We start from the raw sequence: 47,180 nt of genomic DNA, 5'->3' as shown, positions 1-47,180 counted from the left end.
GGTTTCCGCTGACACCGGGACATGAATTTGCAGGTGAAATTGTGGAAACAGGATGTGCCGTTCAGGGATTTCAAGTGGGTGACAGGGTAACGGGAGACAATACCGTATTATGCGGCGAATGTTATTATTGCAGAAGAAATATGCCGCTTTTTTGTGAGAACTTTTACTCTTTGGGATGCAATGGACCCGGTGGTTTTGCAGAGTATGTGGTGGTGAATTATGATAAGGTATTTCCAATCAGCGACAAACTTTCTTATGATGAAGCCTGTTTCGCAGAACCTCTTGCCTGTGCCATTCATGGCATGGATGTGATTGATGTCCAGTGCGGCGATGATGTTTTGATATTTGGTGCAGGTCCCACAGGAATTTTATTGACACAGCTGATACACCGGGGAGGGGCCGCAAATGTGGTAGTTTGTGCATCCTCAAAGGCAAAACTTGATCTGATTGAGAAAAATGGTTATGCCAAAACAGTTCTGATGGACAGAAACGATTATGGGGTCCATACAGAGCAGCTTCATAAAATGTTCCCAAAGGGATTTGACGTGGTCATTGATGCAACCGGGGTGCCGGCGGTGCTGGAACAATGTCTGAATTTTCCTAAGGCTAAAGGAAAAATCGTGGTTTATGGGGTTGCCGGCAATGAGGATACCATTCGGATTAAACCTTATCAGATCTTTGAAAAAGAGTTAAAGCTGATCGGATCTTTTGCGCAGACACATTGTTTTGACAGGGCTGTAAAATTTATGGAAGAGGGAATCGTAAAAGTGGACGATCTGGCAAGCCATCATTATTCCCTGGATGACTTTGATAAAGCAATGGATCAGATGTTAAATGGCAGAGGGCAGATGAAAATTATTATCCATCCAAATGGATTATAATGCAGGCTCTGAGCTGAATTATGAAAAAAGAGGAGGGATTACTTCTTCATGGCAAATGAGATAATTCTGGAAATGAAGAATATTACAAAAGAGTTTCCCGGGGTAAAAGCACTTGATAATGTAAAACTGACATTAAAGAAGGGTGAGGTTCATGCACTGATGGGGGAAAATGGTGCAGGAAAATCAACTCTGATGAAAATTTTGTGCGGTGCTTATACCAATGATAAAGGCTCCATATCTGTAAAAGGTAAAGAAGTGAACTTTCATTCCACAAAAGATGCCATAGATCATGGAATTACTATGATTTATCAGGAGCTGAACCTGGTTCCGGAAATGACGATTGCAGAAAATATCTTTTTAGGCAGAGAAAGCAGCAGGGCAAAATGCCTGATTAATAAGTCTCTGATGAACCGGAAAGCGAAGGAACTCTTAGAAGAGCTTGGGATGTCTGTGCCACCTAAGATGATTTTAGGCGAATTGACTGTGGCGGGACAGCAGATGATCGAAATAGCAAAAGCAGTTTCTTATCATTCTGATGTGATTATCATGGATGAACCGACTTCTGCAATATCGGAAAAAGAGGTGGAACAACTGTTTCGGATTATACGTTCTCTGACAGAAAAAGGTGTTGCAATCGTTTACATATCACATAAAATGGACGAAATATTTCAAATCGCCGATATGATAACCATTCTGAGGGATGGACAGTGGGTGTTATCTAAACCGGCTTCGGAATTAGATGATGGACTTCTGATTCAGGGAATGGTTGGACGTGAACTTGGTGATTATTATCCGAAAAAAGCGGCGAAGATTGGAGAAACGGTATTCAAGGTAGAGGGGCTGGATGACGGCAGGCTGATCCGGGATATTTCCTTTGAGGTAAAAGCAGGCGAGGTCTTGGGATTTGCAGGTCTGATGGGGGCAGGAAGAACAGAAACTGCGGAAATGGTATTCGGACTCCGTAAGAAAAAGCAGGGTAACTTATACCTGGAAGGGAAAAAGATCCGGATCGTCAATCCTGACCAGGCGGTAAAAGAAGGAATTGCTTATGTGCCGGAGGATCGAAAGTTAAGAGGTCTGAATCTGATTGGAAGTGTAAAAGACAATATTGTAATTTCAAATTTGAAAAGACTGAATAAAAAACTGTTTTTGAATACTAGTAAGCTTAATAAAGTAGCCGATGAGCAGATTAAACTGCTGTCAATCAAAACGCCTTCCAGAGAGGCACTCGCTTTGAATTTGTCAGGAGGAAACCAGCAGAAGATAGTGTTTGTAAAATGGCTGCTGACGAATCCGAAAGTGTTGATATTGGATGAACCAACGAGAGGAATTGATATTGGAGCAAAAACGGAAATTTATGAACTGATTAACCAGCTGGCGGCGAAAGGAATTGCAGTTATTATGATTTCATCTGAGATGCCGGAGGTACTGGGAATCAGTGACCGGATACTGGTATTTAGTGAAGGACGGATTACCGGAGAGCTGAAGAGAGAAGAATTCAGTCAGGAATTGGTTATGCAGTATGCAACACCACATAAGGAGGGAGAGAAATGACAGAGAAAACCGCAAATCAAATGACAAAACGGCTAAATGGAAAAGATCTATTTAATAAATATGGTATTCTGTTGGTTTTTTTAATATTGTTTGTACTTTTAACAGTGATTACCAATACCTTTTTTACATCCAGAAACCTGATAAATGTGTTAAAGCAGGTATCGATTAACGGTATCATTTCCGTGGGAATGATGTGTGTACTGCTGACAGGAGGTATTGATTTATCGGTTGGTTCCATCGTGGCGCTGTCCGGTATTGTAGCAACAACATTTGCACATCCGGGAGAATATCCGGTGATTATTCCGATTATTCTCGGAGTTTTGGCAGGTGCGGCTTGCGGCGTGGTCAATGGAACACTGGTTGCATTTTTAAATCTGCCGGCATTTATTGCGACACTTGGTATGCTGTCGGTGTCTTCCGGAGTTGCGCTTGTTTTGAGCAAAGGACGTCCAATTAGTAATCTGAGTGAGCAGTTTCGTTACATAGGCGGTGGATCAATCCTGGGGCTTCCTATTTTAATATACATATTAGCAGCCGTATTTTTGATTGGGTATCTGATACTATCCTGGACGAAGTTTGGACGGTATTTATATGCAATCGGAGGCAATGAAGAAGCTGCAAAAGCTTCCGGATTAAGTGTAGCCAGGATAAAATTATTTGTTTATATGATTTCTGGCATCTGTGCAGGCCTGGCGGGAACTGTACTGGCATCCCGTATCAATGCAGGCCAGCCAAATTCAGGTGAAGGCTATGAACTGGATGCCATAGCAGCGGTTGTAATCGGAGGTACCAGTTTAAATGGAGGTATAGGAAAGGTATCAGGGACAATCCTGGGTGTATTGATTGTAGGGGTAATCAATAACGGTATGGATCTTCTGAATATTTCTTCCTATTATCAGAAGATCGTTAAGGGGTCTATTATTGTACTGGCTGTACTTTTAGACCGCATAACAAAAAATAAGAACAAATAAAAAGGAGATCAAGGTATGAAGAAAAAAGTGGCAGCATTAACGATGGTTTGGGTACTTGCAACAATTTCACTTGCAGCCTGTGGGACATCTGATTCCAAAGGAACAACGGAAGGGGGATCATCTGCTAAAACTGAGGCAGGTACGGCAGAAGCAGCAAAGCCGGAAACAGCAAAAACAGAATCAAAATCAGAAGCGGATGCAGATGCAGCAGATGCGGTGGATGAGGCCGTTACAGAAGCAGCAGGAAAAGCTTCCGGTGAGAAGTACAAGATCGTATTTTCTTCCTACAGCCAGACCGCTCAGTTTCAGGTACTGCTTGCGGAAGCCATGCAGGATTATGTTAGTGAAAAATACGCTGACTCTGTGGATTTCAGTGTCTTAGACGGAAATATGGACTCGGCCACCCAGGTGGGGCAGATCGATAACCTGATTGCACAGAATGTGGATGGAATTTTAATCTGCCCTATGGACGGGGATGCGCTGGTGCCCGCCGTAGAAGCTGCAAATGATGCTAAGGTTCCGCTGATTACCGTAAATGCCCAGGTAAATTCCGATGAGGTCCTGGCACATGTGGGTTCTGATGATGTCGTTGCAGGGGAACTGGAAATGCAGTATGTAGCAGATCAGCTGAATGGAAAAGGAAATATTGTGATTTTACACGGACCAAATGGTATCTCTGCAGAAGTACTGAGAAGAGAAGGTTATGAAAATATATTAAAAAAATATCCAGATATTAAAGTTTTAAGTGAGCCAACCTGCAACTGGTCCAGAGAAGAAGCTCTGTCCACAACGGAGAACCTCTTGCAGGGAGCCGATGAGATTCAGGCAATCGTGGCACAAAATGATGAGATGGCAATGGGAGCGCTCCAGGCAGTTCTGGATAATGATATGGGTGATAAAATAATTGTAACAGGAATTGATGCGATTGATGATGCAAAAGCAGCAATTGAAACAGGAACACTGTCAGCAACCGTATTCCAGGATGCTAAGGGACAGGCAGAAGCGGGTCTTGATGAGATTCTGGACATTGTTAAGGGAGGGGAACCCAAAGATGTATCGATTCCGTATGTTCTTGTTACAAAAGACAACATAGCAGATTATAAATAGGAAAAGAAGAGGGGATTTGTATGAAAAGAGGCGGGGTTATCAATCAGAAACTCAGTGAACAAATAGCAGGATTGGGGCATACGGATTATTTTATGATATGCGACGCAGGCTTTCCTATTCCGGAAGGAATGGAAAGGGTGGATCTGGCACTTGCATTTGAGATTCCGACGTTGAAACAGTGTTTGAAAGCCGTGTTGGATGAGGTTGTTGTTGAAAAGGTTTGCATAGCCGAGGAAATGGAGAAATATAATCGGGACGGCTATGGGTATATTAAAAATGTATTTGTGAACCAACCGGTAGAATGTATGCCCCAGAACTTGCTTGTGAGAATGGCAAAGAAATGCAGATTTATTTTAAGAAGCGGTGAACTGTCTCCTTATTCCAATGTAATTATGCAGGCAGCATCAGGAGTAGAAGAATATAAAAAAGCATTCATTATTGACCTGGAGTAACTTGCTTTCCTTAGCAATGAAATGAAAAAGCGGGACATTCTCTGTGTTCTGCTTTTTCGATTTTAGCAAACAAAATATATACAGAAAAGATGTGACTTTACGAATATGGTAGAATTTGGTATAATGGAACAAATAATTTTAGAAACCCCGGTGGCTAAAAAGGGGAAAATAGGGATAGTGAGCATGAAAAGTACCAGCATGGAATTAAAAAAGATCAACCGTAACAACATCTATCGGCTGATTCTCAATGACAAGAAGAAATCAAAGCAGGATATTGCCTATAAACAGCGCTTAAGCCTTCCAACCGTAAGTCAGAACCTGTCAGAATTAATGGAAATGGATTTAATTGAAGAAACAGGAACCTTTGAATCCACGGGCGGAAGAAAGGCGAAATGCCTCTCCTGTAACGGGCGGGCTAAAGTAGGAATAGGGCTTGATATAACGAAAAACCATATCTCCCTGGCAATTGTGGATCTGACGGGGACAATGGTGGACTGTATCCGGGTCAGACGAAGTTTTGAGGCGGATAAGGCATATTATGAAGAAATACGATTGCTTTTAGAGCAGATCGTGGAGAAAAACAAGATTGATCCGAAAACAGTATTGGGAGTGGGGGTGACACTTCCGGCGATTATCGGCGGGGACCGAAAAAGTATTCCGCAGGTTTATTTGTTTTCCCTTCCACCTGATTTTTATGAGGAATTAAAAGCGTATATCCCATACCCGTATACGTTTTACAATGATTCAAACGGAGGCGGATTTGCCGAAATGTGGTACCGGGAAAAAGGAAAGAATATCTTGTATCTGTTCCTGGGACCTACCGTTGGCGGCGCTGTTCTGCTGGATGATAAAATTTATTATGGGGACAACCAGAGGAGCGGTGAATTTGGTCATACAACGCTGGTGCCGGGCGGAAAGAAATGTTATTGCGGGAAAGAAGGATGTGCAGATGCATATCTTGCCTCCTCCATCTTATCGGATCATACCGATGGAAGCCTGGAAAGATTTTTTAAGCTTCTGGATGCCGGGGATGAACAATGCAGAAAAATCTGGGATGAGTATGTGTATTATCTTTCTGTGCACATTAATAATCTGAGAACATTTTTTGACTGCAAGGTAGTATTGGGCGGTTATGTCGGCGGATATATTAAAAAATATATCAAAGATATCCAGACGCAGGTAGCGGGACGGAATACATTTGAAAATGATGGCAGTTATGTAGAAGCTAGCAGCTTTTCCTGGTGGTCATCTGCGGTTGGCGGTGCCCTGCTATATGTATCAGAATTTATAAAAGAGGTATAATTGATTTATGTATTTGAATTCATGAAAGAGGAATAATTGATTTATGCTATTGAATTCATGAAAGAGGAATAATTGATTTATGTATTTGAATTCATGAAAGAGGTATAATTAATTTAAATATTTGAATTTATTCAAAGGGTATTATTGATTAGAAATGGGTGAGGAAGATAACCGGGGGAGGCAAAATGGCAGGCAGGGTCAAAAATGCAAAGGTGTTTTTTTTAACAGGTGCTATATGGATGCTTGTGTTTTGCACTGGATGCATGGCTAATAGTACGCAGCTGGCAGACGGATTTGATGAGAATGAATTAAAAAAAGCTTCCCAGCAGATCGTGGACCAGATAAATGAGAATGATTATGATGCATTTCTGGAGTTTGCAGGGGATGAAATGAAGGAACTTATTTCACAGGAAAAGTTTGAAAATGAGGTTGTGGGATATGCGAACAGCAAGGGTGCCTTTCAATCTTATGGAAAGCAGGCTGTTATCGGGCAGAAGTATGAAAAGACAGGTGAAGACTGCGGAGTAGTGGTAATGGCAGCAGAATATGAAGATGGAACAATCCAGTATACCATCAGTTTTACGAAAGACATGAAATTGAATGGGCTGTGGTTAAAATAAGATGGGAAATCAGGAGCATGAGAATAAAATGTTCCTGATTTCTTTTTTTGTGCGGATAAATTCCGGTGAGTCCAGACTGGAGGAAAAAGGGGAAGTTATGGTAAATGAAGGAACCTTTCGTTCTTCTAAGATACCCATGGGACATTTACCGAAAATATAAATGCGGTCAGCGAGAATCATTGCCTCTTCAATGTCATGGGTTACAAAAATTATGGTTTGTTTTAATTTTTCCCAGATGGAAAGTACCAGCTGCTGCATTTGAAAACGCAGTACAGGATCCAGTGCGGAAAATGGTTCATCCATTAAAAGGAGCTGGGGATGCAGGATTAAGGTGCGTGCAAGAGCAGCCCGCTGCTGCATACCGCCGGATAATTCGTTGGGATAATAATTTTCAAATCCGTTTAGATGTACCAGACTAAGATATTCCTGGACCGCCTCGTGCTGATTCTTTTTGGAAATATGTCTGCGGTTTAAACCATATGCGATATTTTCCTGAACCGTCAGCCATGGAAAGAGAACCGGGGTCTGAAATACTACGCCGCGGTTTGTACCCGGACCGGTAACTGACTGCTTTTCCAAATATATTTCACCCGTATCCGGCATTTCAAATCCGGCAATCATATTCAAGAGAGTGGTTTTTCCGCAGCCGCTGGGACCCAGGAGTGCTACGATTTCATTTTGGTTTACCGTGATATTCAGGTTTTGAAAGACACATATGGAATCCTGAAATGAGGAACGGTAGCTTTTTGATATTCCCTGAACGGTTAATAGATTATGGCTCATGAAAATCTCCTTTATAATACATTTTGGGCCTGCCACAAACAAGTCGTTAAGGATTCAAGTTTATGGTTTACCAATGTTTAATTACACTCTAAACATTGCACTTTTTGACCGGATAAAACAGAGTGCAGATTTTTACCAGCAGAAAATCGGATAGTTTACCGGTAACAGCAATGACCGTCATACAGGCAAGGACGATATCTACATGTCCCAGCATACGGGCATCCGTCATGATGGCTCCGATCCCCCTGGTTACTCCTGTGACTTCACCCAGAACCAGGTAAGCCCAGGAGATTCCAAGCCCCAGGCGAAGACCTACCAGAACGGAAGGGAATGCACTGGGAAGCGTCACCGTCCAAAACAGGGAAATGGAACCTGCTCCCATCATTTGACCTGCCCGCAGATAGGAATCAGGAACTTCTTTTGCACCTTGCGCGGTGTTCATGTAGATTGGGAAAAAGGTAGCCAGTGATATGAGAAAATGTGTACTTTTTTCGCCAACGCTGAACCAGACGATTGCTATGGGCAGCCATCCGATGCCGGGAACTGCCCGCAGAGCATGAACAAACGGATCAAATATTTTCTGAAGCAGGCGGACCCGCCCTGTGAGAAACCCCAGGGTTATGCCAAGCAGAGCGGCAGTCAGAAATCCTTTTAAGACCCGGAAACAGCTGATCCATAAATTAGCAAAAAGCTTACCTGAGTAGGGGGTGGCTTTAGAATTCCCAAATATAAAATCAATCAGAACAATCCAGAGCTTCTGTGGAGAAGGCAGCACATATTCGGGAACTGCGCCTCTGCTGGTAGCCAGGTACCAGAGCAGAAGGAGTATTCCAGGTATCAGAAAGCCCCATAAGCCGGAAGATAATGTTGTCAGAGTTTTTTTAGCAAGTTTTCTATCCATAGCGCCTCGTTCTTGTTACTGATTTTTCTTTGCATTTTCCAGGAAAGTAAGGTCAAACAAGGAATCAATGTCAGGCATATTTGTGATGATACCCAGGTCCAGCATTTTCTGTGCCAGTTTTTTGGTGTTCTGGATGAAGGCATCGTCAATGTCCCAACACAGCTCGATGTTATCTGCAGAGATTTTCAGAAGATCTTTTTCCGTTCCGAATTCTTCCGCTTTATCCAGCCATGCATCCTGGTTTTCCGTCAGATACTGGGTTGCCTTAATGTGGGCATCCACCATCTTCTGAACTTCCTCAGGTTTATTTTTAATGGTGTCTTCTGTTACAATCATAGCCGCATTAATAGTTCCGATACTGTCATCAAAATATGGATAGCTTAAGATTTTACCGTAACCATTTTTGACTGCTTCTGAAGGGTACGGTTCACCGCTGCAGAATGCATCAATGGTTCCGTCAGCAAGAGCCTGTCCCATATCAAAGAAATCAATTCGTACCAATTCAACATCCTTTTCCGGATCTATGCCATTACGTTCCAGAACATCCAGCAATAATGCATGATGCATGGTACCTGGAACATATGCGATGGTTTTGCCTTTTAGATCGGCTTCCGTTTCAATTCCGGAATTTACTCCCACAGCCAGAGCAGAACATTTGTTGCAAAGACTGGTGACAATGCGTACAGGTTCATTATTAGCTGCGGCACTTATAGCTGTTACCAGGGTAGTTCCGGTCATATCCAGACCGCCGGAAAGAAGGGCAGTTTTCTGATCACCGGGGTTTGTGAATGGAAGAACTTCGATGCGGAAGCTTTTATCAATAAACTGGTCATAGAAAAATGGCTGGATTGTCTGAGCAGTTTTCCAGGACCCCACCTTTAATTGTATGGCATCTGCTGAAGCCACATTGGCTGATTGTGTATCTTCAGATGCATTCTTATCTTTAGAAGAAGCAGTATCTTCAGTAGGATTAGAAACTTCAGTGGAAGCAGCATTTTCAGTGGAATTAGAAACTTCAGTGGAAGCAGCATTTTCAGTGGAATTAGAAACCTCAGTGGAAGTAGCATCTTTAGTAGAATTAGCATCTTCAGGTGAATTAGCAACTTCAGAGCCGGATTTTTGACATCCGCCAGCAAATACCATGCTGAAAACCAGAAGCAGGGTTAGAAGCAGGAATATTAGTTTTTCTTTAATGTTTTTTTTCATAACAAGTGTTCCTTTCATAAATGAAAGCTATTTTTTACATTTCTGTTTAATCGTTTTCTGTTTGACAGACAGTGTACCCATTATTTTGGAACCACTGTTTTGCCACGTTTACATCGAACTGTTTCCATTTTTCGTTCGGAAAACAACAGGCATCCCGGGGAATAGCTCCGGTTTCAATAACCGCCACATTGGCACCAAACTGAATTGCCAGTTCACTGGCAGGGTGTACGCAGATGCCGGGAACTTTATAACCGCATGCCAGTCTGGTAACGGCAATAATCTGGGCAAGCCTTTGGTCGCTGATTTGAGGCAGTTCTCCCAGAGGGGTTCCCTTTACCGGAACTCTTGCCATGGCTCCGGAAACAATAGCGCCGAAGTCGATGGTCATTTGGCAGATATCTGCAATTTCTTCGTTCGTATGCTCTATTCCAACCGGTTCTACCAGAAAAACCAGTTTTAGTGGTGAGTTTTTGCAGGCATTTAACGTAGCAATACGTTCCTCTTTTTGGAAGCGGGTATCCTTGCCTTCGCCTAAACGTAACGAATGATAAATGAAATCCACGCCGCGCCTGGAAAGCTCATGGGCTTTCGTAACATCAAATTCACCAACGTTTAAACCGATTTCGTAGGTACCGTGAACTTCCTTGCGGATGGTCTGGATGAGTGATTCCAAAACATCCAGACTGTAAAACTCGGTTGTTCTGAGTACGATCCAGCGTACTGTATTGTCAACATAGTAGCGCACATTCCCGATAATTTCTGCTTCGGAAAAATCCCGTTCTACTTTCACCAATCCCCATTTTTTCCCCAGGGAGCAGAAGTCGCAGTTCATTGGGCAGGCTTTAAAATCCACACCCATTGCTCCCCAAAGGTAAGCGCGTTTTTCCGTAATTGTCTGAGCAACCTCAAAAGCGGCTTTCCCCAGTGCATCTATGGCAGGAGAGTCCAGGGGGATGGACAGAAGATCAATCATGAGCTGACGGTCAAGGGATTCCCTGTTTAAAGAAATTTGTTTTGCATACTCTATTTTTTCAAAAATATTCATTGTGTTCTCCTTCACTAAGCTTTATAATAGAAGTCTAGCATATTGTGTTGAATTTTAGTGGTTAACAATATAGCTTTTTGGTAAAAATTTTAGAAAGTATAAATTTTTTACGGTTTTCGGGCTGCATTGATAATGCTATGTTTTCTCTGTTTGAATTTTATGCAGGAAGTGATCCGTTTGGAAAATAAAAATTCGAAAAATTGTGGAAAAATGTGTGAAAAAGTTATTGACACACACGGTGATGTGTAATATAATATCTCAATGTGACGTAGTACGTAGACGTTAAAAACCAAAGCCCCGGTGAGACGTTTTACTATAGAAACAGTTAATTATCCAAGGAGGTAAACCAATGAAGAGTTTTATGGCGAGTCCAGCAACAATTGAAAGAAAATGGTACGTAGTTGACGCTACAGGATATACATTAGGTCGTTTAGCATCAGAAGTAGCTAAAATATTAAGAGGAAAGAACAAACCGATCTTTACTCCTCACATCGATACAGGTGATTACGTAATCATCACAAATGCAGAAAAAATTCAGGTAACAGGTAAAAAATTAGATCAGAAGATTTACTATCATCATTCAGACTACGTTGGTGGAATGAAAGAGACTACCTTAAGAGAAATGTTAAACAAGAAGCCGGAAAGAGTTATCGAGCTTGCAGTTAAAGGCATGCTTCCAAAAGGACCTTTAGGAAGATCCATGATGACAAAACTTCACGTGTACACTGGTGCAGAGCACAATCATGCAGCTCAGAAACCAGAAGTATTAACATTTTAAGAAGGAGGTAAAAAACATTGGCTAACGCAAAATTCTACGGAACAGGAAGAAGAAAAAAATCTATCGCAAGAGTATATTTAGTACCTGGAACAGGTAAAGTTACCATTAATAAAAGAGATATCGACAACTATTTAGGTCTTGAAACTTTAAAAGTTATCGTTCGTCAGCCATTAGTAGCAACAGAGACTAATGACAAATATGACGTTTTAGTAAACGTACATGGTGGTGGAACAACAGGACAGGCTGGTGCTATCAGACATGGTATCGCCAGAGCATTACTTCAGGTAGACAGCGATTTCAGACCAGTTTTGAAAAAATCAGGATACTTAACAAGAGATCCAAGAGCAAAAGAAAGAAAGAAATACGGACTCAAAGCAGCTCGTCGTGCTCCTCAGTTCTCCAAGAGATAATAAGAAATTCAATAAGAGAATTAGCAAAACCCTTGAAAATGCAATGTTTTCAAGGGTTTTTTATATGTGGACGAGTTAAAATTCATCGTAAACACTCGGAAATAGATGAGAAACAAAACATAACAAGAAAACCAAAAGAATTAATTAGCAAAATAACAGATTGCATAGAAACTATACATATGATAAGATAAACACAAGAACAATCGTGTTGCAGGGTGTGTTGGCCTCATTCTAAAAGAATGGGGGTGATGCCTATGAAAAATCATTTTGATTTTAAGGATATAATGACTTTTGGTATATTCCTTTTGGCATTACTTACATTCGTTTTTACGTTTTGTAAGTAGCTACATAGAAAAACCACCCTGATACTTTGAACGGCTTAGGGTGGTAGTTCTACTCATTTAATCGGTCAAACCACCTTGTGGGCGATTGTTCCTTTTCTAATAATAATATAACACTAGAATACGGAATTGTAAAGAGACGAATTTTATGGAAATAGTGGTATGATTGTAGAGCCCATACTTGAAAGAAGGCAGTACCATTGTGTTGTGAAATATTGCATAGATAAAGGCCTCTTCCCATAGCGGAGGGGCTTTTAAACGGTTTTCAATATTTTATTTTACTTTATCATGGTCATCATGGGATAGGAATGTTATAATATTTTTATTCAGCTGCAAGATATAGAGCCTGTTTGAATATTACTGCCATCTGTACACCTCACTTTTCGAGGGATTTACTTAAGACGGTCAGCGCAGCCTGCCGGGTTTCACACTTTCGGAACTAATTTCCCAAAAGATGTGACGCACAGCGTACAGAAAGCAGCTTATAACACGCTCAGGATAAAAAGATTAAAATAAAGTAATATGATATAAGTGAGAATGCAAATGAAAAAATTAGTGATTGGTATTTTAGCCCATGTAGATGCAGGTAAGACTACGTTGTCTGAGAGTATGCTGTATCTGAGTGGTAGTATTAGGAAATTGGGAAGAGTAGACTATGGAAACGCATTTTTAGATACCTATGAACTGGAACGGGAAAGAGGCATTACGATCTTCTCCAAACAGGCGGTATTTCAGTTGGGAGAAACCCAGGTAACGCTTCTGGATACTCCGGGGCATGTGGACTTTTCAGCGGAAATGGAGCGAACCCTTCAGGTACTGGATTATGCGATTCTTGTGATAAATGGAGCCGATGGGGTGCAGGGTCATACACAAACGTTATGGAGGCTGCTGGCAGGCTATCAGATACCTGTGGTTTTATTTGTAAATAAAATGGATCAGAGTGGGACGGATCAAGAGTGGCTTTTTAAGGAGTTGAAGAAAAGGCTGGATGAAGGGTGCATGGATTTTGGAACTTCCCAAGATGGAGAAGATTTCATGGAAAATCTGGCAATGTGCGATGAATCAGCCCTGGAGCACTATCTGGAAACAGGCAGAATAGAAAATAGTGAAATTGTGAGATTGATACAGGCAAGAAAAGTGTTTCCGTGTTTCTTTGGATCTGCGCTTAAACTTACTGGTGTGGAAGAATTCTTAAAAGGTTTGGAAACATATATGGTACCGCCGGTATTTCCGGAGGCGTTTGGTGCAAAAGTTTATAAAATTGCAAGAGATGACCAGGGAAGCCGGCTGACTTATATGAAAATTACGGGGGGAAGCCTGAAGGTGAAAACCCTTTTGTCAAATGGTTCCGGGGTGAGTGCTGAAGCAAAAATCGGGAAACAATCTGAATATTGGGAGGAAAAGGCAGATCAGATCCGTATTTATTCCGGCAGCAGATATGAGATGGTAAATGAAGCAGAGGCCGGAAGTGTGTGTGCAGTTACCGGTCTTAGTAAAACTTATCCGGGGGAGGGATTGGGAATAGAAGCAGCATCGGAGGTTCCCGTTTTAGAACCGATTCTGACCTATCAGATCCAGCTGCCTCCGGACAGTGACGTACATCGTATGCTGCTGCAGCTGCGCCAGCTGGAAGAAGAAGATCCGCTGCTGCATATTGTTTGGAATGAACAGTTAAATGAGATTCATGCCCAGCTTATGGGAGAGGTGCAGATCGAGGTCTTAAAAAGCCTGATTAAGGAACGATTTGGTGTGGCGGTTGAATTTGGCACCGGGAATATTTTATATAAAGAAACCATACAGGAAGCAGTAGAAGGAGTGGGACATTTTGAACCTCTCCGACACTATGCGGAAGTACATCTGCTGATGGAGCCGTTGGAGGCGGGAAGCGGTTTGCAGTTTGCCACAGCCTGCAGTGAAGATATTCTGGACCGAAACTGGCAGAGACTGATTTTGACGCATCTGGAAGAAAAGGAACACATAGGTGTACTGACAGGTTCTCCGGTTACCGATATGAAAATAACGGTAATTACGGGGCGTGCGCATATCAAACATACAGAAGGCGGAGATTTCAGACAGGCAACTTATCGTGCTGTCAGACAGGGATTAAAGAAAGCAAAAAGTATTTTGCTGGAACCCTATTATGAGTATCGATTAGAAGTCCCGTCGGAAATGATAGGCAGGGCATTGGCGGACATGCAGAAAATGCATGGTACTTTTGGAACCCCTCTCCCAGATGGAGAGATGTCTGTTCTTTTGGGAACGGCTCCGGTAGTAACCATGCGGGATTACCAAAAAGAGGTCATCTCATATACAAGAGGAAGGGGCAGGCTTTTCTGTACACTGAAAGGATATGCACCCTGCCATAATGCTGATGAAGTCATGGAAGCCATTGGGTATGATTCAGAGCATGATCTGGAAAATCCTACCGGGTCTGTTTTCTGCTCTCATGGGGCAGGATTTGTGGTAAAGTGGGATCAGGTGCAGGATTATATGCATGTGGAGAGCGGTTTAGCCCTTGAGAAGGAGAAAGAGGATATTTCAAAAGAATTACCCCTGTCGTCAGCGCCGGGGGAGTTCGGATCCTGGCAAAGTGAAAAAGAATTGGAGGAGATCTTTGTCAGGACATTTGGACCGATTAAGCGGGAAAGAAATGATTCTACATTTCGCAGTTCCTTTGAACAAAAAGCAGAGCCGAAAGTAAAGATCCGGCAAAAACAGGATGGGCAGGATGAATATCTGCTGGTGGATGGCTATAACATCATCTTTTCCTGGGATGAACTCAAAGATCTGGCAGAAGTAAATATTGAGAGTGCCAGAAATAAGCTGATGGATATATTATGTAATTATCAGGGATATAAAAAGTGTACGCTGATCCTGGTCTTTGATGCTTATAAGGTAGAAGGTAATATTGGAGAAGTGCTTTCTTACAATAATATCCATGTAGTTTATACAAAGGAAGCCGAGACGGCAGATCAGTATATCGAAAAGGTAGTGCATGAGATTGGAAGAAAATATCATGTAACCGTGGCAACTTCTGACCGCCTGGAACAGGTAATTATCATGGGACAGGGCGGCAATTTGCTCTCGGCAAGAGGGCTGCAAGAGGAAATTGAAATTGTGAATCAGGAGATTCGCAATGAATGTCTGGCGAAACGGCAGAACAGCAGGAATTATCTGTTTAACCATATGTCGGATGAAATGGCTGATTATATGGAGGATGTGCGGCTGGGTAAGAAAGAGATCAAATAAGATCAATATAAATATTTTTTGTATGATACCAGAAGTTCATCAAAGATAAGGGAGAAGTGACATGAGGACGATTGATTTAAGGATATCAGATCTTAGAAAGAATAAGGGGCTTACCCAACAGGATTTAGCAGGCACTATAGGAGTGATAGCTTAATATTTTATACGGGCTGGTGTACAGCAAAAAGAGGTCAGATAACCAAATAGGGTTTCTGACTTCTTTTTGCTTCTTTTGTTTTTGGAATAAAGCACCTGGGAAATTTAGGATTGGCCCACAATACCATCTATCAGCGTTATTTCTTCTTCCGTAAAAGAGGTGTTTTCCAGCGCCTTTATATTTTCCAGAATCTGCTCCGGCTTACTTGCGCCGATGAGTACAGAAGTCACTTTTCCATCTCTTAAAATCCAGGCAAGCGCCATCTGCGTCAGTGACTGTCCTCTGTTTGCTGCGATATCATTTAATCCCCGGACTTTTTCCAGCATTTCCGCCTTTAAGTCTTGTGCATGTAAATAAGGACTTTTCTGGTTGCCGATTCGGGAATCAGATGGGATGCCGTTTAAATATTTACCGGTTAGGATGCCTTGCTGAAGCGGGCTGAATGCGATGCATCCGATACCGTGGTCAAATAAGAAATCTTTTAACCCGTCTTCCTCGATCCACCTGTTTAACATGGAATAGGATGGCTGGTGGATGACAAATGGTGTTTTCAGCTCTTTTAAGATTGCATAAGCTTTGCTGGCCTCTTCTTTTTTATAATTCGATATGCCTACGTATAAAGCTTTTCCCTGGCGGACGATCTGATCCAGTGCCAGCATGGTTTCTTCCAGTGGCGTGTCGGGATCGGGTCTGTGGTGGTAAAAGATATCTACATAATCCAGCCCCATTTTCTGCAGGCTCTGGTCCAGGCTGGCGGTGAGGTATTTGCGGGAACCGCCGTTTCCGTAAGGACCTTTCCACATATCGTAGCCGGCTTTGGACGAAATGATCAGTTCATCCCGGTATTGCATCAGGTCAGATTTCAAGATTTGTCCCATATTTGTTTCAGCGCTGCCATAGACCGGACCGTAATTGTTAGCCAGATCAAAATGGGTAATTCCGTTATCAAATGCCGTGAACAGGATTTTTTTCATATCTTCTAAGTTATTGACGGAACCAAAATTGTGCCACATTCCCAGAGACAGTGCAGGGAGATACAGACCGCTGTTTCCGCATTTATGGTATTGCATTTTATTGTCGTATCTTGTAGGATCAGCTGTGTACATGATTAGTTTCCTTTCTTGTTTTTTATACATTTTATATCAGAAAAGTAGTTTATACTATGGACTTTTCAGACTGGATGTTTTATGATAGGTTTGTATTTTTAACATAGGAGAAAATCATGATAAGTCCAAATGCACAAAATCAGATCCTCTGGCCCGAACATTGTTACGTAAATGGAAACTGGAAATGTTACAGTATGGAAAAGCATTCCCATGGAGGCCTGGAGATAAATTATATCCTGGAAGGCGCCTGCAGTTATATCGTTGGAGATAAGGAATACCGTCTAAAAAAGAAAAATATGATAGTTATAGAAGGTCAGATACCGCATCAGAAAATTTTTGACCGGAATGTGCCCTGTACGGTTATGGGAGGGGAGTTCCGGTTAAAGGAAGTGAAACTGCCTGGGATTTCTTTTTCTGCGCTGGCAGAACATGACAGGCAGCTGGGGGAATTTCTGCGCCAGCTGAATGGATGCAGCGTAATTGAAGATGCACATCTGCTGCTTGAAGATTTCGGAAAGCTCCACCGTGAATGCCAGGATCAAAACCGGGAACTTTATATTGCTACATTGACAAACAAATTTTTGATGGATACAGCTGACGCCTTTTACAGCAAAAATCCTTCTGTGAAGGCATACATAGCCCAGATAAAGGAGTATATCAGAAATTATTTCTGCAAACTCTCTAATATCCAGGAGATAGCTGATCAGATTCATTTAAATTCTACCTATATGGAACGGATTTTCAAACGGGAAACGGGAAGTACAATCTGGCAGTATGTGATGGAATGCAGGATGGATGCGGCAAAAGATCTGTTAGAAAATACCCCGATTCCCATTGGGGAGATAGATCCGCTGATAGGGATGAATTCCAGGCAGACCTTTTATATCCAGTTTAAAAGGCATTACGGTGTTTCCCCGGCGGAGTATCGTAAATTATTCCGTAAGTAATCGTATTGCATTGGATAGTATTATCAGGGGGATCGTCAGGGTGGATCACTTGGGCTGTGACCTAACTGGCTTTAGGTACGATATCCATATATAAAAAAGTAGAATAATGAAACGGTAAGCTGTGATAATACCAATTGTTCTATAAATTTATATGAGAAAATTCCACAAAAAAATGCAATGACAAACAGAGCCGGATAGTATATAATGGGCATCATTAACAGAAAAATATGGAATCAGCAAGATATGAATCAGACGCTATCAAAAATTAGTAAGATATGAATCAGGAACCGGTAAGATGAACGAGGAATGAACCTTGAACGAATGATAAAAATTAATTAATCTGAAAGAAAGGAGCTACAATGCGGGAAAAGCTAACGAGAAGCGATGTAAAGAAGATTGAAGAAGAAATCGAACACCGTAAGCTAGTGGTGCGCAAAGAAGCACTGGAAGCAGTAAAGGAAGCCAGAGCCCATGGAGATCTGAGTGAAAATTTTGAATACCATGCGGCAAAAAAGGACAAGAACAAAAATGAAAGCAGAATCCGTTATCTGGAACGGATGCTTAAAACAGCAGAGATTATAACCGATGAATCAAAGGAAGATGAAGTAGGGCTGAATAATACGGTTGAAGTATATTTTGAAGAAGATGAGGCATCAGAGAAATTCAGGCTGGTTACATCCATCAGAGGAAATTCCATGAAGGGGTTAATCAGTACGGAATCTCCCATTGGAAAGGCAATTATGGGACACAAGGTAAATGACCGCATATTTATCCGGGTAAATGACAGTTATGGATATTATATTGTGATTCGGTCGATTGAGAAAACCGTGGAAGATGCGGCGGATCAAATCAGAAGTTTTTAATATATGGAGGCAGAAATGACATTAAAAGAACGTATGGAAAAAGGATTTTTATATTACGAAGCAGGAAATAAAAGCGAAGAAGATCAGAAATATGAGAAATTGATTGAAAAGCAGAGACAGGACTGCAAAGAATTGATTTTTGATTATAATGCAACACGTCCCTCTGATCTGAAAACTAAAAAAGAAATATTAGAAAAATTGCTTGGAGAAATGGGAAAAAATATCTGGATTGAAGCACCGGTCTTTATGTCTTACGGATGTAATGTACATATCGGAGATTATTTTTATGCCAACTTTAATCTTACGATTGTAGATGACATTGATGTGTATATTGGCGATCATGTTATGATTGCTCCGAATGTTACCATTTCAGCTACCGGACATCCGGTGAATTATGAATTCCGCCGCAAGGGAACTCAATTCTCTATTCCGGTTGTGATTGAAGATGATGTCTGGATCGGATCAAATGTGGTAATTCTACCGGGCGTCCGCATTGGAAAGAATTCGGTTATCGGTGCAGGCAGTGTGGTTACCCACGACATCCCGGCTGATGTGGTGGCGGTAGGAAACCCATGCAGGGTTCTGCGTCAGATTACGGAACGGGACAAAGAATATTATACCAGGGACAGAAAAGTTGATGAGGAATTCCAGATTTAGGGAATAGAAGACATAGAGAACTCACAAACCGGTTTACCAAAGGGAGGGAAATATGGGATTTATGGATCTTCATATGCACTCGGATATTAGTCTGGATGGTGAATTTCCCCCGGAGAAACTGGCAGAACTGTGTGGCAGAGCACGGCTTAACATAGTGTCGCTGACAGACCATAATTCTGTCCGTGGAGTAGCACAGATGAAAGAAGCAGCTAAAAATTACGGGATCACTGTGATAAATGGCGTGGAACTGGATTGCATCTGTGATGGTGTGGATCTTCATTTACTGGGATATGGGATGGATATAACGGACAGGCGCTATCTTGATATAGAACAAAATATTCTGGGTCAGAAGCAGAAATCCTCTTTCTTAAGAATGAAAATGCTCCATGATATGGGGATTCAGTTTGAGGATGCTAAGGTTATGGAACTTGCCAAAGGCGGTGTTGTGGTGGGAGAAATGATAGCAGAAGCAGCCTTGTCGGATGCTCACAACCAGAGAAATCCGCTGATGAAGCCATATTTTCCTGGTGGTAGCAGGTGTGATAATCCGTGTTTAAATTTCTTTTGGGATTTCTGCGCACAGGGGAAACCGGCATTTATACCGGTAAATTATATTTCTTTTGAAGAAGCAGTGAAGCTGATCCGGGATACAGGGGGAACTGCCGTTATTGCCCACCCTGTTAATACCGTTCAGAGAGACGAAGAGATGATACGTTATATGCATAGCTGCGGTGTGGAAGGAATTGAGGCTTACAGCAACTATCATAATTCAGAACAGACGGTGTATTACTGTAAACTGGCGGATCGTCTGGGAATGATAAAAACCATGGGGAGTGATTATCATGGGAAGACGAAACCTTCGGTACGCCTGGGTACAACATCTGGTGATGAGTATGAAATGGAACTTACCCATATATTAAGGATGAAAAATATGATCTGAAAATATTGGGAGTAAATGAAAATAAGCTTTGATAACCGTTAATGCGGAAACCAAAGCTTATTTTTTTCGCCTGAAGATAATCTGTATCAGCAGGCAGAAGATCAAAATACCCGAAAGGGAAAATCCTGCAAAGCTAATCCATGGCATATGGAAGATTTCCGGTGTTATATCTGTCATACAGATGAGATCGGAGCCAATAAATAATGCTGCCGCCAAAATACCCAGAACCAGCCGGTCTGTCATACGGTGGATACTATATAAGAAATCTTTGGAATCGGGTAATTCCAGATTTATCTTTGCCTGTCCATTTTTAGTGATATTCAGAAGATCGGACAGCTGTGCCGGAATATCCAGTGTTTTATCAAAGGATGTATAAACTGAGCTGCCTTTATGCATAAGCTCCTTTTTCCAATCCAGTTCATAAAACAGGAGGGATGACATGTGGGCGGACAAAATCTGAAGAATATTTACCTTAGGGGAACAGATGCTCAGCGTTCCCTCCATTGTGATCATGCTTCTTCCCAGAAGCGTAATATCCATATTGACGGCAATGTGATGTTCTTTTACCATATCCAGAAGCTTTTCAATCAGTTCACCCAGTTTCATATTTCCAAAATCCATGGAGACATATTTACTTACGATGTCATCAATATCTGTATACAACCTTGCATGGTTAATCCGTTCTTTGGCTTCGCCTAAGGATAAAAGCACATTTTTTAATTCATAGATATCGTGTTTTAATATAGAGAGTATGGCACGTCTTAAAAGCTGCTTATAGAATTCTGATAAATGTCCGGTCATGCCAAGATCCAGCCACGCAATCTGCCCGCCTGAGATACGGATATTTCCGGGATGGGGGTCAGCGTGGAAGAATCCGTCTTCCAGAATCTGTTTGCAGTAATTTTCAGCCGCCTTTTCTCCGATCTCCGTCATGTCATATCCCTGTTTTTCCAGAACTGCCGTATGATCAATGGGAATTCCGTCAATATAATTCATAACAAGCATCCGGGGAGTGGTATATTTATGGATGACTTTAGGACAGGTGACATAGACGATATCCTTCTGGTTTTTATAGAATAAATCCAGATTTCTGGCTTCCTGCAGAAAATTCATCTCTTCCTGGGCTGTTTTCCATAACTCATCCACAACCATTTTAAAATCAATTAGGCTTCCGGTGCCTATGGTCAGTTTTAAGATGCGGACGGCCTTCTTAAGAAGCTTAATATCATTGGACATGGTTTCTTTGATTGCCGGACGCTGTACTTTCACCACCACGTCTGAACCATCTGATAATGTTGCCATATGTACCTGGGCAATAGAAGCAGAGCCCAGAGGCAGGGGCTCGATTTTTGAAAATATCTTACCGGATGGCCGTCCAAGCTCTTCTTCTATAACAGATATTATGGTATCAAAAGATAAGGGCTTTACCTGGGTACGCAGCCTGGAAAGCTCTTTGCAATATGCTTCCGACAGCATATCAGAACGCATGGACATGATCTGACCCAGCTTCACGTAAGTGGGACCCAGATCTTCTAATATTTCCCGCAGCTTTACCGGCGATAAGCCACGGGTAATATGATGCTTTTTCAGTACTTCCAGTATGTCTTTTAAACGACCGCCGGGAAAGTCTTCCTCCCTGTTATCGATTGGGGGGATGTCCTTATTTAAGGTCTCATTGTTCATGATCCTTTTCTTCTCCGCTTATATCATTCTGTGCTTCGGCTGATTTGCAGCAGCATTCTTCGGAATCATCAGAAGAGCAGCAGCATTCGTCACTTTCATCAGAAGAGTTACAGCAGCAATCTTCACCTTTATCACAGGAACAGTCTGGTTTTTCTTTTTCCATTGCAGCAATTTTTTCTTTTAGTGCCTCCAGCTCCTCTTCGGTCATGTGATTGACTGCTTTCATCACATCTTTGTATTCTCTTACGATATTGACGGTAACATGATCGTTCATTTTTTCTTTGGCATTGCGTTTTAATTCTTCATTTAATACTTTGCCCTGTTCTACGGTAATCTCACCTTTTTTTACAAGGCTATCTATGATCTCCATGGTAGATTCCGCTGTGGTAGCAATAGCGCCAACGCCTGCCAGAAATATTTTCTTTAATCCTTCACCTAATTCCATATAAGTATCCTTTCTATGTGTGCTGATGTACCAGTTACTATTTTTATAGTATAACATATTATCAGACGATTTTTCGTTTTTAGGAAAATTTTATAAAATTATTAAGATTTTATAGTTAAGAGCAAAATTATAATTTTCCCATGAATTATTAAGAAATTGTTTAGCCCGACTTTACACAGACTTTACATAAAAAGGTTAGACTGAAATCTTAATATGACCTTTTGCAGAAATGGCCGGACAAGGTTCGCCGGCTTATGAGAGGATGGTAAAATGAAAACAGAGGTTGATTGTAAGGCAGGATTAAATAAAGAACAAATTGCTGACAGGATAAATGAGGGGAAGCAGAATATCGTACAAAGCAATATAACAAAGACGAAAGGACAAATCATAAAGTCCAATGTATTTACCCTGTTTAATCTGCTGAATGTGCTGATTGCAGTTGCGCTGGCAGTAGTTGGTGCCTGGTCGAATATGATATTTATCAGCATTATTTTAATGAACATAATCATAGGGATTGCGCAGGAATTAAAAGCAAAAAAGCTGGTTGAAGAATTATAGTTATTATCGATGCCTACCGTAACCGTAATTCGGGACAGTGAAGAACAGACAGTGTCTGTGGATGAAATTGTACAGGATGATATTATGCTTCTGGAAAGCGGAAAGCAGATCAGCTGTGACTCTGTAGTGATGGAAGGGGAGCTGGAAGTAAATGAGTCCCTTCTGACCGGGGAATCGGACTCCGTGATAAAAAGAGCCGGAGACAGGCTGCTCTCAGGCAGCAGTGTCATCTGTGGAAAATGTTACGCTCAGGTTGAACATGTTGGTAATGAAAATTATGCGGCTAAAATTTCAGAAGAAGCAAAGAAAATGAGAAGCGTTAACTCGGAGTTGATGAATTCCATGAAGAAAGTTACGAAGATCACAAGCTTCCTGATTATTCCCCTGGGCATCATTCTTTTTGCAGAAGCATTTTTCTTAAGGGGAGATACCACTTTTAGTGCAGTCGTATCCAGTGCTGCAGGATTGCTTGGAATGCTTCCGAAAGGGCTGGTTCTGCTGATCAGTATTTCACTGGCTGGAGGCGTGATTAAACTGGCGAAACAAAAGGTGCTGATACAGGATCTGTATTCGCTGGAATCTCTTGCCCATGTGGACATCCTGTGTCTGGATAAAACCGGTACCCTTACAGAAGGGAAAATGCAGGTGAGCCGGACCTATGATCTGGGGAAGGAAAGCGGTATCGAAGTGGACTTTTCCGGGATTATGGGAAGCTTTTTGCATCACAGCGATGATAATAATGCAACCTTTCAGGCTTTGAAAGAATACTACCAGGAGGAAGATGCTTATAGGGTGATTCGTAAAATACCTTTTTCTTCTCAGAGAAAATGGAGTGCGGTTACTTTTGAAGGCGCAGGAACCTTTGTTGTGGGTGCACCGGAACGCCTGTTAGCGGGCAGGATTCCTGGATATCTGCAAAAAGAAATTGAAAATGGAAAAAGGGTAATTATAGCTGGTATCACCGTTGAAACGGTGCAGGCGGATGAAGCACTAAGCGAAGTTGTGCCGTTAATGGCTGTGGTTATTAACGATAAGGTGCGGGAAAATGCTTCTGAAACACTGCGGTATTTTAAGAAAGAAGGGGTTGAGATTAAAATAATCTCCGGAGACAATCCCGCAGCAGTATCATCCATAGGAAAAGAAGCAGGTCTTGCTAATTACCGGGCGTTTATCGATATGAGTACCGTTGGGGAAGACGAAGATCTCACCCAGATTACTTCTAAATACACCGTATTCGGACGGACGACTCCGCTTCAGAAGAAACAGCTTTTACAGGCGATGAAGGAACAGGGACATTCGGTGGCGATGACCGGGGATGGCGTGAACGATCTGCTGGCACTGAAAGAAGCGGATTGCAGCATTGCGGTTGCCGAAGGAAGTGATGCGGCGAAGCAGGTTGCCCAGGTGGTATTGCTGGATTCCGACTTTTCTTCTCTGCCGGATGTGCTTCTGGAAGGCAGGAGAGTAGTAAACAATGTTACCAGAGTTGCAGGAGTATTCTTTATTAAAACAATTTACTCGGTGCTGCTGACCATAATCTGCATCCTGCTAAATGCACCGTTTCCGTTTATTCCGATTCAAATTACATTGATTGACGCCGCGATTGAAGCGTATCCGGCATTTTTAACCGCATTCGAAGCAAACGGAAATAAAGTTGGGGAAAGATTTCTTCCGGCTGCATTTCGAAGGGCGGTGCCCAATGCCATCGCTATTGTATTTGGAGTCCTGGCTGTTTACTTTTCAGCGCCCCTGTTGGGAATTGGAGAAGGGCAAATGAACACTACGGCATATCTATTGGTAGCAATTGTGAGTATAGCAGCAGTGATCAGATCCAGTGCCCCCTTTACCAAGCTGAGAGTCTTCGTATGCAGTACCATGACATTTGGGTTTCTTGCAGCAATTACATTATTCCACTCTCTGCTTAAAATTGAAAGGCTTAGCTTTGACGCCATCATGTTACTGGGATTTGTTTCCGTGGGAGCTCTTTTGCTGGAAAGGATTGTGGCAATGATTATTCACATAATCCAGGGGAAAAATGCAGCAGGAACAATATCAGGCAGGAAACAATCGGTAGGTGGAAATTAAATAGATACTTGTATATCGCGTTGTGCCAATAAGGGGCACAGCGCGTTTTTTACGTTTAAATTATAATTGACTGGCAAAAATATAGTTCTGTGAAAATGCCGGCCAGGTATTAATTCAAGTCCCGGATATAAGCGGTCAGATATTCATAAAAATCAGCCACGGTTCCCTTGTTCATGACAGTGGGATCATACGTGATGATAATATCCCTGCGGCATATAGGACTATCTATAGGAAGGAGAACTACCTGGGGGAGGTTCGGGAGAGGACCCCAGGAATATTTCGGCCAGAATCCGATACCAAGTCCGGCGGCAATCAGGTTGCGGACTGCTTCCGGGCTATCGCTTTCAAATGCAATCCGGGGCGTAAAACCAGCCGCCAGACAGAATTGGTCGCAGATGGTACGGATCGGCTTGGAACCGGAGAAGCTAATGTATCCCTCATTCCTGGTTTCGCCCAGGGAAATGGATGTGCGCAGGGCGTATGCGGAATTAGCCGGGACAGCCAGATAAAAGTCCTCCTGAAGCAAGACCATGCTTTTGCTGTCCAGGACATTTCCGGGAATAGCCGAAGAGATACTCAGATCATAGACCGTATCATTTTGGTCCTGGGAAAGCTGGAAGATGATATCCGGATGCAGGACCTTATAGGAAATGATACAGCTGGTGACCAGTGCTGTGGCGGTGAGAAGATTTAAGCGGATTGTACGTCCGGTGTTTTCATCTGCTGCCTGTAATTCAGCAGGAAGATGATCCAGTGCGGACATAATGGGAAGGAGCCGTTCTTCCAGTCGTTTTCCCATATCGTTTAAGGTGATGCCTCTGTTTTTACGGTCAAACAGTAAAACCCCAAGTTCTGATTCCAGCCTGTGGATGGACTGGGAGAGGGCGGGCTGGGCAATATGGAGGGCTTTTGCCGCCTGGGTAATGTGTTCATATTTTGCGGCAGCCAAAAAATATTTCAGTTGCAGAAGCTCCATGTGTTTTCTCCTTTGGATATTCGTCTTTGTGTCTACCGTTTTGTGATCCAGGTGATCTGTTACGGTAAACTAAATTGATAATATACATATTATGTAAATATAATTATTATATATTGGATATGATGGAAATACAAGAATATAATAGTAAATGGAAAAGAATGCAGGGCAGTAAAAGGGTTGATGACAAAACTGCCTGTAAGATAAATGCGGGGAGTGCATAACATGATGAAGAAAAAAAGGCATGGACAAATGTCAGAATCCATACCGGTTGGTATTATTCTGGCGATTGTGGGCGGTTATCTGGATGCCTACACTTATAATGCCAGAGGACATGTATTCGCAAATGCGCAGACCGGAAATATGGTTCTTCTGGGACAAAACCTGTCTCAGGGACAATGGATGGAAGGAATTCAGTATCTGATTCCCATTCTGGCATTTGCAGCCGGAATCTATATTGTAGAAAAAATAAAGGAGCGGTTTCAGAAGAATACGCAGATCCATTGGAGACAGATCATTGTTCTGATAGAGATCATTTTGCTGCTGGTTGTGGGAGTTCTTCCCCAGTCTCTGAATCTGCTTGCTAATGTCAGCGTATCCTTTCTGTGCGCCATGCAGGTGGAAAGTTTTCGAAAGGTGAAGGGAAATGTATACGCTACGACGATGTGCACAGGCAATCTGCGAAGTGCCACAGAGTTATTCTGTGCATACCGCCAGACGAAAAACCCGGAACTTAAAAAGCGCAGCCTGCAATATTATGGAATAATCCTGGTCTTTATTCTGGGGGCAATACTGGGAGTGGTAATGACACGGATATTCCATGACAGAGCCGTACTTTTCTGCTGTATCTTTTTAGCAGCGGGCTTTCTGGTCATGTTTATAAAAGAAGATATTGAGGGAGAAGAAGCAGCATAGAAGAAGAAGCAGCATAGAAGCAGTAGTATAGAAGAAGAAGCATAGAAAAAGAAGGAGCATATTCCCTTATGGAAACAAAATATGCTCCTTCTTTCTTTTTAAACAACTTTAGTAAGATTTCACGTTCATGGTACTTTTCATTCCCTTTTTATTCAAAAGTTTTTCATAGTAGGAAACTTTTGATTTTGGAACTTTAATTGTGGCATTTGCATGAATTCCGGAAATCGCTTTGATGCCTACTGTCTTCAGTTTCCTGGATTTGAAGGTAACTGATTTTAATTTTTTATCCCCATAGAAAGCATATTTGCCAATGGACTTTACAGTTGCCGGCAGAGTTATAGCGGTGAGGGATTTACACTTCATAAACGCTTTGTCTCCAATGGAAGATACCTTGGATGCACTCATTGTTACTTTTTTGAGAGATGTACAGTTATAAAACGCAAGTTTTCCGATGGAGGTTATATTTTTTCCTATGGTTATTTTTTGCAGTTTTTTATTTCCTTTGAATGCAGCGTTATCAATTGCAGTTACTTTCAGCGTTGTATTCAGGAATTTTACTGTGGATGGGATGGTTAGGGATTTCAGGGAAACCCCTCTTTTCATACCGGTTAATTTTACACTGGAAGCTGAGGTGACTTTATAGCTCAGTTTTCCATAAGAAAAGGTATTGCCTGCCGCCGGTTTCTTTAATGTCAGTGATGATACCGCGTTTGCCAGTGTTTTGATTGCGTGATCTACTTCCGTCTGCGAAGCATTTTCTTTTGCGGATACGGTTCTGGCTGCAGTCAGGGCATCCTGCAGTGACCAGAAGGAGGAGTCCGTATAATTGCCCTGCTTCATTCCTGCAGCGGATGCAATTTTCTGATTCAGTATGGCTTTGTCAGCTAACTTTATGAGGCCCTGAAAAGCTGCATTTAATTTTGTCAAAGCACTGTCAACACTATTTTGAGAGGCATCTTCATTGGCTGCGGTCGCTTTGGCTTCTTTTAAAGCTGCTTCAAATACTGCCCAGCTTGCCTTGGTGTAAGTGGAAGCATTTAAGCTTGCCAGGGCTGTTATCCGGTTACTCAGATTAGTCATATCAGCCGCCGGAATACCTTGGGTATTGGCAAGATCGGAATAAATTTCCCGTCCGTCTTGGGTGCCAAGCATGATTTCCGATACTTTGAGAAGTTCGGATGTATCTCTGTCAAAGGTTATTTTTGCAAGTGCAGTGGGCTGATTCTGGTAGGAAATGGTTAACTTGAGCTGACCGTTTTCCGTATCCCGACGGAGGATTGTACCGCCTTTTGCATCTATTTTCACAATACTTGCCCCAGCCAGATCAATAACGGCATCGATTACACGGGTCTGGGACTTCTGGTTCTCTAACTTCAAAACGCCATTTTTTCCCGCACGTTCAAAGATCACTTTTTCTATATCACGGTTTTTCTTCACCATTTCTTCCTGAGTGAGGAATGCGCTGGTATCGAATACTTCCCCGGTCATGGTTTCCGGCTTCTCCATACGCAGGCCGTGGAGTGCCAGTGCCGCAATGTCAGAGTTGTCTCCGCCATTAAGCTTTTTCCCGGAATCGATGGTCTGACCGCCCAGCCCAATGAAAATATCCATGTTGGATGGGTCAGAGGAACCGTGATTGGTGCTGTTTCCGCCGTGGTCGGAGTTAGCGATAATTAAGGTGTCGTCATAACTGCCTTTTTCCTTTAATGCATCGGTTACAGCCTTGAAATAATCATCATAGAGCTTTAATTCGGACCAGTAACGGTCATTATAATATCCGGTACTGTGGCCGATGTGATCCATGTAATCGCTTTGCATGTAAACTAATGCGGTATTGTCATAAGCGTCACTTCTGATATAGTCGGCTACGTCATAGAAGCTCTTCTGGGACGCGGAAGATTTGCCGATTACAGCCGCATCTGCTTCGATAATGCCGTTTAAAATAGGGTTCCATTCGGAAAACGCAGCCATAGGTCTGTCCGGTGCTGCAGCGGTTACTGCCTTGAACATGGAAGGATAGAGCGGTGTATCTTTTTGGAAGTCCGCATAATATTCCTGACCTGCGCTGGTGTTGGTAAGCTGGTATTCGGAAAGTACATCCCCCCATGGGATACCATGGATCATGGAGCTGTAATTCTGCCCGGAAATGGAAGGGGTGACCGCCTGGGCAGTGTAACTGGTGGCAAACTCCTTATTGAACAGGTCCATTGCATATTCATTGGTGCGTTTTGCCATAATGGCAGGGTCACTCGTTTTACTGGGAAGTATGGAATTGGAAGTGGTATAGTAAATGGCATCGGGATTCCATACCTGGCCGCCTCCGTCTGTGGTCAGTACAACTGTGTGTTTATAAGGATAGATGGCGGCAGCATCTGCAGCGGCCTCTTTTTGATCTGCTGGTGCCAGTGCAACATCTCCTGCACCGATAACTCCGTCACCGTTGAAATCAAGTGCACTTTTGGCATAAACTTTAATCGTCTGTACTGCCTCCTGAGGATTCATGACGCCTGTTACGTCTTTCCCATTTTCAAATGCATGAAAATTCTCAATGGAAAGGGTTGTGTCTGTAGTGGAGGATACGTCATGGATCTTAAAATTCAGTTTTCCCAGACGCGTGGTGCCATATTGCCGGAAATCATCGGTAACAAGCGCTGCGGTAGAAGTAATCTTCAAACGGCCGGACTGACTGCTGTCTATGGTAACACCGCTCATTTTGTGCTGCACGTCTTCATAAGTAATGATTGACGGGTCGTAGACCAGATCATAGGTTATTTTATTTACAGAACCTGCTTCGTCTGCATTTGCATGGAGATTCACGTTCATTTCTGAGCCTTCTGCGGCGGTAGAAGAAGAGATAATGCCCAGATTTACCTGCTGGGGCTGAGGTTGCTGTATATCTGCATTTTCAAAAGCTTTTTCATCCAATGCCTTTACCTGTTCCGGGGTCAGAGCCTGATCATACAGTCTGGCAAAGCTTACAGCGGCATTCGAAAAATATTCAGCTGTGTTGCCCGGGCTGCTGTCACCGCCGATTACAAAATTAAAAGCAGTTGTTTGTATTTGAGGTAAACTTAACAGGACCTGCAGCTGCAATTTCACCAGCTAATTCTCCGTTTACATATAACTTGACAGATTCGCCGTCAACAACACCGATTGCATGAACCCACTGGCCTGCCTGGATAGCAGCAGCAGGCTGTCTGTATGACCCTCCTACATGGGCAAAGAAAGTGAGTTTCCCCCCGTCCAGCCCAAGGCCGATTCCGCCGCTCTGCTGGTTTGAGAATATATCGTGTTCACCGGATGGCAGGCTGTTATATTTAAACATGCATTCTATGGATACTGCATTTGTAATTTTGTTATATTTCGCTGCGTCAAAAGGATAAATATAAGCGGAACTGCCGTCAAAATTAGCGATGGGTTTATGTAATTCCGAACTGTCTGTAATGACAGGATTGCCGATGGTGCGATAGGAATTGGCAGTTTCGGAATGGTCGGTACCCAGCCGGTCTGAGAAATCCACATTCATTACGCTGGCTGCAGGAAGTTCGGTCTGCAGAGATAAATCAGCAGGAGCTGACGAATCATATGAAGCAGGAGCATCTTCCGTTTGGGGGATGATATTTTGGGCTTTTGGAGTGTCTGTCTGATCAGTTGATTCCGTCTGAGGCACCGTAGTGTCCTGTTCGGTTTGGGTTTCCAAAATGGATTCCGATGATGAAGGATCTTCTTCTGCGTATGCCTCTGTGACAACGGATTGAGCCGGAGCTGTATTTTGTTCCGCCTTTACGGACCTTTCTGTATGGGCAGCCAAAGCCGGAATACCGGTATTTGGAACCGTCAGTGTTACTGCAAGCAAAAGTGCAACTGCTTTTCTTTTCATAATTTTCTCCTTTACATATTTAACATGTTTGATTTGGACATTGCCCATTATAGCAATGGGTCTTTGTAATAACAATAAAATCCAATTCAAGTTTTTGTAAAAGAATTGTAAAAATACAAATATAAATACCAAGTATTGTTGTAGAAAAACTACAAAAATAATATATTTATCAGAAAATTATAAGGGCGTTTTAAGAAAAACAAGATTAAATGCTGCTGATTTATTTGAGCTGTCAAAGGTGTGTTTAAAAAAATGAGGTACGCTAATTGATATGTAGAAAAATTACAAAATATAGAGTAAAATAAAAGAAACATGAAATAATGATGCATATAATTGTTTGAAAATAAAAACATAAATAACAGGTGCATACACAAGTAACAGTTCAGCCAGGACCGAGCATTTATTGCACAGACCGTACGAAAACCTGGGACTGCTGGCATCCAGCCCTTCGCGCATGGCTAATTTCAATAGACTGGATGCGTAACCATTCAGCCGGCGAAACTGTTACATACACAAAAGGATTTAATCAGCAAAACCTTGATAAAAATTGGATTTCCAAGTACAATAAAAGGGAAACAGGGGAGCCTCACAAAGTAAAAAGGCATTAGCCGGGAGGATAATTAATATGAGAAGAAGTGACAGGGAGATCAAAGATTTAAAGGAAATAATGAATGTGATTCAGCAGTGCGATACCTGCAGGGTGGGTTTAATGGATGGAAAAGTTCCTTATATTGTACCGCTCAGTTTTGGAGTCCGGGAAGAAAACGGCAGAATTACGCTGTATTTCCACAGTGCTCCCGAGGGAAGAAAGATTCGCCTGATGGAAGAAAACAAAGTTGCCGCATTTGAAATGGATACGGCACATGAGTTGATTGAAAGTGAAACTGCATGCGGATATGGAATGAATTACAAGTGTGTTCTGGGGGGTGGAACCATTTCATTTATAGATGACTTTGAAGAGAAAAAGGCAGCGCTGTCCATATTGATGGAGCAGTATACCACAAATGGTGATCTGCCATTTTCGGAAAATATGATAAAAGCGGTAAAGGTAATAAAACTAGAAGTGGAGGAAATCAGCTGCAAATGCTGTAATCGGTAACAACCTATGGAAAAAGAGTATTATACGGTAGGAGAGGTGTCCAAACTCTGTGATATTCCGGTTCGGACACTGCATTATTACGATGAAATCGGACTGTTGAATCCGGCGAAGAAAGATGGGGATACCGGATACCGATACTACGGTAAATCCCAGCTTCTCCATGTAAATATTATCAAACAGTTTAAGGTGCAGGGATATAATATCAAAGAAATTAAGGAGCGTCTGGCTAACCATTCCGCCAGCGTAAGCAGGGAAGCCCTGCAGCAGAAATTGTCAGAAATCAAAGAAGATATCGAAGGTCTGATTCTTCTTAAGAAGAGATTGGAATATTATTTAAATGCTTTAAATTACCAGGACCATCAGCCGCATATTCACGCACAGACAATACCGCCTGTGAAGGTGCTTTCTATCAGAGAGAAAGGGGCGGCAGATCCCGTTGGATTTATGAAGCGTTTTGCCGGACTGGAAACGCTCTTAAAGAAAGAGAAGTGTAGTGCCACGGGGCCGGTAATGGCAGTCTATTATGATGATTATCGTGTATATGATCCCATGAATGCGGATATAGAGGTATGTGTGCCCGTGCAGGAAGATGCGAATGAATCTGTTCATATCCGTGATTTTGGAAATATGGAAGTGGTATCCGGGATCCATTATGGCCCATACTGCAAGGAATACCAGACCTATGGGATTATGATGGAATGGATGGAAAAAGAGGGATATGAAATGTGCGGAAATGCCATTGAAAAGTATCTGATCGATCCGGTGCTTACAGAGCATGAAGAAGAATTTATCACGGAATTAATGATTCCGGTAAGGAAACGGTAAGTAACCAATTGGTAACGAGATGGATACAAGATGGATAACCTGATTGGCAATGGAATAGTAACGGAATAGTAATGGAATAAAAAAAGCTTGACCCTACAGCCACTGTAGGGTTTATTCTTTTTATATAATAAAACAATGTTTTAAGAAACCAGAAAGGAAAAATGAAAAAATGGTACATTTAGTCTATTGTGATGATAAAGCAAAGGTTTTAGAAAAGATCCTGGAAGGGACAAAGCGTATGGTTGTCCGGGGGGCAGCGGGGAGAAAAATTCCTCACAGCCGTGTATTTGAAGGGGAAACGCTGTATTTTATGAAAAAGGGTACAGCGAAGATATCTGCAAAAGCTGAGGTTGTTCATGTGGACAATTATCTGAAGCTGTCGGATGGGGAAATAGAGAAAGTGCTGGAGGAAAATCAGGATAAGCTGGACCTTACAGAGAAACAAAAGGAGAGATGGCATAAAAAGTGCCTCTGCCTGGTTGAATTTAAGAATGTGGAACCAATTGGCCCCCTGGAGTTTGACAGACAGGGAAATATGGATGACTGGCTGATCCTGCAGAAGATAGAAGACGTAGTGGTGGGAACCAGCATTCCATATAATTATGATAATGCTAGATTTAAGTAAAAACAGGTAAATGAATACACTGTTAATGCATCGCAAACATAAAGGAATAGCGTGTCTGAACAGCTTGCTGACAGCTGTTTAGACACGCTTTGCTGCGAAACGGTGAAGTGAATTAAGTGAATTGACCGATTAATTGGCTGATGGCTGATTGGCTGCCGCTTGATCCAGATACTCCAGTATTTCACCAGCATTGGTGTCTGGTTTTGCCTTTTCAAAGACTTTTTCAATGATTCCGTTTTCATCGATGATATAGGTGCTGCGTACCACGCCCATGCCAATTTTCCCGTATAATTTTTTCTCTTTCCAAACATCGTAAGCCTGAATGGCAACGAGATCCGGATCGGATACTAAGATGAAAGGGAGATTATATTTTTCGGCAAATTTCACATGGGATTTTTCGCTGTCCTTGCTCACGCCGATAACCACAACGTCCTTTTCCTGAAAGCCTTGATAGGCACTGGCGAAAGCACATGCCTGCTTGGTGCACCCCGGTGTATTATCCCTTGGATAAAAATAAAGGACTACTTTTTTGCCAGCGAAAGAGGAGAGTGTGATGGCGTTGCCATCTTTGTCATTTAGGGTGAAATCAGGTGCTTTGGTTCCTGCTGTTAACATGATAAAACCTCCTTAAATGTTCGTTAAATTATTTGTTGCATTACTTTTTCTATATGGTTTGTAACTACATATTTATTCTAACATATTATGTACGATTTTTGAAATTAATATTTTGACGGAGGGAAATATATCGATGAATTTTTTTGTTACTGTTCGGATGGACTACTGCGCTTCTGACCGGCACGGAAAGTAAGCAGCAGGGTTTTTATCTCATGTGGCTTTAAATGGAGCTTGATTATCCGGTCCTGAAATTCCGCTGGTTCTATATAGTCTTCCTTTAGATTGCAGACAGATACTTCTGTAAGCGGAAGCGGACTGCATAATTCGTCTGAGGCTGAAAAATGATGATAGTTCACCAGTCTGATCAGTATCTGACCGGGATTTTTTTGGGAACGCCTGATCATAGATATATACAGGGATTGGGCAGCCAAATGAAAACCATAGGATATTGAGGTCAGGGAAGCTAATGCGTCCCTGTGAGCCGGTATGGTATGGCAGAAAGGCGATACCCGGAACGCATCTTCCCGCTGGAGCATTTCAACGGTACTTAAGGATGAACCAAAAGGCAGGATGGAATAATCAAATGTTAATTCCTGCTGTAACTGTCCGTCTGCCTGCCCGTCTGTTAAAAATGTTTTTTCAAAGCTTCGAAACAATGTAATGTCTATGCAGCCATCCGCCTGAGCCCGTGATGCCGCTTCGTGCAGTCCGCCTTTTGACAGGAAAGCAAGGCCGCTGCCGTCTGATCTCTTTCTATAAATGATGTTTCCAAAACTTTTTTCTTCCCGTTCTTCTTCCTTCCAGTTTTCTGATATCCGGCTTCTTCCCACGGCTCGCTCCACAAAAGAAAAAGCTTCTTCTGCATAATAAGATTCCGATGAAATTGCACTGCGTACACTTAATACAAAACGATGATCCTTTACATTGTTGTTTACTTCGGTACGGCATTGCAGCATATCGGAATTTTTTGCTATGGTGATAGAAGTTCTGACAGCCAGTAACTCGTGGTAATCACTCCGGCGGGTATACTGGCGGTGGTACTCCATGTGCCCGGGCAGAGGAATCAGATGATTGATACAAAAAGTACATTTGTTTGGCCCGTCTGCTGTCACTTCCACTCCGGAGGAGAATCCGCTGTGGTGAACGGCATCGGGTATAGGAGATCTGGAATTCCACCCGTCGCCAGTCTCGCCATAATCCACAAAAGTAAGAAGATTGGAATAGGTTCTGTTGTCTCTAAGGTCGGTAAGGGTAACTTCGCCGCCATTTGAAATATCCAGTTGTAAAAATTCATTCCTGGCAGATAAGGGTCCGATTCTCAAACTGCCGAAATATCGAACCGGAGTGGGGGAGGGCGTAATATAAAGTTCGCTCTTTCCCATGGGGGGGATGGCTGCCTCAAAGCACACCGTATAGATGTCAGCAACCGAACCGTAATATTCCCGGGGGTTTCTTACGGTGGAGTTTTTCCTGACGGATTCAATCTGATAGGGAATGACTGCGCCGTGCCGGTCTTGTATGAGAAAGGAATTCATTACTTCCGAAGGTATTACCGGGTATTTTTCCTTTAAAAAGCCGGGAGGAAAAGAAAGATCGGCAGTGACCACCTTGTTAAGTTCAAAGGGCAGAGGGTTAAATAGTGTCAGCAGGATACCCTCATCCTGATTTTTCGTCTCCTTGGTACAGTCCTCAGGCAAGAACGGCGTTAAAGCATGTTCAAAGATCTCCCTGGCGATTTGGGATGACTGTCGATAGCGGTAAAGCATATCCTGATGCACTTCATCTACAGAGCAGCCGCATATGGAGTCGTGGGCATGGTTTTTCAACAGGTACTGATATGCCGTCTTTTCGAACCCCGGAGACACGGAGTACCCATACAGAGATGCCAAAGCAGAGGTGGGCAAAGCCAATTTTTCCAAAAGAGTCTGGACCTGGTCGTTGGCATATTTAATATCATACCGGCTGGACAGTGTTCCGGAAATGAGTTTATTGTGTTCTTCTACAGCCTGTGCAGGCGCCTGGAGTTCTCCGGCTAGGACAGGTATATTGGATATGTATTTCTTGGTTTGGTTGGAGATATATTCCTTTACATGGCTGAAAAAAGACGAAACATTACCAATTGATACGTTGCAGGAAAAGGTTTCTTTTAAATGGTCTGCTAGATATACCGCATCCTTATGAATGGGAGTGTGATCCATTCCATCCATAAGGATGACAAAAGGAAGCGGCGAGCGAAGGCGTTCCTTTTGCACATATGCAATTGCGCCTTCTTCTATGCTCTTTGTTTTTCTGCTGTCGGAATACACTTCGTACCAGAAGCTTCCATAGCCACAGCTTTCCGGAACTTTATAAGTGAGGCATTTACTTTTGTCCGGAGATTCCCAGATAAAATAAGAGGGCAGGCTGGATTCGTTTGTCCCCCTCCCTAATATGGCAGTGGTAATACCAAATCCGTTTAATATCTGGGGCATTTGTGAGACATGCCCAAAAATATCACAGAGATAGCCAAGAGGCAGAATGGCTGCATCCCGGGTCAGTCCGGATAAAGATTCCCTTCCCATGTTTAAATTTGCAATGATGCTTTCTCCGCTGATAAGATTCTCGTCGGGCATTGTATACCATGGACCGGCGGATAGACGGCCGGAATCTAAAAGCTTTTTTACTCTTTCCTCATCCTGAGGCATAATTTCAAGATAATCTTCAAGCATTACAGTCTGTCCGTCGCAAATAAATGCGGAAAATGCAGGAGTGGTTTCCAGAGTTGTGAGAATCTCACGGAAAACGTCCACAAATCGAATGCGAAAAGACTGAAATGGCAGATACCATTCCCGATCCCAATGGGTGGAGGGAAAATATAATAGTTCCTCAATGCTGGTATTAGAACGCATAGGTTAATTCCTTTCTTATGGATTTGAATTTGATTAATATAGGTATAGAAGTTCTGGCGTGCCTTATCACAATAAGCATTTTACTGTTTAAAAAACCTGTTTGGAATTTAAAAAAAGCATATATCATGGCTTGGAATATGTCAATTCTTATCTGTAAAAATGGGATTTTAGACAAAACAGAACATCTAAAATTCATAAATTGGATAGTTATATTACGAGGTTGAAATGGAAAAGTAACAAAAAGAGGGAATCAGTAATGTACAAAACAACGAAAAGATATAATTAAAAATAAAATTAATTGACATATAGTACAATAACTGATAAAGTTAAGTATAAGAAACGACGAATAAAGCATAAGAAATACTAAAAGTTATATTACTAAGTTGGCTATAATGACAGGAGAGGGGGATGGAAAGTTCTTGTTTAAAATGTAAACAGAGAAACATAGTAAGCTGCAAGTGGAATAGTCAGGTAATTTAATCTTACAAAAAGAAAAGGAGAATACAAAGATGAAAAAAGTTTTGGTTTTAGGGATGGTATTTGCAATGTGTATTCCATTATTAGGCGGATGCGGAAAAAAGAATGAAACAGTTACATTAACAGTATGGGGAGATGCAGACAACCAGTCCGTTGTAGAAGGCGCATTCACAGAGATCAATGAAGCTTTTGAAAAAGCAAATCCTGATATTAAGCTGGATTATCAGTATTCCGGAACATTTGACACGATTAATGTTGCGGTACAGTCGGATTCCTTACCGGATTTATTCTGGGTACAGGGAAATAAATCTACGAAGATGGCAGAACTTGCACAAAACGGATATCTTCTGAACCTGGATGAGTATAAAATGGATGCCAGCCGATATCCCCAATCATCTATTGATTATGCTACGGTAGACGGTTCGGTATATTGCAGTTACCCTGCATTTATCGATTATGTAACGGTTTATTATAACAAAGATCTATTTGATAAAGCAGGGGTAAAAAAGCCGGAGAATTTTGCAGAATTTGAAAGTGCCCTGGCAGCATTGAAAGAAAGCGGAGTAACACCGATTGCTTTGGGCGGGAAAGGTGACTTTGACCGGTACTGGTTAATCCAATTAATGGCACCGGCATTGTGTAATGATACGCTAGCTGCAATTAAGAGTGGGGAAAAACCGGACTATGCACCTATGACAGAGTTATTTGACAAATACCGCGAATATTCCGAAAAAGAATATATGGGAAAAGATTTTACCTCTATTGACGGTGTGGGGGCGCAGCTGGCATTCACCAACGGACAGGCTGCCATGAGTATTGACGGAACCTGGAATAATCAGATGTACAAAGATTTGAACTTTGAAGTAGGAAGCTTTGCATTCCCTTCTGCAGACGGAACCCGCTATGCACAAAGCGGTGAGAGCCAGTATAATACATATGCAATTGCCAAAAAGACAGAGCATCCTGAGCAGGCAGTTAAATACCTGCAGTTCCTGAACAGCAAGGAAGCAGAGCAGATATTAGAAGACCATGTCGGCAGTATTCCGGCTGTAAAAGACTTAACACCAAAGGATGAGACCGTATCGGAACACTCTGATTTTGATCAGGTAGGATTTAATATTTATCATGTGCTCAGCGGAGTTGCGGATGAAAATGGAAAACCGCAGGATATTCTTCTGGGAGATGTACTGCCAAAATTAATGATGTCTGAGATGACTGGAGAAGAGGCAGTGACGAAAATACAGGAAGAAATAGCAAAAAGCAGCGTAAAGTAGTAGGGCGTGCTCTAACTTTCACTTGGAGGATAAAATGAAAAAAATAATAAGAAAACGGCCATTTATCTTCTTTTTGGTACCGGGATTTATTCTGTATTCCATATTTGTTATTTATCCAATATTTGCGGCTGGACAGTTAAGTCTGTACCAATGGAACGGTATCGGTAAAAAAATTTTTGTGGGAATTAACAATTATGTGGAGCTATTTACGAATGCGGACTTAATGGCACAGATGATGAACGCACTGAAAAACAGTTTGACAATATTTATATTGACCGTCCTGATTGCTATGCCTATTCAGATCATTATGGCATATATGATTTTCAGCAAGGCAAAGGGCAAAAATTACTTTCAGGTTGCAATATTTTCTCCCCAGTTTATTTCTACACCGGTAATCGTGTTTATCTTTACCCTGATCTTTGATGGAAATATCGGCATTGTAAATAAATTTCTGGAAATGGTGGGGCTGGGTGCTCTGACACGTTCCTGGCTTGGAATTCCCCAGTATGGCATTTATATCATCTGGGCAATGATCACCTGGGCGGGAATCGGCGTGGGCATGATGTATTTTATCGGAGCGATGAAAATGATCGGCATGGACAGCCTGGAAAGTGCGTATCTGGAAGGCGCCGGTTTTTGGAGAAGATTGTGGTACATTATTATCCCCCAGGTTAAAATGACCATCTTGAACCTTGTGCTGGTGGGCTACATTGTGAGTATGACGATCTTTGATTACAGTTATATTATGGGGGGAACCTCCGGTGGAATAAATGGAAATGTGGATGTGATGTCCCTGTTCTTCTACCGTATGGCGTTTGGCGATACAAATCCTCTTGGAGGAAATATCAGCTCTAATTCCATTGGAATGGGTACAACCATTGCATGCGTCCTGTTTCTGATGATTTTTGTAATTGCACTTCTGCAGATGCTGATTGTGTATAGAAAGGAGGAATAGTATGAAACACAGAGACGTTATGAGCAGGCATCACGGAAGGTCTGCGGGTGTGATTAAGATAATTCTGTGGATATATTCGTCCTGCACCTTTTTCATTTTGCTTTATATGATATATCATTCCCTTCGTCCGAAGCAGGATATTTTAAGCAATACCTTCGGTGTTCCGGCAAAAGTATCTTTTGATAATTACATAAAATTATTGGTGAATGACGGATTTTTCCGTTACTTTGGAAACAGCGTCCTGATACTGGTTGTAAGCCTGGCACTGCTGGTGCTGATATCATCCATAACGGCTTATGGAATTGCACGGTTTAATTTTAGAGGGAAAAAATTCTTCCGGATTTATTTCCTTATAGGTTTGATGTTTCCCGTGCAGTTGGGTATCGTTCCCATTTTCCAGATTATGAAACAAATGAATTTGATTAACAGCCCTTTATCGGTCATATTGGTATCGGCAGCAAATATTTCAATGCCTGTATTTATGCTGACGGATTTCTTCGCAAAACTGCCAAAGGAAATTTATGAAGCGGCGGTTATAGACGGTGCGGGAGAGTGGACGGCTTTTGGTAAAATTATGTTCCCCATGGCCAGTCCGGTTGTATTTTCTGTATGTATTACCGTTTCGGTACAAATCTGGAACCAGTTCTTCCTGCCGCTGATTTTTCTGCAGAAGGACTCGGCAAAAACAGTTCCGCTTTTGGTGGTTAAATATACGAAAAATTTGATGAATACCATGGATTCAGCCATGGCGGTATCCACATTGTCTACAATTCCGATTTTACTGCTGTTCATTATCTTTTCCAGTAAGATCCTGGATGGCGTTACGGCAGGCGGAGTCAAGGGCTGATTAATATGGGTAACTATTGACCTTTATCAAGACTAGAGCGTGTTTGAAAATTCATTTCGAAAGCAATTTCAAACACGCTCTGCGGGTTTTGATAAAACGACTGTAAATATTTGAGAGGATCAGAATGTCTAAAATAAAAGAAATATGGTGTATGCATCACAGTCATCTGGATATCGGTTATACACATCCTCAGCCAATGCTCATGGAGCTGCAGGGAGATTATATAGAGAATGCAATGGAACTTTGCATGCTGAGCAGAGAGTGGCCCCAGGAAAGCCAGTTTAAATGGACTTGTGAAGTCACGTATCCTGTTTTGAAATGGATGGAGCATGCGGAGCCTGAGAAAATTTTGCAGTTCAAGCAGCTGATAACTGAAAAGCGCATCAGCATAGCTGCCCTGCCCATGCATACCACCCCATGCAGTACCAGCGGGCAGATGGTAACAATGATGAAGGAACTGAATGAATTAAGAGCAAGCTTAAATACAGAGATTAACACTGCAATAAACCATGATGTAAACGGGCAGCCCTGGCCATTGTCCCAGATTTTGCTGGACAGTGGCGTGGATTTTTACATGACAGGCATCAACATTCATTTTGGAGGAATCCCTTACAAGCGTCCAATGGCTTTTCGGTGGAAGACCCCGGACGGAAGAGAACTTCTAAGTTATGTGGGTGAGCACTATTCCTTATTCAGCCAATTTTTAAAGACTTTTGAAGCGGATACCGGGAAAATGCATGAAGGGATTGAACGTTATGCAGCGCGTATGGAAAAGCAGAACCATAACTGGGATTTTGCTTTGCTGACAGCAACCAACCCGCCACTTTTTGATAATAACTGCCCGGATGCAGGACTTGCAGGACTGTTTAAAAAGTACAATGAAGAGGGACATGAATATAAGATCCGGTTTGCAACGCCCGAGATGTTAAGGGATAAGCTCTTAAGCATGGGAACCGGGAACATCCCGGTATATGAAGGAGATTGGACTGATTACTGGAACTTCGGGTGCGCAAGTACCGCAAGGGAAACAAAGGTAAACCGCATGGCACAAAAGGCATTGGAGACAGCAGGCGTGCTGGAGTGTGCCAACGGGGAAAACCAAAGCCGTTACAGGGCAATCCGTAAAGAAGCAGAGTTAAACGCCCTGATCTTCAGTGAACACACCTGGGGAGCCTCCCAGGCTGTATCAGATCCGTATGATTATGAAAGCCAGTCACAGACGATTCATAAGCTGAATACTGCTTATCAGGCCGCGGATCTGGCTGGATATCTGATTGGGAACCAGTTGGAAAAATTGGCGGGAAATCCATGGCAGTCAGATGAGATGGAGGGTATCCTTGTGATGAACCCCACCGGCGTAACCCAGGAGGTTTCACTGGAAGTGCCGAAATCCTGGATGCGGAAAGAGCGGCAGCTCAGTGCTGTCCGTGCAAAGAGGTATATTCCCTATCTGGATAACAAAAAAGAAAAAGATTACTATGCAAATGAGGAAAAAGAATATTATGGGGCGGTCATCCTGCCGCCCTTTGGATATCAGGTGATTCCTTTTGGGGAACTTTTAAACTACCGGCAGGGCAATGAGAAAGCATCAGACATTTTGGCAGAAGAAGGATGCATGACCACTCCCTTTTATAAGATCAGTATCGATCAGGCAACAGGACGCATTGTGCAAATCTATGACCGGAAACGCAAGAGAGAGATGCTGGATGAAGAGAAGGGCTGGGCATTTTTTGAAGTGGTGAGGGAAACAGTAGACGGCAGATTCCAAAAGGAAGAGCGTCGTGCCATATTTGACCGGGATGTGGACTTATGTAATCAGAATATCAGCATGTGGAATCATGGGTGGAAGGCCAGACGAAGAGGACCGGAACGGATTTCTGAGTGGAACCTTTGTAATGACGGGCTAAAAGCAGATATTATATGGAAGTCCGAGGTGCCGGGAACCGGCATGCTGGAACAAAGAGTTACGTTTTACCGGGACAGTGCTCATATTGATCTCCATTTGAAAATGATAAAGCTGCCGGTATATACACCGGAAGCACTGTATCTGGCATTTCCGTTAAAAATAGCAGGGGGCTGGAATTGCAGCTATAATACAGCGGGACAATTTGTGAAATTAGATGATGAACAGCTTGGACATGTATGCCGTGACTGGGTTACTACAGATAATGGAGTGGCAGTTTATGATGATACGGTCTGCTATGGACTTGCCTGCCCCCATGCACCAATGGTTCAGGTGGGAGACTTTCATTTTGGAAGAGAGCAGCACCAGATTTTGCGTAAAGAGAATCCTCTGCTGCTGGCATGGCCCTTGAATAATTACTGGGATACGAACTTTGAAGCTTGCCAATCAGGGGCAATGGAGTTTTCCTACCGGTTTTTCTGTATGGATCAATTTGATCGGACAAACGTTTACAAAGAGTTTGTCAAAGCGGAGAATCTGGGAATCCTTGGGGCAGCAGTGCACGCTGAGAAAAAGTCAGAAGTGTTAATTGACTGCAGCGAAGAGGGCTGTATTGCGTCACTGTATCCGGCAAAGGGAACTGATATGGGACTGATCATAATGATGAAAAACCAGGAGTTACAGGAAAGAGAAGTCTCGTTTTGCATTCCGGGGTGGGACAAAATCGAAGCCTGGGAAGTAACGGTTCAGGAAGAAAAAAGGAAAAAGCTTCCCGTGGAACAAAACAGAGTCATTTCGGTATTGGAACCAAATGCCCTGAAATGGATCAGAATTGAGCATAAAAATAACTAAAAGGCGAGAGTGTTGGTAGTAAATGGAAAACGGATATGCTATATTATGAGTATGCTACGTTATGAGTTACGAAATGAGTGGTTGATCTATAAGGAGAAATTTAGAATGCAGGAAAACAACAATATTCCAAAGTACCAGCAGATTGAAAAAGATATATTAGATAAAATTATTCAGGGTATCTATGGGAAGCTGACAAAACTCCCAAGTGAGAACCAGATGGCAGAAATATATAATACGAGTGTACCGACAGTCAGGAAAGCATTAAGTGAATTGGTATATAAAAAAATTATTTATCGGGTTAAGGGCAGTGGAACTTTTGTAAGCGGGGAAGATATCGAAGAATTAATTGACGCAGACAGTAAAACAAAACCTATGAAAAATATTTGTTTCCTGGTGTTTACGGATATTACGGACAGTTCCATTATGAAAATGATACGCGGAGCGCAGATGTATCTGTTTGGAAAGGGATATTCCATGACTATTCTGTGTAAAAGCCAGATGGCAGGTTCAGAGAGTGAGTTGATTAAACGGTGCCTGGAGAGCAAAGCAGATGGGATTATCTGTTTTGCGGAAGATCCCCAGGAGAATATCGGAAGCTTTCATTTGATTATGGAACATCATATCCCGGCGGTTATGCTTGACCGTGGACCAAGTGACATGCCTTTTACGCTGGTATCTGCATATAATGTTGACGGTGGGTATCAGATCGCACATTATTTAATTGGAATCGGGCATAAAAATATTGTCTTTGCGGCAGATACCATTCAGTTAGAGGCAGAGAAGGACCGCATTAAAGGATACCGGATGGCACTGCAAGAGGCGGGAATTGCCTGTGAAGAGCAGTTTGTCATAGATCGGGTTCATTTGCAGGAGCAGCAGGACAAGCTGGTGGAACTGGTAAAAACCAGAGGGATAACAGCTGTGCAGTGTGTGAATGATAAGATGGCAGTTCTGGTAATGCGGCGTCTGAAAAATGAAGGATATCATATTCCGGAAGATATATCAGTCTGTGGATTTGACGGGTCAGATGAAGCCGAATATGCTTCACCGAGAATAACCACAATCAATCATCCCTTTGAGGAAATGGGGCATGTGGCAGCATCCAAGCTGTTAGGGCTTTTGGACGGAAAAAAATCTCACAGCCAGACATTTCTTCCGGTAGAGCTGGAAATAAAGGATTCCTCCTGCCCGCCCAGTAGATCTTAAAGTTGGAATTTACTGCTTGCGCTATTCATGATGGAAAGTTGAAAGTTCCTTGTAAAATACATATTAATGCATTATCGCAGGCGGAACCTGCGATATGCGGGAGGTATCATAATGACTTCAAGAGAAAGAATAAGAGCCGCATTAAACCATGAAAAACCGGATGTACTGCCGATTGATTTTGCCGGTCATCGTTCCAGCGGCATAAGTGCAATCGCATATAACAGACTAAAAATGCATTTGGGTTACGCACGGGAAACCACGAAATTATATGATGTTATGCAGCAGCTTGCAATACCGGAAGATTTTATATTAGACAGGCTTAGCGGGGATGTAGTGCAGGTGAGGAGGCTGGTATCCGCATTTCAGGTAAAAGGCGACCGCTACAAAGTATCCGAATTACCAGATAAAAGCCCCTGCATGGTGCCCTATGACCTGAACCCTGTAGTCAATGGAAAGGGAGATTTTGAAATTCATGACAGCGAGACCGGAGAACTGCTGGCGGTACGTCCTAAAGATGGAACGCTGTATGATTCGGTAAGGTATTACCTGGAGGACGTAGAGACGCTGGAAGAGTTACAGGAGCAGCTTGTGCTGCCGGTAGTCACCGAGGAAGAACTGGCATTCATAGAGGTTCAGGCGCGTGAATTATATTACAACACGGATAAAGCCCTGATAATGCATGCAGGCTGCAGTGTATTCGAACAGGGACAGCAGGATTTTGGATATGAGAACTGGGCATGCCATCTTTTACTGGAAAAGGAAATGGTGCACGAATGGGCTGAGAAGATGACCGATGCCTATGTGGTTAATCTGCAGAAGATGCTGGACAGAGTGGGGAAATACCTGGATGTGCTGATTTTTGGCGGGGATGATCTGGGGAACCAGATTCAGCCGCAATTGTCACCGGAACTTTACCGCGAAATGATAAAGCCATACCATAAAAAGATTTTCCGGTTTGTACGTGATCATTATCCGGGAGTTAAGGTGGCATTACATAGCTGCGGAGCAATTTATGATCTGATTCCGGATCTGATTGAGGCGGGTGTACAGGTGCTGAATCCGGTACAAATATCGGCTAAGGGCATGGATCCCGTGAAATTGAAAAGAGAGTTTGGAAAAGATCTGGTTTTCTGGGGCGGTGGAGCTGATATGCAGCAGTTTGTGGCTGGAACATCCAATATAGAGGATATCTACCGCCATAGCAGCGAATTAATTGAAATATTTAATCAGGACGGAGGATTTGTATTTAACCAGTGCCACAATATTCTGGACGAGGTATCGCCGGAGAAGATACTGGCTATTTATCAGGCGGCACTGGATTGGAGGGAAAAGGAAAAGATGGAATTATAAAATGGAAAGCTGTAGATCTGAGGTAATGGATCTATGGCTTTTTTGTGTAAATTGGCGGCGGCGTGGCGCTGCGGCTATTACAGGATTGCGGGAAGCTAAGAGCAAAATCTGATCATTTCAGATACAACTTAGACTATCATTTCCGCAACTTAGAAAAACCAGGTTGAAATTAAAAAAGCCAGTGTGTATAGTTAAACTAAATAAAAAGTGATTTGCGCCAGGAGGTGGAAGGGTGAAGATACATGTAAGGGAGGACAGCAGTTTCAGTGAGATGGAGATTACGATTAATTGCTCATGCGCAAATGATAAAACAGATAAAATAATTGCAATGCTGCAGATGATGGACCACAAAATGACCGGTACAAGAGATAAACAGACCTATATATTGGATACTTCCAATATCCTCTATATTGATACGGTTGATAAAAAAACATTTTTTTACACGGAATCGGCAGTTTATGAAACACCGTTAAAATTATATGAACTGGAAGAGCAGCTTGCAGATATGGACTTTTTCCGGGCTGGGAAATCCTGTATCATAAATTTTAACCAGATTAAGTCGCTGCGACCGGATATCGACGGAAGAATTCTGGTAACCATGAATAATGGAGAAAAAGTATTCGTTTCCAGACAGTATGCCGGAATAATCAGAGAAAAATTGGGGGTGAAATAAATGAGTGATAAAATTCTTTCGAAATATAAATTTGCAGCCAGGGTAATGATTATATTTACCGTTGAAGTCTTGTTCATTGCAATTATCGGTTATTTCTTTGGTGAAGATGCAATGGAGATTTCCAATCTGTACCAGCTTGGGGGCAGGGGAATTGCCAATACCACAATCCTGCAGTTGTTTTTCTGCTCCATTGCAGTAAATTTGGTACAGAGTTTCAGCATGTCCGCTAAGTGTTTTCAAAATGTCATGATGGTCTGGCGCACGGTAATTATGGTGGTGCTGATTGTAGTTGTCATTTTAATTTTTGTAATATGCTTTGGATGGTTTCCTTTGGATTACTGGCCGGCGTGGATTGGTTTTTTTGTCTCTTTTGGAGGTTGTTTTCTGATCAGCACCATACTCATGGTGATTAAGACGAAGCTGGAAGGGAAGAAGTACGACAAACTGTTAAACGATTATAAAGCGAAAAAAGAGCTGCATGCGAAGGAGGGCGAATAGGCATGGGAGAGATTGTAATTCAAAATATATCCAAAGCGTTCAATGAAAAATGTGTATTGGATGAAGTGAAATTGACAATTAAAGAAGGGGAAATATTTGGGCTTCTGGGACCTTCGGGTGCGGGAAAGACAACGCTGATTAAAATATTAACCGGGCAGTTAAAGCCGGACAGGGGGGAAGGGATGATTTTCGGAAAATCCTGCTCCCATCTGGACAGGGAAGATTATAAGATGATCGGTATGGTTCTGGATAACAGCGGATTGTATGACCGGCTGAGCTGTTACGAT

The 47,180-nt window shown here is 42.4% G+C and carries 41 protein-coding genes; 29 read left to right on the top strand and 12 right to left on the bottom strand.

Translation table 11 applies throughout. The annotated features are described in order from the left end of the window. The 7 genes from ACH2DQ_RS11685 to ACH2DQ_RS11655 all read left to right on the top strand — a co-directional run. The coding region (locus ACH2DQ_RS11685) for a zinc-dependent alcohol dehydrogenase family protein (RefSeq protein ID WP_395026830.1) at nucleotides 1-881 on the top strand (881 nt) is incomplete at its 5' end. 48 nt (nucleotides 882-929) lie between these two features. After that, a complete protein-coding gene (locus ACH2DQ_RS11680; protein ID WP_394914024.1) occupies nucleotides 930-2,435 on the top strand; it encodes a sugar ABC transporter ATP-binding protein in 1,506 nt (501 codons plus the stop codon). Further along, the gene (locus ACH2DQ_RS11675) at nucleotides 2,432-3,406 is read left to right on the top strand and encodes an ABC transporter permease (RefSeq protein ID WP_394914025.1); all 975 of its coding nucleotides are present in this window, start codon (nucleotides 2,432-2,434) and stop codon (nucleotides 3,404-3,406) included. Before ACH2DQ_RS11680 ends, ACH2DQ_RS11675 begins: the two co-directional genes overlap by 4 nt. Before the next feature lie 15 nt (nucleotides 3,407-3,421). Further along, nucleotides 3,422-4,513: a substrate-binding domain-containing protein gene (locus ACH2DQ_RS11670; RefSeq protein WP_394914026.1), complete on the top strand. Its 1,092-nt coding sequence runs from the start codon at nucleotides 3,422-3,424 to the stop codon at nucleotides 4,511-4,513. Between the two features lie 20 nt (nucleotides 4,514-4,533). Continuing rightward, nucleotides 4,534-4,965: a D-ribose pyranase gene (rbsD, locus tag ACH2DQ_RS11665; RefSeq protein ID WP_394914027.1), complete on the top strand. Its 432-nt coding sequence runs from the start codon at nucleotides 4,534-4,536 to the stop codon at nucleotides 4,963-4,965. A gap of 123 nt (nucleotides 4,966-5,088) precedes the next feature. Beyond that, nucleotides 5,089-6,267, top strand: coding sequence for an ROK family protein (locus tag ACH2DQ_RS11660; protein ID WP_395026827.1), 1,179 nt, complete (start codon nucleotides 5,089-5,091; stop codon nucleotides 6,265-6,267). A 185-nt stretch (nucleotides 6,268-6,452) separates the two neighbouring features. Next, the gene (locus ACH2DQ_RS11655; protein WP_394914029.1) at nucleotides 6,453-6,887 is read left to right on the top strand and encodes a DUF3887 domain-containing protein; all 435 of its coding nucleotides are present in this window, start codon (nucleotides 6,453-6,455) and stop codon (nucleotides 6,885-6,887) included. Nucleotides 6,888-6,896: 9 nt separating this feature from the next. Here ACH2DQ_RS11655 and ACH2DQ_RS11650 read toward each other — a convergent pair whose 3' ends face one another. From ACH2DQ_RS11650 to ACH2DQ_RS11635, 4 genes are all read right to left on the bottom strand, one after another. Continuing rightward, nucleotides 6,897-7,670, bottom strand: a complete 774-nt coding sequence (locus ACH2DQ_RS11650) for an ABC transporter ATP-binding protein (RefSeq protein WP_394914030.1) — start codon at nucleotides 7,668-7,670, stop codon at nucleotides 6,897-6,899. 88 nt (nucleotides 7,671-7,758) lie between these two features. Next, nucleotides 7,759-8,571 carry an ABC transporter permease gene (locus ACH2DQ_RS11645; RefSeq protein WP_394914031.1) on the bottom strand — a complete coding sequence of 271 codons (813 nt, stop codon included), beginning with the start codon at nucleotides 8,569-8,571 and terminating at the stop codon, nucleotides 7,759-7,761. 15 nt (nucleotides 8,572-8,586) lie between these two features. Next, the gene (locus ACH2DQ_RS11640) at nucleotides 8,587-9,777 is read right to left on the bottom strand and encodes an ABC transporter substrate-binding protein (protein ID WP_394914032.1); all 1,191 of its coding nucleotides are present in this window, start codon (nucleotides 9,775-9,777) and stop codon (nucleotides 8,587-8,589) included. A 46-nt stretch (nucleotides 9,778-9,823) separates the two neighbouring features. Continuing rightward, nucleotides 9,824-10,822 carry a radical SAM protein gene (locus ACH2DQ_RS11635; RefSeq protein WP_394914033.1) on the bottom strand — a complete coding sequence of 333 codons (999 nt, stop codon included), beginning with the start codon at nucleotides 10,820-10,822 and terminating at the stop codon, nucleotides 9,824-9,826. 349 nt (nucleotides 10,823-11,171) lie between these two features. On the opposite strand from ACH2DQ_RS11635, the gene rplM reads away from it, so the two are divergent. The 3 genes from rplM to ACH2DQ_RS11620 all read left to right on the top strand — a co-directional run bounded on the left by rplM (nucleotide 11,172) and on the right by ACH2DQ_RS11620 (nucleotide 15,600). Beyond that, nucleotides 11,172-11,600 carry a 50S ribosomal protein L13 gene (gene rplM, locus ACH2DQ_RS11630; protein WP_027296327.1) on the top strand — a complete coding sequence of 143 codons (429 nt, stop codon included), beginning with the start codon at nucleotides 11,172-11,174 and terminating at the stop codon, nucleotides 11,598-11,600. A 17-nt stretch (nucleotides 11,601-11,617) separates the two neighbouring features. Continuing rightward, on the top strand, nucleotides 11,618-12,010 hold the full coding sequence (rpsI, locus tag ACH2DQ_RS11625) for a 30S ribosomal protein S9 (RefSeq protein ID WP_394914034.1): 393 nt from the start codon (nucleotides 11,618-11,620) through the stop codon (nucleotides 12,008-12,010). Nucleotides 12,011-12,894: 884 nt separating this feature from the next. Continuing rightward, nucleotides 12,895-15,600, top strand: coding sequence for an NYN domain-containing protein (locus ACH2DQ_RS11620; protein ID WP_394914035.1), 2,706 nt, complete (start codon nucleotides 12,895-12,897; stop codon nucleotides 15,598-15,600). 258 nt (nucleotides 15,601-15,858) lie between these two features. Here ACH2DQ_RS11620 and mgrA read toward each other — a convergent pair whose 3' ends face one another. Then, the gene (gene mgrA / locus ACH2DQ_RS11615) at nucleotides 15,859-16,860 is read right to left on the bottom strand and encodes an L-glyceraldehyde 3-phosphate reductase (RefSeq protein WP_394914036.1); all 1,002 of its coding nucleotides are present in this window, start codon (nucleotides 16,858-16,860) and stop codon (nucleotides 15,859-15,861) included. A gap of 116 nt (nucleotides 16,861-16,976) precedes the next feature. Here mgrA and ACH2DQ_RS11610 point away from each other — a divergent pair, with 116 nt between their 5' ends. From ACH2DQ_RS11610 to ACH2DQ_RS11595, 4 genes are all read left to right on the top strand, one after another. Next, entirely contained in the window at nucleotides 16,977-17,807 is an 831-nt protein-coding gene (locus ACH2DQ_RS11610; protein WP_394914037.1) for a helix-turn-helix domain-containing protein, read from the top strand. Between the two features lie 359 nt (nucleotides 17,808-18,166). Next, nucleotides 18,167-18,670: a GreA/GreB family elongation factor gene (locus ACH2DQ_RS11605; RefSeq protein ID WP_394914038.1), complete on the top strand. Its 504-nt coding sequence runs from the start codon at nucleotides 18,167-18,169 to the stop codon at nucleotides 18,668-18,670. Nucleotides 18,671-18,685: 15 nt separating this feature from the next. Next, on the top strand, nucleotides 18,686-19,327 hold the full coding sequence (locus tag ACH2DQ_RS11600; RefSeq protein ID WP_394914039.1) for a sugar O-acetyltransferase: 642 nt from the start codon (nucleotides 18,686-18,688) through the stop codon (nucleotides 19,325-19,327). 52 nt (nucleotides 19,328-19,379) lie between these two features. After that, on the top strand, nucleotides 19,380-20,267 hold the full coding sequence (locus ACH2DQ_RS11595; protein WP_394914040.1) for a PHP domain-containing protein: 888 nt from the start codon (nucleotides 19,380-19,382) through the stop codon (nucleotides 20,265-20,267). Between the two features lie 57 nt (nucleotides 20,268-20,324). Here the strand turns inward: ACH2DQ_RS11595 and ACH2DQ_RS11590 are convergent, their stop codons facing one another. Together ACH2DQ_RS11590 and ACH2DQ_RS11585 are read right to left on the bottom strand one after the other, a co-directional pair. Beyond that, nucleotides 20,325-21,950, bottom strand: coding sequence for an ABC1 kinase family protein (locus ACH2DQ_RS11590; RefSeq protein WP_395026819.1), 1,626 nt, complete (start codon nucleotides 21,948-21,950; stop codon nucleotides 20,325-20,327). Beyond that, nucleotides 21,940-22,395: a phasin family protein gene (locus ACH2DQ_RS11585; RefSeq protein ID WP_394914042.1), complete on the bottom strand. Its 456-nt coding sequence runs from the start codon at nucleotides 22,393-22,395 to the stop codon at nucleotides 21,940-21,942. Before ACH2DQ_RS11585 ends, ACH2DQ_RS11590 begins: the two co-directional genes overlap by 11 nt. Nucleotides 22,396-22,665: 270 nt before the next feature. Between ACH2DQ_RS11585 and ACH2DQ_RS11580 the strand changes: the two genes are divergently transcribed. After that, nucleotides 22,666-22,953, top strand: coding sequence for a hypothetical protein (locus tag ACH2DQ_RS11580; RefSeq protein WP_395026816.1), 288 nt, complete (start codon nucleotides 22,666-22,668; stop codon nucleotides 22,951-22,953). A 9-nt stretch (nucleotides 22,954-22,962) separates the two neighbouring features. Beyond that, complete coding sequence (locus tag ACH2DQ_RS11575; RefSeq protein WP_395026814.1) at nucleotides 22,963-25,038, top strand: HAD-IC family P-type ATPase; 2,076 nt, start codon at nucleotides 22,963-22,965, stop codon at nucleotides 25,036-25,038. A gap of 109 nt (nucleotides 25,039-25,147) precedes the next feature. Here the strand turns inward: ACH2DQ_RS11575 and ACH2DQ_RS11570 are convergent, their stop codons facing one another. Next, nucleotides 25,148-26,014: a LysR family transcriptional regulator gene (locus tag ACH2DQ_RS11570; RefSeq protein ID WP_394914044.1), complete on the bottom strand. Its 867-nt coding sequence runs from the start codon at nucleotides 26,012-26,014 to the stop codon at nucleotides 25,148-25,150. Nucleotides 26,015-26,236: 222 nt separating this feature from the next. On the opposite strand from ACH2DQ_RS11570, the gene ACH2DQ_RS11565 reads away from it, so the two are divergent. After that, nucleotides 26,237-26,926 carry a YoaK family protein gene (locus tag ACH2DQ_RS11565; RefSeq protein ID WP_394914045.1) on the top strand — a complete coding sequence of 230 codons (690 nt, stop codon included), beginning with the start codon at nucleotides 26,237-26,239 and terminating at the stop codon, nucleotides 26,924-26,926. Nucleotides 26,927-27,034: 108 nt separating this feature from the next. On the opposite strand, the gene ACH2DQ_RS11560 is transcribed toward ACH2DQ_RS11565, so the two are convergent. Beyond that, nucleotides 27,035-30,025 carry a leucine-rich repeat protein gene (locus tag ACH2DQ_RS11560; RefSeq protein WP_395026811.1) on the bottom strand — a complete coding sequence of 997 codons (2,991 nt, stop codon included), beginning with the start codon at nucleotides 30,023-30,025 and terminating at the stop codon, nucleotides 27,035-27,037. Next, the gene (locus tag ACH2DQ_RS11555) at nucleotides 29,967-30,806 is read right to left on the bottom strand and encodes a LamG-like jellyroll fold domain-containing protein (protein ID WP_394914047.1); all 840 of its coding nucleotides are present in this window, start codon (nucleotides 30,804-30,806) and stop codon (nucleotides 29,967-29,969) included. The genes ACH2DQ_RS11560 and ACH2DQ_RS11555 overlap by 59 nt, the downstream gene beginning before the upstream one ends. Nucleotides 30,807-31,431: 625 nt before the next feature. Here ACH2DQ_RS11555 and ACH2DQ_RS11550 point away from each other — a divergent pair. The 3 genes from ACH2DQ_RS11550 to ACH2DQ_RS11540 all read left to right on the top strand — a co-directional run bounded on the left by ACH2DQ_RS11550 (nucleotide 31,432) and on the right by ACH2DQ_RS11540 (nucleotide 33,355). Further along, nucleotides 31,432-31,905 carry a pyridoxamine 5'-phosphate oxidase family protein gene (locus ACH2DQ_RS11550; protein ID WP_394914048.1) on the top strand — a complete coding sequence of 158 codons (474 nt, stop codon included), beginning with the start codon at nucleotides 31,432-31,434 and terminating at the stop codon, nucleotides 31,903-31,905. Between the two features lie 6 nt (nucleotides 31,906-31,911). After that, nucleotides 31,912-32,730, top strand: a complete 819-nt coding sequence (locus ACH2DQ_RS11545) for a MerR family transcriptional regulator (RefSeq protein ID WP_394914049.1) — start codon at nucleotides 31,912-31,914, stop codon at nucleotides 32,728-32,730. A 169-nt stretch (nucleotides 32,731-32,899) separates the two neighbouring features. Next, complete coding sequence (locus ACH2DQ_RS11540; RefSeq protein WP_394914050.1) at nucleotides 32,900-33,355, top strand: hypothetical protein; 456 nt, start codon at nucleotides 32,900-32,902, stop codon at nucleotides 33,353-33,355. A gap of 129 nt (nucleotides 33,356-33,484) precedes the next feature. Here ACH2DQ_RS11540 and bcp read toward each other — a convergent pair whose 3' ends face one another. Together bcp and ACH2DQ_RS11530 are read right to left on the bottom strand one after the other, a co-directional pair. Further along, a complete protein-coding gene (gene bcp / locus ACH2DQ_RS11535; protein WP_394914051.1) occupies nucleotides 33,485-33,970 on the bottom strand; it encodes a thioredoxin-dependent thiol peroxidase in 486 nt (161 codons plus the stop codon). Nucleotides 33,971-34,116: 146 nt separating this feature from the next. Next, the gene (locus ACH2DQ_RS11530; RefSeq protein WP_394914052.1) at nucleotides 34,117-36,858 is read right to left on the bottom strand and encodes a glycosyl hydrolase-related protein; all 2,742 of its coding nucleotides are present in this window, start codon (nucleotides 36,856-36,858) and stop codon (nucleotides 34,117-34,119) included. Between the two features lie 509 nt (nucleotides 36,859-37,367). On the opposite strand from ACH2DQ_RS11530, the gene ACH2DQ_RS11525 reads away from it, so the two are divergent. The 9 genes from ACH2DQ_RS11525 to ACH2DQ_RS11485 form a co-directional block, all read left to right on the top strand. Continuing rightward, complete coding sequence (locus ACH2DQ_RS11525) at nucleotides 37,368-38,609, top strand: ABC transporter substrate-binding protein (protein WP_394914053.1); 1,242 nt, start codon at nucleotides 37,368-37,370, stop codon at nucleotides 38,607-38,609. Between the two features lie 34 nt (nucleotides 38,610-38,643). After that, nucleotides 38,644-39,564: a carbohydrate ABC transporter permease gene (locus ACH2DQ_RS11520; protein ID WP_394914054.1), complete on the top strand. Its 921-nt coding sequence runs from the start codon at nucleotides 38,644-38,646 to the stop codon at nucleotides 39,562-39,564. A 1-nt stretch (nucleotide 39,565) separates the two neighbouring features. Beyond that, entirely contained in the window at nucleotides 39,566-40,411 is an 846-nt protein-coding gene (locus ACH2DQ_RS11515; protein ID WP_394914055.1) for a carbohydrate ABC transporter permease, read from the top strand. 124 nt (nucleotides 40,412-40,535) lie between these two features. Further along, nucleotides 40,536-43,166, top strand: a complete 2,631-nt coding sequence (locus ACH2DQ_RS11510) for a hypothetical protein (RefSeq protein ID WP_395026803.1) — start codon at nucleotides 40,536-40,538, stop codon at nucleotides 43,164-43,166. Between the two features lie 105 nt (nucleotides 43,167-43,271). Further along, on the top strand, nucleotides 43,272-44,372 hold the full coding sequence (locus ACH2DQ_RS11505) for a GntR family transcriptional regulator (RefSeq protein ID WP_394914057.1): 1,101 nt from the start codon (nucleotides 43,272-43,274) through the stop codon (nucleotides 44,370-44,372). 111 nt (nucleotides 44,373-44,483) lie between these two features. Then, nucleotides 44,484-45,722: a uroporphyrinogen decarboxylase family protein gene (locus ACH2DQ_RS11500; protein ID WP_394914058.1), complete on the top strand. Its 1,239-nt coding sequence runs from the start codon at nucleotides 44,484-44,486 to the stop codon at nucleotides 45,720-45,722. A gap of 232 nt (nucleotides 45,723-45,954) precedes the next feature. Beyond that, entirely contained in the window at nucleotides 45,955-46,395 is a 441-nt protein-coding gene (locus tag ACH2DQ_RS11495) for a LytTR family DNA-binding domain-containing protein (protein ID WP_394914059.1), read from the top strand. Then, nucleotides 46,396-46,893: a hypothetical protein gene (locus tag ACH2DQ_RS11490; protein ID WP_394914060.1), complete on the top strand. Its 498-nt coding sequence runs from the start codon at nucleotides 46,396-46,398 to the stop codon at nucleotides 46,891-46,893. A 2-nt stretch (nucleotides 46,894-46,895) separates the two neighbouring features. After that, on the top strand, nucleotides 46,896-47,180 hold a 285-nt coding region (locus ACH2DQ_RS11485; protein ID WP_395026800.1), incomplete at its 3' end, for an ATP-binding cassette domain-containing protein.

It is taken from the genome of Robinsoniella sp. (assembly GCF_034124845.1).
Note: the sequence above shows the minus strand (reverse complement) of the source record. Positions and strands in the feature narration are given on the sequence as shown.

Bases quoted from the DNA above. Each gene is read 5' to 3' on its own strand.
- ACH2DQ_RS11640 (WP_394914032.1), bottom strand. From the start codon at position 9,777: ATGAAAAAAAACATTAAAGAAAAACTAATATTCCTGCTTCTAACCCTG.
- ACH2DQ_RS11620 (WP_394914035.1), top strand. From the start codon at position 12,895: ATGAAAAAATTAGTGATTGGTATTTTAGCCCATGTAGATGCAGGTAAG.
- ACH2DQ_RS11585 (WP_394914042.1), bottom strand. From the start codon at position 22,395: ATGGAATTAGGTGAAGGATTAAAGAAAATATTTCTGGCAGGCGTTGGC.
- ACH2DQ_RS11645 (WP_394914031.1), bottom strand. From the start codon at position 8,571: ATGGATAGAAAACTTGCTAAAAAAACTCTGACAACATTATCTTCCGGC.
- bcp (WP_394914051.1), bottom strand. From the start codon at position 33,970: ATGTTAACAGCAGGAACCAAAGCACCTGATTTCACCCTAAATGACAAA.
- ACH2DQ_RS11490 (WP_394914060.1), top strand. From the start codon at position 46,396: ATGAGTGATAAAATTCTTTCGAAATATAAATTTGCAGCCAGGGTAATG.
- ACH2DQ_RS11670 (WP_394914026.1), top strand. From the start codon at position 3,422: ATGAAGAAAAAAGTGGCAGCATTAACGATGGTTTGGGTACTTGCAACA.
- ACH2DQ_RS11540 (WP_394914050.1), top strand. From the start codon at position 32,900: ATGGTACATTTAGTCTATTGTGATGATAAAGCAAAGGTTTTAGAAAAG.
- mgrA (WP_394914036.1), bottom strand. From the start codon at position 16,860: ATGTACACAGCTGATCCTACAAGATACGACAATAAAATGCAATACCAT.
- ACH2DQ_RS11655 (WP_394914029.1), top strand. From the start codon at position 6,453: ATGGCAGGCAGGGTCAAAAATGCAAAGGTGTTTTTTTTAACAGGTGCT.
- ACH2DQ_RS11570 (WP_394914044.1), bottom strand. From the start codon at position 26,014: ATGGAGCTTCTGCAACTGAAATATTTTTTGGCTGCCGCAAAATATGAA.
- ACH2DQ_RS11590 (WP_395026819.1), bottom strand. From the start codon at position 21,950: ATGAACAATGAGACCTTAAATAAGGACATCCCCCCAATCGATAACAGG.
- ACH2DQ_RS11600 (WP_394914039.1), top strand. From the start codon at position 18,686: ATGACATTAAAAGAACGTATGGAAAAAGGATTTTTATATTACGAAGCA.
- ACH2DQ_RS11660 (WP_395026827.1), top strand. From the start codon at position 5,089: ATGGAACAAATAATTTTAGAAACCCCGGTGGCTAAAAAGGGGAAAATA.
- ACH2DQ_RS11555 (WP_394914047.1), bottom strand. From the start codon at position 30,806: ATGAAAAGAAAAGCAGTTGCACTTTTGCTTGCAGTAACACTGACGGTT.
- ACH2DQ_RS11580 (WP_395026816.1), top strand. From the start codon at position 22,666: ATGAAAACAGAGGTTGATTGTAAGGCAGGATTAAATAAAGAACAAATT.
- ACH2DQ_RS11675 (WP_394914025.1), top strand. From the start codon at position 2,432: ATGACAGAGAAAACCGCAAATCAAATGACAAAACGGCTAAATGGAAAA.
- rbsD (WP_394914027.1), top strand. From the start codon at position 4,534: ATGAAAAGAGGCGGGGTTATCAATCAGAAACTCAGTGAACAAATAGCA.
- ACH2DQ_RS11505 (WP_394914057.1), top strand. From the start codon at position 43,272: ATGCAGGAAAACAACAATATTCCAAAGTACCAGCAGATTGAAAAAGAT.
- ACH2DQ_RS11545 (WP_394914049.1), top strand. From the start codon at position 31,912: ATGGAAAAAGAGTATTATACGGTAGGAGAGGTGTCCAAACTCTGTGAT.
- ACH2DQ_RS11595 (WP_394914040.1), top strand. From the start codon at position 19,380: ATGGGATTTATGGATCTTCATATGCACTCGGATATTAGTCTGGATGGT.
- ACH2DQ_RS11575 (WP_395026814.1), top strand. From the start codon at position 22,963: ATGCCTACCGTAACCGTAATTCGGGACAGTGAAGAACAGACAGTGTCT.
- ACH2DQ_RS11515 (WP_394914055.1), top strand. From the start codon at position 39,566: ATGAAACACAGAGACGTTATGAGCAGGCATCACGGAAGGTCTGCGGGT.
- ACH2DQ_RS11605 (WP_394914038.1), top strand. From the start codon at position 18,167: ATGCGGGAAAAGCTAACGAGAAGCGATGTAAAGAAGATTGAAGAAGAA.
- ACH2DQ_RS11650 (WP_394914030.1), bottom strand. From the start codon at position 7,670: ATGAGCCATAATCTATTAACCGTTCAGGGAATATCAAAAAGCTACCGT.
- ACH2DQ_RS11500 (WP_394914058.1), top strand. From the start codon at position 44,484: ATGACTTCAAGAGAAAGAATAAGAGCCGCATTAAACCATGAAAAACCG.
- ACH2DQ_RS11510 (WP_395026803.1), top strand. From the start codon at position 40,536: ATGTCTAAAATAAAAGAAATATGGTGTATGCATCACAGTCATCTGGAT.
- ACH2DQ_RS11550 (WP_394914048.1), top strand. From the start codon at position 31,432: ATGAGAAGAAGTGACAGGGAGATCAAAGATTTAAAGGAAATAATGAAT.
- ACH2DQ_RS11565 (WP_394914045.1), top strand. From the start codon at position 26,237: ATGATGAAGAAAAAAAGGCATGGACAAATGTCAGAATCCATACCGGTT.
- ACH2DQ_RS11680 (WP_394914024.1), top strand. From the start codon at position 930: ATGGCAAATGAGATAATTCTGGAAATGAAGAATATTACAAAAGAGTTT.
- rplM (WP_027296327.1), top strand. From the start codon at position 11,172: ATGAAGAGTTTTATGGCGAGTCCAGCAACAATTGAAAGAAAATGGTAC.
- ACH2DQ_RS11525 (WP_394914053.1), top strand. From the start codon at position 37,368: ATGAAAAAAGTTTTGGTTTTAGGGATGGTATTTGCAATGTGTATTCCA.
- ACH2DQ_RS11635 (WP_394914033.1), bottom strand. From the start codon at position 10,822: ATGAATATTTTTGAAAAAATAGAGTATGCAAAACAAATTTCTTTAAAC.
- ACH2DQ_RS11520 (WP_394914054.1), top strand. From the start codon at position 38,644: ATGAAAAAAATAATAAGAAAACGGCCATTTATCTTCTTTTTGGTACCG.
- ACH2DQ_RS11530 (WP_394914052.1), bottom strand. From the start codon at position 36,858: ATGCGTTCTAATACCAGCATTGAGGAACTATTATATTTTCCCTCCACC.
- ACH2DQ_RS11610 (WP_394914037.1), top strand. From the start codon at position 16,977: ATGATAAGTCCAAATGCACAAAATCAGATCCTCTGGCCCGAACATTGT.